The 57,671-nt window shown below is 60.5% G+C and carries 51 protein-coding genes (1 of these 51 only partly in view); 27 read left to right on the top strand and 24 right to left on the bottom strand.

What is annotated here, in order from left to right; genetic code table 11:
* Window positions 1–113 carry the end of an imelysin family protein gene (locus E4P01_RS25585; protein WP_078822164.1) on the top strand. 1,216 nt of this gene lie to the left of the window's left edge, so 113 of the gene's 1,329 nt are visible here — the last part of the coding sequence; its start codon lies beyond the left edge, outside the window; the stop codon is at window positions 111–113.
* A gap of 205 nt (window positions 114–318) precedes the next feature.
* Window positions 319–1,773 (top strand): TrkH family potassium uptake protein, encoded by a 1,455-nt coding sequence (locus E4P01_RS25580; protein WP_032879741.1) that lies wholly within the window; start codon window positions 319–321, stop codon window positions 1,771–1,773.
* Here the strand turns inward: E4P01_RS25580 and E4P01_RS25575 are convergent.
* Window positions 1,730–2,788, bottom strand: coding sequence for an AraC family transcriptional regulator (locus E4P01_RS25575; protein ID WP_032879739.1), 1,059 nt, complete (start codon window positions 2,786–2,788; stop codon window positions 1,730–1,732). The genes E4P01_RS25580 and E4P01_RS25575 overlap by 44 nt on opposite strands.
* 161 nt (window positions 2,789–2,949) lie before the next feature.
* Here E4P01_RS25575 and E4P01_RS25570 point away from each other — a divergent pair, with 161 nt between their 5' ends.
* The 3 genes from E4P01_RS25570 to E4P01_RS25560 all read left to right on the top strand — a co-directional run bounded on the left by E4P01_RS25570 (window position 2,950) and on the right by E4P01_RS25560 (window position 5,104).
* Window positions 2,950–3,261: a DUF962 domain-containing protein gene (locus E4P01_RS25570; RefSeq protein ID WP_005790802.1), complete on the top strand. Its 312-nt coding sequence runs from the start codon at window positions 2,950–2,952 to the stop codon at window positions 3,259–3,261.
* 360 nt (window positions 3,262–3,621) lie between these two features.
* Window positions 3,622–3,804: a hypothetical protein gene (locus E4P01_RS25565; RefSeq protein WP_032879737.1), complete on the top strand. Its 183-nt coding sequence runs from the start codon at window positions 3,622–3,624 to the stop codon at window positions 3,802–3,804.
* Between the two features lie 103 nt (window positions 3,805–3,907).
* Window positions 3,908–5,104 (top strand): MFS transporter, encoded by a 1,197-nt coding sequence (locus tag E4P01_RS25560; protein ID WP_005790807.1) that lies wholly within the window; start codon window positions 3,908–3,910, stop codon window positions 5,102–5,104.
* On the opposite strand, the gene arfB is transcribed toward E4P01_RS25560, so the two are convergent.
* Window positions 5,101–5,514 carry an alternative ribosome rescue aminoacyl-tRNA hydrolase ArfB gene (gene arfB, locus E4P01_RS25555; protein WP_003193787.1) on the bottom strand — a complete coding sequence of 138 codons (414 nt, stop codon included), beginning with the start codon at window positions 5,512–5,514 and terminating at the stop codon, window positions 5,101–5,103. The genes E4P01_RS25560 and arfB overlap by 4 nt on opposite strands.
* A gap of 109 nt (window positions 5,515–5,623) precedes the next feature.
* The gene (locus E4P01_RS25550) at window positions 5,624–7,042 is read right to left on the bottom strand and encodes an amino acid permease (RefSeq protein ID WP_032879735.1); all 1,419 of its coding nucleotides are present in this window, start codon (window positions 7,040–7,042) and stop codon (window positions 5,624–5,626) included.
* A gap of 647 nt (window positions 7,043–7,689) precedes the next feature.
* Here E4P01_RS25550 and E4P01_RS25545 point away from each other — a divergent pair.
* Complete coding sequence (locus E4P01_RS25545; protein WP_003237751.1) at window positions 7,690–7,827, top strand: hypothetical protein; 138 nt, start codon at window positions 7,690–7,692, stop codon at window positions 7,825–7,827.
* A 73-nt stretch (window positions 7,828–7,900) separates the two neighbouring features.
* The gene (locus E4P01_RS25540) at window positions 7,901–8,860 is read left to right on the top strand and encodes a hypothetical protein (RefSeq protein WP_032879733.1); all 960 of its coding nucleotides are present in this window, start codon (window positions 7,901–7,903) and stop codon (window positions 8,858–8,860) included.
* A gap of 191 nt (window positions 8,861–9,051) precedes the next feature.
* On the opposite strand, the gene rluB is transcribed toward E4P01_RS25540, so the two are convergent.
* The 6 genes from rluB to E4P01_RS25510 form a co-directional block, all read right to left on the bottom strand.
* Window positions 9,052–10,272, bottom strand: a complete 1,221-nt coding sequence (rluB, locus tag E4P01_RS25535; RefSeq protein ID WP_005790814.1) for a 23S rRNA pseudouridine(2605) synthase RluB — start codon at window positions 10,270–10,272, stop codon at window positions 9,052–9,054.
* Window positions 10,273–10,416: 144 nt separating this feature from the next.
* Complete coding sequence (locus tag E4P01_RS25530; RefSeq protein WP_216092016.1) at window positions 10,417–10,608, bottom strand: DUF1289 domain-containing protein; 192 nt, start codon at window positions 10,606–10,608, stop codon at window positions 10,417–10,419.
* Between the two features lie 148 nt (window positions 10,609–10,756).
* Window positions 10,757–11,671: an SMC-Scp complex subunit ScpB gene (scpB, locus tag E4P01_RS25525; RefSeq protein WP_032879731.1), complete on the bottom strand. Its 915-nt coding sequence runs from the start codon at window positions 11,669–11,671 to the stop codon at window positions 10,757–10,759.
* A 12-nt stretch (window positions 11,672–11,683) separates the two neighbouring features.
* Window positions 11,684–12,382 (bottom strand): ScpA family protein, encoded by a 699-nt coding sequence (locus E4P01_RS25520; protein WP_164365898.1) that lies wholly within the window; start codon window positions 12,380–12,382, stop codon window positions 11,684–11,686.
* A gap of 120 nt (window positions 12,383–12,502) precedes the next feature.
* Window positions 12,503–13,132: an L-threonylcarbamoyladenylate synthase gene (locus tag E4P01_RS25515; protein ID WP_003193796.1), complete on the bottom strand. Its 630-nt coding sequence runs from the start codon at window positions 13,130–13,132 to the stop codon at window positions 12,503–12,505.
* A gap of 13 nt (window positions 13,133–13,145) precedes the next feature.
* A complete protein-coding gene (locus tag E4P01_RS25510) occupies window positions 13,146–14,009 on the bottom strand; it encodes a PHP domain-containing protein (protein ID WP_078822167.1) in 864 nt (287 codons plus the stop codon).
* Between the two features lie 87 nt (window positions 14,010–14,096).
* On the opposite strand from E4P01_RS25510, the gene E4P01_RS25505 reads away from it, so the two are divergent.
* The 6 genes from E4P01_RS25505 (at window position 14,097) to E4P01_RS25480 (ending at window position 19,133) form a co-directional block, all read left to right on the top strand.
* Window positions 14,097–14,693 carry a septation protein A gene (locus E4P01_RS25505; protein WP_005790819.1) on the top strand — a complete coding sequence of 199 codons (597 nt, stop codon included), beginning with the start codon at window positions 14,097–14,099 and terminating at the stop codon, window positions 14,691–14,693.
* A 1-nt stretch (window position 14,694) separates the two neighbouring features.
* Window positions 14,695–14,994, top strand: coding sequence for a YciI family protein (locus tag E4P01_RS25500; protein WP_005790820.1), 300 nt, complete (start codon window positions 14,695–14,697; stop codon window positions 14,992–14,994).
* A gap of 100 nt (window positions 14,995–15,094) precedes the next feature.
* Window positions 15,095–15,772 (top strand): response regulator transcription factor, encoded by a 678-nt coding sequence (locus tag E4P01_RS25495; RefSeq protein WP_078822169.1) that lies wholly within the window; start codon window positions 15,095–15,097, stop codon window positions 15,770–15,772.
* Window positions 15,773–15,875: 103 nt separating this feature from the next.
* A complete protein-coding gene (locus tag E4P01_RS25490) occupies window positions 15,876–16,334 on the top strand; it encodes an LTXXQ domain protein (protein WP_216092017.1) in 459 nt (152 codons plus the stop codon).
* Window positions 16,335–16,399: 65 nt separating this feature from the next.
* Entirely contained in the window at window positions 16,400–17,743 is a 1,344-nt protein-coding gene (locus E4P01_RS25485) for a HAMP domain-containing sensor histidine kinase (RefSeq protein ID WP_216092018.1), read from the top strand.
* Between the two features lie 40 nt (window positions 17,744–17,783).
* Window positions 17,784–19,133: a CoA transferase gene (locus E4P01_RS25480; RefSeq protein WP_216092019.1), complete on the top strand. Its 1,350-nt coding sequence runs from the start codon at window positions 17,784–17,786 to the stop codon at window positions 19,131–19,133.
* A 102-nt stretch (window positions 19,134–19,235) separates the two neighbouring features.
* Here the strand turns inward: E4P01_RS25480 and E4P01_RS25475 are convergent, their stop codons facing one another.
* Together E4P01_RS25475 and arcD (E4P01_RS25470) are read right to left on the bottom strand one after the other, a co-directional pair.
* The gene (locus E4P01_RS25475) at window positions 19,236–20,099 is read right to left on the bottom strand and encodes an AlkA N-terminal domain-containing protein (protein WP_078822172.1); all 864 of its coding nucleotides are present in this window, start codon (window positions 20,097–20,099) and stop codon (window positions 19,236–19,238) included.
* Window positions 20,096–21,523: an arginine-ornithine antiporter gene (arcD, locus tag E4P01_RS25470; protein WP_005790831.1), complete on the bottom strand. Its 1,428-nt coding sequence runs from the start codon at window positions 21,521–21,523 to the stop codon at window positions 20,096–20,098. Before arcD (E4P01_RS25470) ends, E4P01_RS25475 begins: the two co-directional genes overlap by 4 nt.
* Window positions 21,524–21,927: 404 nt before the next feature.
* Between arcD (E4P01_RS25470) and arcD (E4P01_RS25465) the strand changes: the two genes are divergently transcribed.
* The 12 genes from arcD (E4P01_RS25465) (at window position 21,928) to E4P01_RS25410 (ending at window position 36,291) form a co-directional block, all read left to right on the top strand.
* Window positions 21,928–23,355, top strand: coding sequence for an arginine-ornithine antiporter (gene arcD, locus E4P01_RS25465; protein WP_032879725.1), 1,428 nt, complete (start codon window positions 21,928–21,930; stop codon window positions 23,353–23,355).
* Between the two features lie 25 nt (window positions 23,356–23,380).
* Entirely contained in the window at window positions 23,381–24,637 is a 1,257-nt protein-coding gene (gene arcA, locus E4P01_RS25460; protein WP_216092020.1) for an arginine deiminase, read from the top strand.
* A gap of 12 nt (window positions 24,638–24,649) precedes the next feature.
* Window positions 24,650–25,660: an ornithine carbamoyltransferase gene (locus tag E4P01_RS25455; protein WP_005790837.1), complete on the top strand. Its 1,011-nt coding sequence runs from the start codon at window positions 24,650–24,652 to the stop codon at window positions 25,658–25,660.
* A 151-nt stretch (window positions 25,661–25,811) separates the two neighbouring features.
* A complete protein-coding gene (arcC, locus tag E4P01_RS25450) occupies window positions 25,812–26,741 on the top strand; it encodes a carbamate kinase (protein WP_005790840.1) in 930 nt (309 codons plus the stop codon).
* 18 nt (window positions 26,742–26,759) lie between these two features.
* Window positions 26,760–27,122, top strand: coding sequence for a DUF5064 family protein (locus tag E4P01_RS25445; RefSeq protein WP_194439052.1), 363 nt, complete (start codon window positions 26,760–26,762; stop codon window positions 27,120–27,122).
* Between the two features lie 186 nt (window positions 27,123–27,308).
* Window positions 27,309–28,817 (top strand): sigma-54-dependent transcriptional regulator, encoded by a 1,509-nt coding sequence (locus E4P01_RS25440; RefSeq protein WP_005790844.1) that lies wholly within the window; start codon window positions 27,309–27,311, stop codon window positions 28,815–28,817.
* Window positions 28,818–29,167: 350 nt separating this feature from the next.
* The gene (gcvH, locus tag E4P01_RS25435; RefSeq protein WP_032879722.1) at window positions 29,168–29,551 is read left to right on the top strand and encodes a glycine cleavage system protein GcvH; all 384 of its coding nucleotides are present in this window, start codon (window positions 29,168–29,170) and stop codon (window positions 29,549–29,551) included.
* Between the two features lie 10 nt (window positions 29,552–29,561).
* Complete coding sequence (gene gcvP, locus E4P01_RS25430) at window positions 29,562–32,399, top strand: aminomethyl-transferring glycine dehydrogenase (protein ID WP_216092021.1); 2,838 nt, start codon at window positions 29,562–29,564, stop codon at window positions 32,397–32,399.
* 159 nt (window positions 32,400–32,558) lie between these two features.
* Window positions 32,559–33,935, top strand: coding sequence for an L-serine ammonia-lyase (locus E4P01_RS25425; protein WP_005790847.1), 1,377 nt, complete (start codon window positions 32,559–32,561; stop codon window positions 33,933–33,935).
* A gap of 39 nt (window positions 33,936–33,974) precedes the next feature.
* Entirely contained in the window at window positions 33,975–35,099 is a 1,125-nt protein-coding gene (gcvT, locus tag E4P01_RS25420; RefSeq protein WP_078822179.1) for a glycine cleavage system aminomethyltransferase GcvT, read from the top strand.
* A gap of 393 nt (window positions 35,100–35,492) precedes the next feature.
* Complete coding sequence (locus E4P01_RS25415; protein WP_078822180.1) at window positions 35,493–35,708, top strand: cold-shock protein; 216 nt, start codon at window positions 35,493–35,495, stop codon at window positions 35,706–35,708.
* Between the two features lie 94 nt (window positions 35,709–35,802).
* A complete protein-coding gene (locus tag E4P01_RS25410) occupies window positions 35,803–36,291 on the top strand; it encodes an RDD family protein (protein ID WP_005790850.1) in 489 nt (162 codons plus the stop codon).
* A 123-nt stretch (window positions 36,292–36,414) separates the two neighbouring features.
* Here E4P01_RS25410 and nadA read toward each other — a convergent pair whose 3' ends face one another.
* Entirely contained in the window at window positions 36,415–37,473 is a 1,059-nt protein-coding gene (gene nadA, locus E4P01_RS25405; RefSeq protein WP_032879720.1) for a quinolinate synthase NadA, read from the bottom strand.
* A 471-nt stretch (window positions 37,474–37,944) separates the two neighbouring features.
* Here nadA and E4P01_RS25400 point away from each other — a divergent pair, with 471 nt between their 5' ends.
* Both E4P01_RS25400 and E4P01_RS25395 read left to right on the top strand, forming a co-directional pair.
* The gene (locus tag E4P01_RS25400; RefSeq protein WP_216092022.1) at window positions 37,945–39,660 is read left to right on the top strand and encodes a ShlB/FhaC/HecB family hemolysin secretion/activation protein; all 1,716 of its coding nucleotides are present in this window, start codon (window positions 37,945–37,947) and stop codon (window positions 39,658–39,660) included.
* Between the two features lie 106 nt (window positions 39,661–39,766).
* Window positions 39,767–44,722, top strand: coding sequence for a hemagglutinin repeat-containing protein (locus tag E4P01_RS25395; protein WP_216092023.1), 4,956 nt, complete (start codon window positions 39,767–39,769; stop codon window positions 44,720–44,722).
* Between the two features lie 143 nt (window positions 44,723–44,865).
* On the opposite strand, the gene E4P01_RS25390 is transcribed toward E4P01_RS25395, so the two are convergent.
* From E4P01_RS25390 to E4P01_RS25335, 12 genes are all read right to left on the bottom strand, one after another.
* Window positions 44,866–45,327 (bottom strand): SRPBCC family protein, encoded by a 462-nt coding sequence (locus tag E4P01_RS25390; RefSeq protein ID WP_216092024.1) that lies wholly within the window; start codon window positions 45,325–45,327, stop codon window positions 44,866–44,868.
* Between the two features lie 86 nt (window positions 45,328–45,413).
* On the bottom strand, window positions 45,414–46,961 hold the full coding sequence (locus E4P01_RS25385) for an MDR family MFS transporter (protein WP_216092025.1): 1,548 nt from the start codon (window positions 46,959–46,961) through the stop codon (window positions 45,414–45,416).
* A complete protein-coding gene (locus E4P01_RS25380; protein WP_216092026.1) occupies window positions 46,954–48,105 on the bottom strand; it encodes an HlyD family secretion protein in 1,152 nt (383 codons plus the stop codon). The genes E4P01_RS25385 and E4P01_RS25380 overlap by 8 nt, the downstream gene beginning before the upstream one ends.
* Complete coding sequence (locus E4P01_RS25375) at window positions 48,102–49,583, bottom strand: TolC family protein (protein WP_216092027.1); 1,482 nt, start codon at window positions 49,581–49,583, stop codon at window positions 48,102–48,104. Before E4P01_RS25375 ends, E4P01_RS25380 begins: the two co-directional genes overlap by 4 nt.
* Window positions 49,584–49,867: 284 nt before the next feature.
* Complete coding sequence (locus E4P01_RS25370) at window positions 49,868–50,608, bottom strand: helix-turn-helix transcriptional regulator (protein WP_216092028.1); 741 nt, start codon at window positions 50,606–50,608, stop codon at window positions 49,868–49,870.
* Window positions 50,609–50,896: 288 nt separating this feature from the next.
* Window positions 50,897–53,479, bottom strand: a complete 2,583-nt coding sequence (locus tag E4P01_RS25365; RefSeq protein ID WP_216092029.1) for an autotransporter outer membrane beta-barrel domain-containing protein — start codon at window positions 53,477–53,479, stop codon at window positions 50,897–50,899.
* A 68-nt stretch (window positions 53,480–53,547) separates the two neighbouring features.
* Window positions 53,548–54,135, bottom strand: coding sequence for a hypothetical protein (locus E4P01_RS25360; RefSeq protein ID WP_216092030.1), 588 nt, complete (start codon window positions 54,133–54,135; stop codon window positions 53,548–53,550).
* A complete protein-coding gene (locus E4P01_RS25355; RefSeq protein WP_216092031.1) occupies window positions 54,132–54,764 on the bottom strand; it encodes a hypothetical protein in 633 nt (210 codons plus the stop codon). The genes E4P01_RS25360 and E4P01_RS25355 overlap by 4 nt, the downstream gene beginning before the upstream one ends.
* 165 nt (window positions 54,765–54,929) lie before the next feature.
* On the bottom strand, window positions 54,930–55,523 hold the full coding sequence (locus E4P01_RS25350; protein WP_216092032.1) for a hypothetical protein: 594 nt from the start codon (window positions 55,521–55,523) through the stop codon (window positions 54,930–54,932).
* Between the two features lie 37 nt (window positions 55,524–55,560).
* Window positions 55,561–55,842 carry a hypothetical protein gene (locus tag E4P01_RS25345; RefSeq protein ID WP_216092033.1) on the bottom strand — a complete coding sequence of 94 codons (282 nt, stop codon included), beginning with the start codon at window positions 55,840–55,842 and terminating at the stop codon, window positions 55,561–55,563.
* A gap of 311 nt (window positions 55,843–56,153) precedes the next feature.
* Complete coding sequence (locus E4P01_RS25340) at window positions 56,154–56,537, bottom strand: hypothetical protein (protein WP_216092035.1); 384 nt, start codon at window positions 56,535–56,537, stop codon at window positions 56,154–56,156.
* Window positions 56,538–56,791: 254 nt separating this feature from the next.
* On the bottom strand, window positions 56,792–57,671 hold an 880-nt coding region (locus E4P01_RS25335), incomplete at its 5' end, for a VENN motif pre-toxin domain-containing protein (protein ID WP_248130159.1).

The raw sequence follows: 57,671 nt of genomic DNA, 5'->3' as shown, positions 1-57,671 counted from the left end.
TCGTACGCGACGCGATTGCCGCCCTGGTCAAGCAGACCGGTTCGATCGAGGCCGCTGCCGGCAAGCTGGGCATCAGTGACCTGAACCCGGACAGCGCTGATCACGAGTTCTGATCCCTGCGGTACTGAAAAAGGCGACCTTGTGGGAGGGGGCTTGCTCCCGATAGCGGTGGATCAGCAGATACATTCTGCGCTGATCAGCTGCTATCGGGAGCAAGTCCCTCCCACATTTTGCTCCGGGTAACCTCAAGCACTCTGGTTTACATGCCCAGCACCGTCGGTAGAATGGCGCCTCTGCCCAATCACCCGAGCGAACTTCATGGCGTTGCCGACCCTACGTATCATCGGTTTCATCATCGGCATCTTCCTGATCACCCTTGCCGTCGCCATGGTCATCCCGATGGCCACCCTGGTGATCTTCGAACGCACCAGCGACCTGCCCTCATTCCTGTGGGCCAGCCTGATCACCTTTATCGCCGGGTTGGCCCTGGTCATCCCCGGTCGCCCGGAGCATGTGCACTTGCGCCCCCGGGACATGTACCTGCTGACCGTCAGCAGTTGGGTGGTGGTGTGCATCTTCGCCGCCCTGCCCTTTTTGCTGACCCAGCACATCAGCTACACCGACTCGTTCTTTGAAAGCATGTCCGGCATCACCGCCACCGGCTCCACCGTGCTGAGCGGCCTGGACAGCATGTCGCCGGGCATCCTGATGTGGCGTTCGCTGCTGCACTGGCTCGGCGGTATCGGCTTTATCGGCATGGCGGTGGCGATCCTGCCGCTGCTGCGTATTGGTGGTATGCGCCTGTTCCAGACCGAATCCTCGGACCGCTCGGAAAAGGTCATGCCCCGCTCGCACATGGTGGCGCGGCTGATCGTGGCCGCGTATGTGGGCATCACAATCCTCGGCAGCCTGGCATTCTGGTGGGCCGGAATGGGTTTGTTCGATGCGATCAACCACGCAATGTCGGCGATTTCCACCGGCGGGTTCTCCACCTCGGATGAGTCCCTCGCGCACTGGAAACAACCGGCCGTGCACTGGGTCGCGGTGGTGGTGATGATCCTCGGCAGCTTGCCATTCGCCCTGTATGTGGCCACGTTGCGCGGCAACCGTCGAGCGCTGATCAAGGACCAGCAGGTGCAAGGCTTGCTCGGCCTATTGCTCGTGACCTGGCTGGTGCTCGGCACCTGGTACTGGTGGACCACCGACCTGCATTGGCTCGATGCCTTGCGCCATGTGGCGCTGAATGTGACTTCGGTAATGACGACCACCGGATTTGCACTGGGGGACTACAGCCTTTGGGGCAACTTCTCACTGATGCTGTTCTTTTACCTGGGCTTTATCGGCGGCTGCTCGGGCTCCACGGCCGGCGGCATCAAGATCTTCCGTTTCCAGGTCGCCTATATCCTGCTCAAGGCCAACTTGAACCAGTTGATCCACCCACGTGCGGTGATCAAGCAAAAGTACAACGGTCATCGCCTCGACGAAGAAATTGTGCGGTCGATCCTGACCTTTTCATTTTTCTTTGCCATTACCATCTGCACCATCGCCCTGGCCTTGTCACTGCTGGGCGTGGACTGGATGACCGCGCTGACCGGTGCCGCCAGCACCGTGTCCGGCGTCGGCCCGGGCCTGGGTGAAACCATCGGCCCGGCCGGCAACTTCGCCACCCTGCCGGATGCAGCCAAGTGGATTCTGTCGCTGGGCATGCTGCTGGGTCGACTGGAGATCATTACCGTGTTTGTGCTGTGTATTCCGGCATTTTGGCGCCACTGACCGACGACATTTCCTGCAGCCGTGCCCGGTACTCGCCGGGCGTGGCATTGAACCAGCGGCGAAACGCGCGGAAGAAGTTGCTCGGGTCGGCGAACCCCAGCAGGTAGGCAATTTCCAGCAAGGTCATGTTTGGCTGCGCCAGGTATTGCTCGGCCAGCTCGCGGCGGGTGTCATCGAGCAACGCCTGGAAACTGGTGCCCTCCTCCTGCAAACGTCTTTGCAAGGTACGTTGGGACAGATGCAGTGTCTGGGCCACCGCTTCGCGCTTGGGCTCCCCCTGGGGCAGCAGGCGGCACAACACCTGTCGCGCGTTGTGGGTGACGCGACTTTCAGAGAAACGCGCCAGGTATTCACCGGCAAAACGATCATGCAATAGCGCCATGGCCTCGTTGGCCGTGGGCAGCGGTGCATCCATGTCGGCTTGCTCGAAGATCAGCGCGTCATAGGGCGCATTGAATTGCAGCGGCGCATGGAAGGCCTGTTTGTACGGCGCCAGGTCCGCTGGTTGATCGCCCTGCAGCAGCACTTTGCGCGGTTGCAGGGTGCGCCCGGTAAGCCAGCCGCACAGCGCCAGCGCACTGGCCAGCGAGGCTTCGGCGCTTTGCCGGGTCGGCGGCAGATGATCGCCATGCACTGTCAGAATCAACGCATAGCCTTCGGGTAAGAGTCGGAAGCTCAAGTCGGCGCTTTCGGCGATGATGCGCTGGTAGCGCACCAATCGCATAAAGCCTTCAGCCAGAGTGTTGCTGGACATCAGCGCATAACCGGCAACATGGAACGAGGCCGGCCGCACCACCTTGCCCATGTTCAAGCCAATCGCCGGGTTGCCTGACACCTCCACCGCCCGCTGCCACAGGCGGGTCATGGAATCCTGGGGAAAACGCGCGTCCGGGTCACTGAGGGCGGCATAGTCCAGGCCCAGTTGCTTGAACAACGCACGGCAATCCAGGCCGTCCATTTCCAACGCCTTGACTATCCCCATCGCCCAGCTTGCAGAAGTTGTTCGTTCGCTCATGGCGTCTTCTTATTGAAAGCAGGCTCAAACGGCAGCCAGGAAGCCAAGGATACTAAAGTGGCATCTATTGTCACTGGCTGATACCACTGATCACTCTAGACTCAAATAAGCTCCCCGCCGAACACCTGTTGGGCGGCACAACAACCAGAGGGCCGGCCACCGTGGAAAACACCAGAAAATTCAACAGCTTTGCCGAGTTTTACCCGTACTACCTGAGCGAACATGGCAACAGCACCTGCCGGCGCTTGCATTTCATCGGCACCACCCTGGTGATCGGTATCCTCGCGTACGCCATAGGCCGGGGGTCACTGCTCCTGTTGCTGGCCTTGCCAATCGCTGGCTACACCTTTGCCTGGATTGGCCACTTCTTTTTCGAAAAGAACCGTCCGGCGACCTTTCAGCACCCGTTCTATAGCTTGCTGGGGGATTTCGTGATGTACCGCGACATGATCCTGGGCAAGGTACCGTTCTAGGGGGCGTTCTCATGTCACTTGCGTCGCAAGTATTAAAAATTGTGCGTCCGCCGAGATAAAAGTCTTTTTGTCATTTACGGTGCTGTATCCTGCCAAGGCTTTTTGAGAGCGCGCAATCACCTGCGATTGAAAACAGACCTTGCGAGGAGCGACGACGATGCACGAGATACCTAATCTCCCCTTCCCAAGCCTGCACCCAACCGAGCAGCCAACACCGCAGCAGGCCAGCAACAAGCAGCCTGCGACCAAAGAAGCAAAACCAGTCGACAGCAAACGCCAAGACTGACGCCGTACCAGACCGTGTGGAAAGCGCACCTTTGAGCGCTTTCCACACTGCCTGAATCATTCGAGACGCTCATCATGACCACAACCCTTCCCGATACGCCGGACGCCGCCGTGCTCGACGCTGCCTTGCAGATGGTCGAAGTCTGGAACCGCCTCAGTGCAGACAAGCAAGCCGCACTGCTCAAGCGCTTCGGCACCCAGGAAAATGCCCTGGCAGCCCTGGTGACGACTCAATTGCTGGCTCCCGCCCAAGCCTGATGCATCTTTGATCCGAGGTTTTACATTTTTGCCGCCCTGCCCGGCCTGCGCGCCGGTATCATTAGCAGCCTATCTTTACCTGCTGCGACAGTGGACCTCTCCCATGCCAGATACCCAGCGACCCATGGCCGTCACGCTGCAAGTCGTTTCCATCGTGCTGTTTACCTTTATCGGCTACCTGAATATCGGCATCCCCCTGGCTGTACTGCCGGGCTATGTGCATAGCCAATTGGGCTATGGCGCCGTGATCGCCGGGCTGGTCATCAGCGTGCAATACCTGGCGACCCTGTTGAGCCGCCCCTATGCCGGCAAGATTATCGACAACCTGGGCAGCAAGCGCGCCGTGCTGATTGGCCTGGTGGGCTGCGGTTCAAGTGGCGTGTTCATGTTGCTGGCGGCGTGGTTTTCCAGCCTGCCGGCAGTGAGCCTGGGCAGCCTGTTGATCGGTCGACTGGTGCTGGGCAGCGCCGAAAGCCTGGTGGGTTCCGGCGCGATCGGCTGGGGCATCGGCCGCGTTGGCGCGGCGAACACCGCCAAAGTCATCTCCTGGAACGGTATCGCCAGCTACGGCGCGCTGGCGGTCGGCGCACCATTGGGGGTGCTGTTGGTCAGCCGGTTCGGGCTGTGGAGCATGGGCGTGAGCATCATTCTGCTCGCCGTGCTGGGCGTGTTGTTGGCCTGGAAAAAACAAGCCGCGCCGATTGTACCCGGCGTACGTCTGCCGTTCATGAATGTGCTGGGCCGCGTGTTGCCACACGGTTGCGCGCTGGCGCTGGGCTCCATCGGCTTTGGCACCATCGCCACCTTTATCACCCTGTATTACACCACCCAGCACTGGGATAACGCGGTGTGGGCCTTGAGCCTGTTCGGCGCCAGTTTTATCGGCGCACGCTTGCTGTTTGGCAATTTGATCAACCGCATTGGCGGCTTTCGCGTCGCGATTGCCTGCCTGTCGGTGGAAGTCCTCGGCCTGCTGTTGCTGTGGCTGGCGCCGGATGCCCAACTGGCGCTGGCTGGCGCGGCGTTGAGCGGCTTCGGCTTTTCTCTGGTATTTCCGGCGCTGGGCGTGGAGGCGGTCAACCTGGTGCCCGCCTCCAGCCGTGGCTCGGCGGTAGGCGCCTATTCGCTGTTTATCGACTTGTCCCTGGGCATCACCGGGCCACTGGCAGGCGCCGTGGCAGCAGGTTTCGGCTTTGCATCGATCTTCCTGTTCGCCGCCCTCGCCGCCGCCGCCGGTTTGCTGCTGAGTCTATACCTGTACCGCCAGGCACCCAAGGCCCGGGAAACGCGCGACGCCTAGAAGTCGACCTTGCCTCGCCCGGCCTTGATGCTGCCGCGCTTGGTCTTGGACTCCAGGCGGCGCTTCTTGGACCCCAGGGTGGGCTTGGTCGGACGGCGCTTTTTCTCGACCTTGGTGGCGCTCTGGATCAACTCCACCAGGCGCTCCAACGCATCGGCACGATTCTGCTCCTGGGTACGGTATTGCTGGGCCTTGAGCACCAGCACACCTTCGCTGGTAATACGGCTGTCGCGTAGCGCCAGCAAGCGTTCCTTGTAGAACTCCGGTAATGAAGACGCCGGAATATCAAACCGCAGGTGCACTGCGCTCGACACCTTGTTGACGTTCTGACCACCGGCGCCCTGGGCGCGGATCGCGGTCAGCTCGATCTCGGCATCGGGCAGCTGTACGTTATTGGAAATCACCAGCATGAGTAACACGGTCCTCCGGAAGAAGCCCTAGGATACGCGAATGCACCTTGGCCATCCCCTCAAACAACAAACCCGGCACAAGGCCGGGTCTGCTTAACAACATTGACGCTTACTTCACCGCGGGGACCGCCATATCCACGGACTGCTGCGCCCGCTTGTTCTTGATCCAGTAACACACCCCCATGAACGCCACCCACACCGGGATCGCGTACACCGAGCGGTCAATGCCTGGAATCATCAACATGGTGCCCAGGATAAACACCACGAACGCCACACAGATAATGTTGCCATACGGATACCACAGCGCCTTGAACAGCGGCACCTGGCCGGTGCGATTCATGTGCTGGCGGAACTTGAAGTGCGAGAAGCTGATCATCGCCCAGTTGATCACCAGCGTGGCCACCACCAGCGACATCAGCAGTTCCAGCGCGTTATGGGGCATCAGGTAGTTCATCAGCACCGCCACCAGGGTGATCGCCGCCGAGGCCAGGATCGAGCGCACCGGCACGCCACGCTTGTCGATCTTCGCCAGGGCCTTGGGCGCGTCGCCCTGCTCGGCCATGCCCAGCAACATACGGCTATTGCAGTAGGTGCCGCTGTTGTACACCGACAGCGCCGCCGTCAGCACCACGAAGTTGAGGATATGCGCGGCGGTATTGCTGCCCAGCATCGAGAACACCTGCACGAACGGGCTGCCACTGTAGGCATCGCCAGAGGCGTTGAGAGTCGCCAGCAGGCTGTCCCACGGCGTCAACGACAACAGCACCACCAGGGCACCGATGTAGAAAATCAGGATGCGGTAGATCACCTGATTGATCGCCTTGGGGATCACGGTGCGTGGTTGATCGGCTTCGGCGGCGGTAAAACCAAGCATTTCCAGGCCGCCGAACGAGAACATGATGATCGCCATGGCCATCACCAACCCGCCAACACCATGGGGGAAAAACCCGCCGTGGTCCCACAGGTTGCTCACCGAGGCTTGCGGGCCGCCGCTGCCACTGACCAGCAGGTAGCTGCCCAAGGCAATCATGCCGACAATTGCCACCACCTTGATGATGGCAAACCAGAACTCGGCTTCACCGAAGACCTTTACGTTGGCCAGGTTTATCACGTTGATCAGCACGAAGAAAGCCGCCGCAGACACCCAGGTCGGGATCTCCGGCCACCAGTAGTGCACGTATTTGCCGACAGCGGTCAGCTCCGACATACCCACCAGAATGTAAAGAATCCAGCAGTTCCAGCCCGACAGAAAGCCGGCGAAACCGCCCCAGTATTTGTGGGCAAAATGGCTGAACGAACCGGCTACCGGCTCTTCGACGATCATCTCGCCGAGCTGGCGCATGATCATGAAGGCGATAAAGCCGCAGATGGCATAGCCCAGGATCATCGACGGGCCGGCGGATTTGAGCACCCCGGCCGAGCCCAGGAACAGGCCGGTACCGATGGCGCCACCGAGGGCGATCAACTGGATATGCCGATTTTTCAGGCCGCGTTTCAGCTCGCCTGAAGAGGAATGGGTTCCACTCATGAAAGGGTCTCACGCAAGGTTTGAGGATATGAATGCAGGTTGCTGCCTTGAATTACCAACTCAAGCAGCGCCGTTCAAACCCCAGCGCAGGCACCAGGAGTACAGCGTCTTTCTAATGGTCATACGTCACCTGTTTGTTTTTATCTGTGACGAAATCGAACCCGTCCGGCTCGTGGCCAGGCGGAATGATCAGGGGGATCGAACCCTGAGGTCTTGGCCTTTTGCGTGGGTACGCAAGGGGGGTCACAGTAAAACGCGGCGCATTGTACACCGCTCGACAGCTTCGGCACGCCCCAACAGAGTGCACGCGACAAACTGTCAGCCAATCCTTACAGCTACAGGTCGCCCAAGACTCCCGGGGCAAATTCGTAAACTTATCGTTACAATGCGGAAACACTGCGTTACAGCCAGGTTTTATGGACAGCCAACGGAAAATTGTCAGTGGGGATTTTCTGAATAAACGGTTCAGCCAATACGCTGTTTTTTCTGAATAAAAAATAGCTCGCCAAAAACAGAAGAAAAAATCCAAATGAAACCGTGTCAATATTTTTTTTGCATTTTGAAACACTCTCTTCTAGGTTCTTTCCACTTGCCCACGAAGCCCGCGGGCAAGCCGTTCTCAATCAACGTCCTCTAGGAGATACACCATGCAAGCACTGGAAAAAGACCTGGAAACCGAACTGCAACTCGACGATTGGTTTGAAGCGCCGACCCATGAGGCCGCCGTTGAAATGATGCAAGCCGATGCCGTTGTGCCTTTCGGCACCGCGATGTGGCCTTTCTAATACCCGGCAGGCATCCGGCAGGTGCTGTGCACGGCACCTGCCCCCTTACCCAAGGCACAGAAGGACACCCGTCATGGACAAGGCCCGCGCCGTCGAACACTTTCTCTACTACCTCGCACACCACCCAGCCCTCAGCGGCCTGAGTCGCCCCACCGTGCTGCTGGGCCATACCGAACGCTACGACGCCATCGCCCAGGCAATCACCCACGGCAGCGCCGCCCGCTTCAACTTCCAGTTGCAACGCCTGGACCTGGCTCCCAGCGAAGCCCTGGTGCAAGCCATCGAAGACTGTGACCTGTACCTGTTTCTCTACGACTCTTCCACCCTGCCCAACCCACGCGCCGAAGGCCCGGACTTTATCCGCGCCCTGCACGGCGTGATGGCCGAGCACTGGAAGAAATCCCTGCTATTCAAGGATTATGGTGATTACTTCTACGACACCTTCAGCGTCGAGCCACAGCGTATTGCCGACCTTAACGCCACGCTGATCCGACGCATGTCCCAGGCCAATGTGCTGAGCTTCACCGACAAGCACGGTTCACGTCTTGAAGCGCCGATGAGCAGCATCAAGAAGTGGACCAATATCAACGGCGTCGGCAACCACGACCTGGCCCCCGGCGAAATCGCCACCCACAGTGAAGCCATCAACGGCCAGGTGCGGTTTGTCGGTACCTTCCTCAGCACTATTCCGTTTGCGCGCAAATACGGCGTGCTGCAATCACCGCTGGAATTGTGGATCGAGAACTCGACCATTTGCAGCGTGGCCAGCGACGTGCCGGGGCTGGCGGATGATTTCAACAAGTACCTGAATGCCAACCCGTCCAACCGTCGGGTGGAGGAGCTAGGGATTGGCACCAACGAAGGGGTCAAGGATCTGTATGCGCGCAATGCCGGGTTCGAGGAGCGCCATTGCGGGCTGCACCTGGGCCTGGGCGGCGGGCAGAAAGGCAGTCATCACTTGGATTTGATCTTTGCCAGTGGGGTGTTGGCGCTGGATGACAAGCCGGTGTTTGATGGCTCCTTTGCCTTTTAAAAGATCATCAGACGTGTAGATATCCCTGTGGGAGCCGGGCTTGCCCGCGATAGCGGTGGGTCAGTTAGCACAAAGGTGACTGGCACACCGCTATCGCAGGCAAGCCAGCTCCCACAGTTGATTGCATTTCAAATTCAGATCAAAAAAAACGCCAACCCTAGGGTTGGCGTTTTTATGCAGCGCTTAACGCATCACTGCGGCTTCTTGCGACCAAAACCAGGACGCTGACCCGAACCTGCCGGGGCGCCACGGCGCTTGCCCGACGGCTCATCAGCTACCAGTTTCGGGCCAGGGCGCTTGTTCGCCGCTGGCTTGGCTGGACGCTTGGTACTGGCGTTGTCGGCCGGGCGATCGGCTTCACCACGGTTGCTGCGACCGCCGCTTGGCGCTTCGCCACGGGCCGGGCGCGGTGTGCGTGGTGCACGATCACCTTCCTGGCGGGACGGTGCGGTTGGGCGACGCTCACCTTCGATCTGCGGCTCGCGAGAAATACGACCGCCGGTTGCCGGTGCATTCAGCGCCGGGCGCAGGGTGCGAGCCACGCGCTCGGTACGCGCAACAGGGCGCGACGATTTACGCTGCATACGCTCGAGCTTGTCTTTGCTCTTGGCGTTCATCTGCGGCATGGCGACAGGCGTCAGGCCAACTTCGGCGCTGAGGATGTCGACTTCGTACTGGCTCATTTCGCGCCAGCGGCCCATCGGCAGGTCGGAGTTCAGGAACACCGGGCCGAAACGCACGCGCTTGAGGCGGCTGACCACCAGCCCCTGGGATTCCCACAGGCGACGCACTTCACGGTTACGCCCTTCCATCACCACGCAGTGGTACCAGTGGTTGAAACCTTCGCCGCCTGGCGCCTGCTTGATGTCGGTGAACTTGGCCGGGCCGTCTTCCAGCACCACGCCGGCCTTGAGGCGTTCGATCATCTCGTCATCGACTTCACCGCGTACACGCACGGCGTATTCACGATCCATCTCGTAGGACGGGTGCATCAGGCGGTTGGCCAGTTCGCCGTCAGTGGTGAACATCAGCAAGCCGGTGGTGTTGATGTCCAGACGACCGATGTTGATCCAGCGGCCTTCCTTGGGCTTGGGCATCTTGTCGAACACGGTCGGACGGCCTTCCGGGTCGTCACGGGTGCAGATTTCGCCATCGGGCTTGTTGTACATGATCACCCGGCGCACCGATTCGGCGGCCTCTTCACGCTTGATGACCTTGCCATCAATGGTGATTGCATCGTGCAGGTCGACGCGCTGGCCGAGGGTAGCCTCGACGCCGTTGACCTTGATGCGCTTCTGGGTAATCCAGGCTTCGACGTCGCGGCGCGAGCCCACGCCGATACGCGCCAGCACTTTTTGCAGCTTTTCGCCTGCTGGGCCGATTTCCTGGTCTTTCTGGTCTTGGTCATTCATCGTAAGCACCTCCCGGTGGGTCGATTCAGGCGTGGCCTGAGGGGTCTTGAAAGCGGGGCCTTGGCCGAATAGGTCGGCAAGGGGTCGAGAATCATACGCGCATGGCGCGTGTTGCGCATCACAGACTAGTCGATAACGTCCAAGTCATTTGCTTTTCCGCCGACCGGTGGCACCCAGCGCCAGCAATCGCAGCTCGGCTTCAGCCAGCACCGTGCGCTTGTCGACTTTGTCGAGCTTCTTCCAGGCGCGGATTTCGCGCTTGCTGCGGCCACAACCGACGCAGATGTCGTTGGCGAACTTGCAGATGCTGATGCACGGGTCTTTGGTGGAACTCATGTTTTCTCCCAGACAATCCAGACCAATGGAGACAATGGAGATCCAATGTGGGAGGGGGCTTGCTCCCGATAGCAGTGGATCAGTTGATGCATCTGCTGCCTGACACTCCGCTATCGGGAGCAAGCCCCCTCCCACAGTTTTTATTGCGTCAGTCTTCGAGTTGGCGGCGTTCGTTTTCGATGGCTTCGGCCAGCGCCCGGGCTTCGTCTTCTTCGTCGCTCAGCGGCGGCTGTTCCAGGGCGGCGACGGCGGCCAGCAGTTTTTCCCGGGCATCGGCGACGCCGAGGATGTCTTCTTCGACTTCGGGCTCGGGTTCAACGTTCACCTCGGTCTGCGGCTCGTCGGCAGCATCACGCAACAGGTCGTCAAAATCAGTCTTGATCCCTTGCTCCATATCATCGAGCTCCAACAACAGCGTATGGAAGCTGGTTTCGTCCTTGGGCTCCTCCGGCTCGGCGCTGGCATCGGCCAGTTCCTGCAGGCTTTGCGGCACCGGCGCATCGTCGAAGTCGAGCACCGGCTCGGCCTCCATTTCGCGCAGTTCAGCCAGGGGCGGCAGGTCGTCGAGGTTCTTCAGGTTGAAATGATCGAGGAACACCTTGGTGGTGGCGAACATCGCCGGTTTGCCGGGCACGTCGCGGTAACCCACGATGCGGATCCACTCGCGCTCCAGCAGGGTCTTGACGATATGGCTGTTGACCGCCACACCACGCACGTCCTCGATTTCGCCACGGGTAATCGGCTGGCGATAGGCGATCAGCGCCATGGTCTCCAGCATTGCCCGCGAATAACGCTGCGGCCGCTCTTCCCACAAGCGCCCCACCCACGGCGAAAACTTCTCACGGATCTGCAGGCGATAACCCGACGCCACTTCGCGCAACTCAAAGGCACGGCCGTCGCAGGACTTGCGCAGGATCTCCAGCGCCTTCTTGAATACCGGCGGCTCCGGGCGTTCAGCTTCTTCAAAGAGTTCGAACAGGCGCTCCAGGGATTGCGGTTTACCCGAGGCCAGGAGAAAGGCCTCCAGCAAGGGTGCCAGTTCGCGGGGTTCAGTCAGATTCATCGATTCAGCTCGTTATTCGGCTCGCGCCCGCACGTGGATAGCCGCAAAAGGCTCATTCTGCACCAGCTCGACCAAGGATTCCTTGACCAGTTCGAGGATCGCCATAAAGGTCACCACCACACCTAGTCGGCCTTCTTCGGCGGTGAACAGCTCCACAAACGGCACAAACCCACCGCCCTTCAGGCGTTCCAGCACATCACTCATGCGCTCGCGGGTAGACAGCGCTTCGCGGCTGACCTGGTGGCTTTCAAACATATCGCCACGGCGCAACACCTCGGCCATGGACATCAGCAATTCTTCCAGGCTCACGTCCGGCAGCAATTTGCGCGCACGGGCCTCGGGTGCGTCCAGCTTGGGCACCACCACATCACGACCCACGCGGCTCAGGCCGTCAATGCCTTCGGCGGCGGCCTTGAAGCGTTCGTACTCCTGCAAGCGGCGGATCAGTTCGGCGCGCGGGTCATCCTCTTCGGCTTCGACGGTCTCCGAACGCGGCAACAACATGCGCGACTTGATCTCGGCGAGCATGGCGGCCATCACCAGGTACTCGGCGGCCAGCTCCAGGCGCACCGACTGCATCAGCTCGACGTAGCCCATGTACTGACGGGTGATTTCTGCCACCGGGATGTCGAGGATATTGATGTTCTGCTTGCGGATCAGGTACAGCAGCAAGTCCAGCGGGCCTTCGAAGGCTTCCAGGAAGACCTCCAGGGCATCCGGTGGAATGTACAGGTCCAGGGGCATTTCCATGACCGCCTGGCCATAGACCATGGCGAACGGCAGTTCCTGCTGGGCGCCGGCCTGGGGATCAGCGGTTTCCACGGCCGACATTCAGGCCTCGACCATAAATGGCGCCGGATCGCCACAGCCCACACGCACCACTTCAGGCTCGCCGTCAGCCAGGTTGATCACCGTCGAGGCTTTGTTGCCGCCGTAGCCGCCATCGATGATCAGGTCGACATGCTTTTCCAGCAGGCGCCGCATTTCGTAAGGGTCGTACAACGGTTCGGTTTCACCGGGCAGGATCAACGACACGCTCATCAGCGGCTCACCCAGCTCGGCCAACAGCGCCAGGGCTATCGGGTGTTCCGGCACGCGCAGGCCGATGGTGCGCTTCTTGGGGTGCAATAACAGGCGCGGCACTTCGCGGGTGGCATTGAGAATGAAGGTATAAGGCCCCGGCGTATGGGCCTTGAGCAGGCGGAACGTACCGGTGTCGACCTTGGCGAACAGGCCCAGTTGAGACAAGTCGCTGCAAATCAGTGCGAAGTTGTGCTTGTCGTCCAGCTGGCGCAGGCGCCTTACACGCTCGACCGCGCCTTTGTCGCCGATCTGGCAACCGATGGCGTAGGACGAATCAGTTGGATAGATCACCACGCCGCCGGCTCGGATGATCTCCACGGCCTGTTTAATCAGGCGCGCCTGAGGGTTTTCCGGATGAATCTGGAAGAATTGACTCACGTGCTCTACCTGTTCAGACGGTGGCAATAATGGGGTCATGCTTGAATCGCCCCCACAACAGCGGCAGATCTTCCGGGACCTGGCGATACTCGCCAATCTCGGACCAGCCGCCTGGGCCATGAAAATCACTGCCGGCACTGACCAGCAGACCAAATTCGCGAGCAAGGATCGCCAGGCTGCCGACCTGTTCCGCCGGTTGATGCCCGTTGACCACCTCGATCGCGTGGCCACCCGCACCAATATAGTCGCTGATCAGCTTGCGGCGCTTGCTGCGGGTGAAATCGTAATGCCAGGGATGCGCCAGGCTGACCCAGGCCCCGGAAGCCCGCAAGGTCTGGACGGTGTCTTCTAGGGTCGGCCAATGCAGCTTCACATCGCCCAACTTGCCGGCCCCCAGCCATTTGCGAAAGGCTTCGGCGCGATCCTTGACATAGCCTTCGCGCACCATCCAGTCGGCAAAGTGCGGACGGGCCGGTGCGTTGCCGCTGTCACCCAGTTCCTGCTGGATGGCACGGGCGCCGTCGAGGGCACCTGGCATGCCTTTAAGGCTGAGCTTGCGGCTTATTTCTTCGGACCGCAGCCAGCGGCCATCGTGCAATTGGGCAATGGCCGCCACCAACGGCGGGGCATTCTGATCGAAACCGTAGCCAAGTACATGAATGGTGGCGCCGCCCCAGGTGCAGGACAATTCCACCCCGTTGACCAGTTGCATGCCCAAAGAACGCGCGGCTTCGCGGGCTTCATCGAGACCCTCGAGGGTGTCGTGGTCGGTCAACGCCAGCACTTGCACGCCTTTTTCAAACGCACGCGCAACCAGTACCGCGGGCGCCAGGGCGCCGTCGGAGGCCGTGCTGTGGCAGTGCAAATCAACATTCACGTGGGTATGTAACCTCAAGTCAGCTGGCGCTATCGCAACCAAGGATGTTTGTTATTATGCCGCCACATCCAGCTTCTGGCTCTTACTGTGAAACAATTCATCGACTTCATCCCGCTGTTGCTGTTTTTCATCGTTACCAAACTCGACCCCAGGGTCATCGAAATCGCCGGTCACGAGCTGTCGTTCGGGGGTATCTACAGTGCCACTGCCGTACTGATCATCAGCTCCATCGTGGTCTACGGCGCCATCTTCATCTCCCAGCGCAAGCTGGAAAAAAGCCAATGGCTGACCCTTATCGCCTGCCTGGTCTTTGGCGGACTGACCCTGGCCTTCCACAGCGAAACCTTCCTTAAATGGAAAGCCCCGGTGGTCAACTGGCTGTTTGCCCTGGTCTTTATCGGCAGCCACTTCATCGGTGACCGCCTGCTGATCAAGCGGATCATGGGCCACGCGCTGACCTTGCCGGAACCGGTGTGGGTGCGCCTGAACGTGGCCTGGATCGTGTTTTTCCTGTTCTGTGGTGCGGCCAACCTGTTCGTGGCCTTTACCTTCCAGGACTACTGGGTCGATTTCAAGGTGTTCGGCAGCCTGGGCATGACCGTATTGTTCCTGATCGGCCAGGGGATCTACCTGTCGCGTCACCTGCATGACACCGCGCCTACCACGCCGAAAACCGAGGACTGACATGCTCTACGCCATCATTGCCACCGATATTGCCAACTCGCTGGAAAAACGCCTGAGCGTACGCCCCGCCCACGTCGAGCGCCTTAAACAGCTGCAAGCCGAAGGCCGTATCGTACTGGCCGGCCCGCACCCGGCGGTCGACAGCAATGACCCGGGCGACGCCGGTTTCACCGGCAGCCTGATTGTCGCCGAGTTCGCCTCCCTGGCCGACGCCCAGGCCTGGGCCAAGGCCGACCCCTATGTCGCAGCAGGCGTCTACGCTGATGTGGTGATCAAGCCGTTCAAGCAAGTCCTGCCTTGAACCCGGCTGCGTCGAACCTAATCGTTTCGGCGCACTCCTAATGGCTCACGGCGGCACCGGTGGGGTCGTCGCCGTCGACAATGGCTAAATCGAGTGAGTCATGAGCGAGCTGTTACTGATAGATGATGACCAGGAGCTCTGTGAGCTGCTGAACAGTTGGTTGAGCCAGGAAGGCTTCCAGGTGCGCGCCTGCCACGATGGCCTGAGCGCCCGCAAAGCCTTGGCCGAAGCCGCCCCGGCGGCGGTGGTGCTCGACGTGATGTTGCCCGACGGCAGCGGCCTGGAGCTGCTCAAGCAACTGCGCAACGACCACCCGGAACTGCCGGTGCTGATGCTCTCGGCGCGGGGCGAACCCCTGGACCGCATCCTCGGCCTGGAGCTGGGCGCCGACGACTACCTGGCCAAGCCTTGCGATCCGCGCGAACTGACCGCCCGCCTGCGTGCCGTATTGCGCCGCAGCCACCCGACCGCGGTCTCGACCCAGCTTGAGCTGGGCGACCTGTGCTTCAGCCCGGTGCGCGGCGTGGTGAGCATCGATGACCAGGAGTTCACCCTGACCGTCTCCGAAAGCCGCCTGCTCGAAGCCTTGCTGCGCCAGCCCGGCGAGCCCCTCGATAAACAGGAACTGGCGCAGATCGCCCTGGGCCGCAAGTTGACCCTTTACGATCGCAGCCTGGACATGCACGTCAGCAACCTGCGCAAAAAGATCGGCCCGCACCCGGATGGCCGGCCGCGGATCGTGGCGCTGCGCAGTCGCGGCTACTACTACAGCCTCTAGAGGCAGCCTTACCAAATCTTTACCCTCCGCTGACGGCGGCTGACCTTGCGCTGCGTAACCTACTCACATCCGGACTCACCGGAATAGAGACAGGAGAATCACCATGCGCAAGACCCTTATCGCTTTGATGCTCGCCGCTGCACTGCCTACCGTTGCCATGGCCATGCCTGAAGGCCCAGGCCCGATGGGCGGCCACGAAGGCCACATGATGGGCAGCCCGGGCCACGGTGAACACGGCCCGCGTGGTAAAGGCGGCCCGTTCAGCCAGCTAGACTTGAGCAAGGAACAGCGCGAGCAGATCCGCAAGCTGATGGGTGACCAATGGCACGCTCGCAAGGACCTGACCCAAAAGTACCTGGACAAACTCCCGGCCGCTGACCAGAAAGCCATGCAGGACGAGATCGCCGCCGGCAAGCAGAAAACCCAGGCCAATATCCGCGCCGTGCTCAAGCCTGACCAGCAGAAGCAATACGACGAGATCGTCAAGAAGCAAGCCGAGCGCCGCGCCGAGTGGAAGCAATTCCAGGAATGGAAAGCCCAGCAAGCGCAAAAAGCGCAATAATGCAAACGTAATGCCTACGGCCCAGTGGTTCACACCACTGGGCTTTTCCTGTTTGAGGGTTTCCTGTGCGTTCATTGTTCTGGCGTATCCTGGCGAGTTTCTGGCTGGCCATCGCCCTGGTTGGCGGGTTGTCGATTCTGCTTGGGCATATGCTCAACCAGGACGCCTGGATTCTCAGCCGCCACCCCGGCCTGAACAACCTGGCGCAAGAGTGGACGCAACTCTACGAAGCCCAGGGTGAGGACGCCGCCCAGGACTTGCTGCAACAGCGCAAACGCCATTACCACATCGATGTGCAAGTGCTTAACGAGAGCGGCGAGCCGGTGGTGCGCGGTACCTTCCCGCGTCGCGCCGCCGCCTTTGAAGCCCGGCAGAATGACAGCCAGGACGGCCACCTGCCCTGGCGGCGCCTGACCGCCGAGTACACCAGCGACAAAACCGGCGACACCTACCTGCTGATCTACCGCATTCCCCACCCGGAGTTGGAAGCCTGGCACCGCAGTAGCCTGCTGTGGCCGCTCAGTGCCCTGGCGATTACCCTGGTGGTGTTGACCCTGTTCAGCCTGCTGGTGACCTTGTCCATCACCCGCCCACTCAGCCGCCTGCGCGGCGCGGTGCATGACCTGGGGCAAACCACCTATCAACAAAACAGCTTGGCGCAACTGGCCAACAGGCGCGACGAATTCGGTGTGTTGGCCAATGACTTCAACCGCATGGGCGCGCGCCTGCAAAGCCTGATCGGTAGCCAGCGCCAGTTGCTGCGCGACGTGTCCCACGAACTGCGCTCGCCCCTGGCACGCTTGCGTATCGCCCTGGCCCTGGCCGAGCGCGCCAGCCCCGAAGAACGGGAAAAACTCTGGCCACGCCTGACCCGCGAATGCGACCGCCTGGAAGCCTTGATCAGCGAAATCCTGGTCCTGGCGCGGGTCGACGCCGACAACGCCAGCGCCGAAGACATTGACCTCAACCCATTGCTCAAGACCCTGCAAAAGGACGCCCAGCTCGGCGCGCCCGAGCAAGTGGTGCACCTCAGCACCGACGTCGACCTGCGGCTCAAGGGCTGGCCGACCATGATCGAGCGCGCCGTGGATAACCTTCTGCGCAATGCCCAACGCTTCAACCCGGCCGGCCAACCGATTCAATTGCAGGCCCAGCATCAAAACGGGCGCATTCTGATCAGCGTACGCGACCACGGCCCCGGCGTTGATGCCGAGCACCTGGGCCAACTGGGCGAGCCGTTTTACCGTGCGCCGGGCCAGACTGCGCAAGGTCATGGCCTGGGCCTGGCCATCGCCCGCCGTGCTGCCGAGCGCCATGGCGGCACCCTGATCCTGGCCAATCATCCCGACGGCGGTTTTATCGCCAGTATCGAACTGCCCTTGATCCCAGGGGCTGCCACACCGGTGTGATGTTCTTCTATAGTGGCCCTTCTCTTACGGAGGGCCTTAGATGACTGACCTGCTGACTCCCATCCAAGCTGCACTCGATTTACCGCACATTGCGCTGCCCGAGACCTCGGCAGGCGCGCTGCCCTCGTCCTTCGCCGTGACCGACCTGGCCGTCGCCAGCATCGGCGCCGCTGGCCAGGCTGTTGCCCAGTTGATCCAGCAACAGACCGGGCGGCTGCCCAGCGTCAGCGTGGATCGGCGTCTCGCCTCGCTGTGGTTTTCTTCGTCGATTCGCCCAGTGGGTTGGCAAGTACCGCCGCTGTGGGACCCAGTGGCCGGTGACTACGCCAGCGCCGAGGGCTGGATTCGTCTGCACACCAATGCACCCCATCACCGTGCAGCGGCCGAACGGGTGCTTGGGCCTGTGGCCGACCGCGCCGAGATGGCGACCAAAGTCGCTACATGGAACGCCGCAGAACTGGAACAGGCCATTGTCGACGCCGGCGGTTGTGCGGCGCAGATGCGTACGTGGCAAGCCTGGCAGCAGCATCCGCAAGGCTTGGCGGTGAATGCCGAAGAGTTGATACAGCGTCAGGTCTTCGACCCTGGTATCGACAAACCCTGGCTTGGCTCACCTGCGCGCCCGCTGGCGGGTATCAAGGTGCTGGACTTGACCCGCGTATTGGCCGGCCCCGTGGCCAGTCGTTTCCTCGCCGGATTGGGTGCAGATGTACTGCGCATTGATTCGCCAACCTGGAACGAACCGGGCGTGGTACCGGAAATGACCCTGGGCAAGCGCTGTGCCCGCCTCGACCTGAAAAGCCCTGAAGGCCGGCAGGTATTCGAAGCCTTGCTCAAGCACGCTGACGTACTGTTCCATGGTTACCGCGCCGATGCACTGGAACAGCTGGGTTACACCCTCGGCGAGCGCCAACATATCGCCCCCGGCCTGATTGACGTCAGCCTCAATGCCTATGGCTGGAGTGGCCCGTGGCGTAACCGTCGCGGTTTTGACAGCCTGGTGCAGATGAGCAGCGGGATCGCCGAGGCGGGCATGGCCTGGAAGCAGGCGGATAAGCCCGTGCCGCTGCCGGTGCAGGCGCTGGATCACGCTACCGGTTACCTGATGGCCGCCAGTGCGATCCAGGCCTTGAGCGAGCGGTTTGCGTCAGGTCGGGGCGGTTCGGCGCGGTTGTCACTGGCGCGCACGGCCAAGTTGCTGGTGGACGCAGGGCAGGTGCCGCAGCAGGCAGCGTTGCGCGGCGAAGACATCAATGATCAAGGCTTGGTGGTAGAGCAGACCCCCTGGGGCCAGGCCCATCGGTTACTGGCGCCGCTGAGCATCAGTGGCACGCCGTTGCAGTGGGATTTGCCGGCAGGGGAATTGGGCGCGCACCGGCCTCAGTGGTGAACTGAAGACCGCCATCGGGGGCAAGCCCCCTCCCACTTTTGAATGTATTCACACATCAAATGTGGGAGGGGCTTGCCCCCGATGAGGCCATCACAGTCACTATCAATCCCCGCGATTCAACGACGTCCACAAATGCTGCGCTGCATACGCCCTCAACGGCCGCCACGCCTCGGCCCGCGCCAGCAACTGCCGTGCCGACACCGGCCCGCCTTCCAGCGCCGCCAGCGCATTGATCAAGCCGATGTCCCCCGATGCAAACGCATCCGCCTCGCGCAACTGGCGCATGGCGATGTACTGCGCGGTCCAATCGCCAATCCCCGGGAGTGCCACCAACCGTGCAACACCGTCCTTGAGACTGGCCTTGGGCTCGAAAATCCGAGGGTCATCCAACAACGCCTGGGCCACACCGGACAAGGTGCGACCTCGCGCCTTGGGCATGCCCAGGGCCGCCAGGTCCGCCGCCGCCAGCACCTCGGGTGCCGGGAACAGGTGAGTAATACCGGTGTGGGGGGTTTGCAACGACTGGCCATACTGCGCCACCAGCTTGCCCGCCAACCGGATCGCCGCCACCACCGTGATCTGCTGGCCCAGCACTGCGCGAATGGCCAACTCCAGGCCGTCCCATGTACCCGGCAACCGCAGCCCTGGTCGAGCCGCAACCAGTTGCGCCATCAACGGGTCCCTGGCCAATTGCAGGTTGATCACGGCGGGCACGGCATCCAGATCGAACATCCTGCGCAGGCGCCGCTCGATCTCGGGCAGCGCGGCCGGCTCGGGAAAGTCGACCGTCACTTCCAGCCAGTCCCCCGCCCCCGGCGCGACGCTGATCCAGCCATGTCGCCCGGCCACACTGATGCTGCGTCGATACACACCGGCCACCACGGTTTCCAACCCGGTGATTGCCCGCGCCGATAAGAACTCCACCATCGCCGCCCAGTCATAAGGCGGTTGATACACCAACCTCACAGCGACAATACCCCGCTATACAGCCCGTACGCAGCCAACCCGGCGCCCGCGATCACACAACCGAAAATGCCTTTTTCAAGCGAGGTAAACAACGGGCGGCCCTGCTCCCGCTTGGCCAGGGCAAACAGGATCACACCCGGTGCATACAGCAGCGCCGACAGCAGCAAATATTTCAAACCGCCCGCATACAACAGCCACACCGCGTAACCGAGGGCAATCAAGCCTACCAGCAGATCCTTCATGCGTCGGCGCTGAGCGCCTTGATAGGTTTCGCCGCGCGCGCTCAACAGCACCGCATAGGCCGCCGACCACAGGTACGGCACCAGAATCATCGACGACGCCAGGTAGATCAGGGTGGTGTAGGTACTGGCCGAAAACAGCGTGATCACCAGAAATGCCTGGATCATCACATTGGTCAGCCACAACGCGTTAACCGGCACCTGATTGGCATTTTCCTTTTTCAGGAACGCCGGCATGGTCTTGTCATGGGCAGTGGCATAGAGGATTTCCGCGCAGAGCAACGCCCACGAAAGCAATGCCCCGAGCAGCGAAACCGCCAGGCCGAGGCTGATCAATATCGCTCCCCAGGGCCCGACAATGTGTTCCAGCACGCCCGCCAGGGACGGGTTCTGCAACTGCGCCAGTTCCGGCTGGCCCATGATGCCCAACGACAGCACATTCACCAGCACCAGCAGCGCCAGCACGCCCAGGAAACCAATCACCGTCGCGCGCCCCACATCCGAGCGTTTCTCGGCCCGCGCCGAGTACACACTGGCGCCTTCGATACCGATAAACACAAACACCGTGACCAGCATCATGTGGCGCACCTGCTCGACCACGCTGCCCATCTGCGGATTGCCCAGGCCCCAGATATCACGGGTGAAGATGTCGGCCTTGAACGCCACGGCGGCGATCACGATAAACATCAGCAGCGGCACGATCTTCGCCACGGTGGTGATCTGGTTGATGAACGCCGCTTCCTTGATCCCGCGCATCACCAGAAAATGCACCGCCCACAGCAACAGCGATGCACAACCGATGGCCAGTGGTGTATTGCCCTGACCGAACGCCGGGAAAAAGTAACCCAGGGTGCTGAACAGCAACACGAAATAGCCGACGTTGCCCATCCACGCACTGATCCAGTAGCCCCAGGCCGACGAGAACCCCATGTAATCGCCGAAGCCGGCCTTGGCGTAGGCGTACACCCCGGAATCCAGTTCCGGTTTGCGGTTGGCCAGGGTCTGGAACACAAACGCCAGAGTCAACATGCCAACCGCGGTAATGGCCCAACCGATCAGCACTGCGCCCACCTCGGCGCGGGCCGCCATGTTTTGCGGGAGCGAGAAGATCCCGCCGCCGATCATCGAACCTACTACCAGGGCGATCAGGGCACTGAGCCGAAGTTTCTGGGCTGGTTGGGACATGCAGGTTCCTCGCAATAAATGTTTGAGCCGACCACCGCGCACTCAACTAATTCAATTTAATGACGCTAGCGTTTCATAACATAAGGGTATGTAAACGCAGGAAGTTTAGGCTTATTTAGAATTTAAATACGGCAATTATGAAGCGCTCGTCAGGCAACGTACAAAAACTTTGCACATTCGCAAATACGAACTAGCTTCAACACCCATGCCCCGGACCAAATGATTAACCACATTGTAGGAGACCGCTCTAGCGAGCGCCTTTGCACAAGCCGTGTCGCCCCGCAACTTCCACCCTAAGTCGTTAATTCACAATGGAATGTACCAATGAACTGATCTGAGTCAGCTGTTTTATTAGCGCACGGAATTATTCTTTGATCTCTCTTCTCCTGCATTGGAGTCACGCAATGTCTGATTCTCCCGGAAAACTTAGGCTTGGTGCGCTGGTTGCACTTGTCGTGGGCTCAATGATTGGCGGCGGGATCTTTTCACTCCCGCAAAACATGGCCGCCAGTGCCGACGTAGGCGCCGTGTTGATTGGTTGGGTGATCACCGCCATCGGCATGTTGACCCTCGCATTCGTGTTCCAGACCCTCGCCAACCGCAAGCCCGATCTCGACGGCGGGGTGTACGCCTACGCCAAGGCCGGCTTCGGCGATTACATGGGGTTCTCATCGGCCTGGGGCTACTGGATCAGTGCCTGGCTGGGCAACGTCGGGTACTTCGTACTCTTGTTCAGCACCCTGGGTTACTTCTTCCCGATCTTTGGCGAAGGCAACACGCCGGCGGCGGTGATCGGTGCCTCGGTACTGCTGTGGGCGGTGCACTTTCTGGTGCTGCGCGGCATCAAGGAAGCAGCGTTCATCAACCTGGTGACCACCGTTGCCAAGGTCGTGCCGCTGCTGCTGTTCGTGCTCATCGCCCTATTCGCGTTCAAGCTGGACATCTTCACCGCAGACATCTGGGGCGTAAAAAACCCTGACCTGGGCAGCGTGATGAACCAGGTGCGCAACATGATGCTGGTCACCGTGTGGGTGTTCATCGGCATCGAAGGCGCGAGCATCTTTTCCTCCCGTGCCGAGAAACGCAGCGACGTGGGCAAGGCCACCGTGATCGGTTTTATCACGGTGCTGCTGTTCCTGATGCTGGTGAACGTGCTGTCTTTGGGGATCATGACCCAACCGGAACTGGCCAAGTTGCAGAACCCGTCGATGGCTGCCGTGCTTGAGCATGTGGTGGGCCATTGGGGTGCGGTGCTGATCAGCGTCGGCTTGATCATCTCGCTGCTGGGCGCGTTGCTGTCGTGGGTGCTGCTGTGTGCGGAGATCATGTTTGCCGCCGCCAAGGACCACACCATGCCGGAGTTCTTGCGCAAGGAAAACGCCAACCATGTGCCGGTCAACGCCCTGTGGCTGACCAACGCGATGGTGCAGATATTTTTAGTGATCACACTGTTTTCCGCGAGCACCTACCTGTCGCTGATCTACCTCGCCACCTCGATGATCCTGGTGCCTTACCTGTGGTCGGCGGCCTACGCCCTGCTGCTGGCGGTGCGTGGCGAAACCTACGAAAACGCGCTCAAGGAGCGCAAGAAAGACCTGTTCATCGGCGCCGTCGCCCTGATCTACGCGATCTGGCTGCTCTATGCCGGCGGCACCAAGTACCTGCTGCTCTCCGCCCTGCTCTACGCCCCCGGCGCGATCCTGTTCGCCAAGGCCAAGCGTGAACTGGGCAAACCGATTTTCACCAACGTCGAGAAGCTGATTTTCGCCGCAGTGGTCATTGGCGCCCTGGTGGCGGCCTATGGGCTCTACGACGGCTTCCTGACTCTGTAATTGTATGTTCACTGGAGGATCTGTAATGACCACGGAAAAAGTTAAGTACGGCGTACATTCCGAAGCCGGCAAACTGCGCAAAGTCATGGTGTGCTCCCCAGGTTTGGCCCACCAGCGGCTGACCCCCAACAACTGCGACGAGCTGTTGTTCGATGACGTGCTGTGGGTGGCCCAGGCCAAACGCGACCACTTCGACTTCGTGACCAAGATGCGCGAGCGGGATATTGATGTGCTGGAAATGCACAACCTGCTCACCGATATCGTCGCCATCCCCGAAGCGCTGGACTGGATCCTGCAACGCAAGATCACCGCCAACACCGTGGGCCTGGGCCTGGTCGACGAAGTCGGCTCGTGGCTGCGTAGCCTGGAGCCGCGCAAGATCAGCGAGTATTTGATCGGTGGCGTATCGGCCGATGACCTGCCGAGCAGCTTTGGTGGCAAGACCATCGAGATGTTCCGCGACTTCCTCGGCCACGCCAGCTTCATCCTGCCGCCGCTGCCCAACACCCAGTTCACCCGCGACACCACCTGCTGGATCTACGGCGGTGTAACGCTCAACCCGATGTACTGGCCGGCGCGACGCCAGGAAACCCTGCTGGCCTCCGCCATCTACAAGTTCCACCCGGAATTCACCAACGCGGACTTCCAGATCTGGTACGGCGACCCCGACCAGGAGCACGGCGCTGCCACACTGGAAGGCGGCGACGTGATGCCGATTGGCAATGGCGTGGTGTTGATCGGCATGGGCGAGCGCTCGTCCCACCAAGCCATCGGCCAACTGGCGCGCAACCTGTTCAAGAACAAAGCGGTGGAGCGCGTCATCGTGGCCGGCCTGCCCAAATCCCGCGCAGCGATGCACCTGGACACCGTGTTCAGCTTCTGCGACCGCGACCTGGTCACCGTCTTCCCGGAAGTGGTCAACCAGATCGTGCCGTTCACCCTGCGCCCTGACGAAAGCAAGCCTCACGGTATCGACATTCAACGGGAGAAAACCAACTTCCTCGAAACCGTCGCCGCGGCCCTCAACCTCAAGGCGCTACGTGTCGTCGAGACCGGCGGCAACAGCTTCGCCGCCGAACGCGAGCAGTGGGATGACGGCAACAACGTAGTGGCCGTGGAACCCGGCGTGGTGATCGGTTACGACCGCAACACCTACACCAACACCCTGCTGCGCAAGGCCGGTGTGGAAGTCATCACCATCAGCGCCGGTGAGCTCGGCCGTGGCCGTGGCGGCGGCCACTGCATGACCTGCCCGATCATCCGCGACCCTATCGACTATTAAGGAGATTCCATCATGGCTTTCAATATGCGTAACCGCAGCCTGCTGTCGCTGATGCACCACACTACTCGCGAACTGAACTACCTGCTGGACCTGTCCCGCGACCTCAAACGCGCCAAATACACCGGCACCGAGCGTCCGCACCTGCAAGGCAAGAACATCGCGTTGATCTTCGAAAAAACCTCGACCCGCACCCGCTGCGCCTTCGAAGTCGCGGCCCATGACCAGGGCGCCCACGTCACCTACATCGACCCGGTGTCGTCGCAGATCGGCCACAAAGAAAGCATGAAAGACACCGCCCGCGTCCTGGGCCGGATGTTCGATGCCATTGAGTACCGTGGCTTCGAACAGGAAATCGTCGAAGAACTGGCCAAGTTCGCCGGTGTGCCGGTGTTCAACGGCCTCACCGCCGAATTCCACCCGACCCAAATGATCGCCGACACCCTGACCATGCGCGAACACAGCGACAAGCCGCTGCATGACATCAGCTACGCCTACCTGGGGGACGCCCGCTACAACATGGGCAACTCGCTGCTGATGATCGGCGCCAAGCTCGGCATGGACGTGCGCATCGGCGCGCCGAAAGCGCTGTGGCCGCACGAGGATTTCATCAAACAGTGCCAGGCCTTTGCCGAGGAAAGCGGCGCGCGCATCACCATCACCGAAGACCCGAAAGAAGCAGTGAAGGGCGTGGACTTCATCCACACCGATATCTGGGTGTCCATGGGCGAGCCGGTGGAAGCGTGGGACGAGCGTATCGAGCAACTGCTGCCGTACCAGGTCAACGCCAAGATGATGAAAGCCTCGGGCAACCCCCGGGTGAAATTCATGCACTGCTTGCCGGCGTTCCATAACAGCGAAACCAAGGTCGGCAAGGACATCGCTGCGCGCTATCCGCACTTGGCCAATGGTGTGGAAGTGACCGAGGAAGTCTTCGAGTCGCCGGCCAATATCGCGTTTGAGCAGGCGGAAAACCGCATGCATACCATCAAGGCGATCCTGGTGTCGGCGTTGGCGGATATCTAACTCTCACTGTCGGAACAGGGTTCAAAAATGTGGGAGGGGGCTTGCTCCCGATAGCGGTGGCTCAGCTATAGATAGATTGACTGTCCTGCCGCCATCGGGAGCAAGCCCCCTCCCACATTGGGCTCTGCTCACACCCTAAAAGGATTGCATTATGCGCATCGTCGTAGCCCTGGGCGGCAACGCCCTCCTGCGCCGTGGTGAACCCATGACCGCAGACAACCAACGCGCCAATATCCGCATCGCTACCGAACAGATCGCCAAGATCCACGCCGGCAACGAACTGGTGATCGCCCACGGCAATGGCCCGCAGGTCGGCCTGCTGTCGTTGCAGGCGGCGGCCTACACCAGCGTCTCACCCTACCCGCTGGACGTACTGGGCGCTGAAACCGAAGGCATGATCGGCTACATCATCGAACAGGAACTGGGCAACCTGCTGGACTTTGAAGTGCCGTTCGCCACCCTGCTCACCCAGGTGGAAGTGGACGCCAAGGACCCGGCCTTCCAGAACCCCACCAAGCCTATTGGCCCGGTGTATGCCAAAGCCGAGGCGGAACAACTCGCCGCCGAAAAAGGCTGGGCCATCGCACCCGATGGCGACAAATACCGCCGTGTGGTTGCCAGCCCGCGCCCCAAACGCATCTTTGAAATCCGCCCGATCAAATGGCTGCTGGAGAAAAAAGCCATCGTGATCTGCGCCGGCGGCGGCGGCATCCCGACGATGTATGGCGAAGACGGCAAGCTGCGCGGCATTGAAGCGGTGATCGACAAAGACCTGTGCTCCTCCTTGCTGGCCGCGCAACTGGACGCCGACCTGCTGGTAATCGCCACCGACGTCAATGCCGCTTTTATCGACTTCGGCAAGCCAACCCAGAAGGCCATCGGCCAGGCCCACCCGGACGACATGGAAAAACTCGGCTTCGCCGCGGGCTCCATGGGCCCCAAGGTACAGGCAGCCTGCGAGTTCGCCCGCCAGACTGGCAAAACCGCGGTGATCGGTTCACTCTCGGACATCGAAGCCATCGTCCAGGGCAGCGCCGGCACCCGCATCAGCACGGCCACACCTGGCATCACCTATCTGTGAAGTAGAGGAGAAACGCCTATGGCTATCTTTGAACCCGGTCACTTGCACGTCGAACGTCACGCGCTCAACAAGGACGACTACAGCTACAACCTGTGCATCGACTATGAAGTCAGCCAGGACCCCAAGGAAGGCAAAGGCATGTTATTCAAACTGCACGGTTCGGTGCAGGGCAAGGACCTCAAGGAGGAGTTCTTCCTGCCCAAGGACCAGGCATTCGACTTTGCGCGGCATGCGATGAACATCGCGCAGAAATACGGCATGCCGAAAGTCGCGGTGTTGAACGGCTCGATGCACAAGCAGTACGACTTGATGTTTGAGGACGTGCGGCATCAGTTGGATGTGAAATCAGGTGATCCAGTCAAACCCGAACACCTGGAGTAAGTTCAAAATGTGGGAGGGGGCTTGCTCCCGATAGCAGTGTGTCAGCCACAGGTTGATTGGCTGATCCACCGCAATCGGGAGCAAGCCCCCTCCCACATTTTGATCTCCATCATTTGTCAGATTTCACCTGCGCCCCGCGCCAAGGCATACTTGCCGCCTCTGCTCTCCAGAATTGCCAATCGCCCCATGCGTATCCACGTCAGCTTCATCGACCGCGTCGGCATCACCCAGGAAGTCCTGGCCTTGCTCGGTGGGCGCAATCTCAACCTGGATGCGGTGGAGATGGTGCCGCCCAACGTCTATATCGACGCACCCACCCTCAGCGCCGAGGTGCTTGAAGAACTGCGCGATGCGCTGTTCAGCGTGCACGGCGTGCAAGCGGTGAAGGTGGTCGACATCCTTCCGGGCCAACGCCGCCACCTGCAACTGGACGCCCTGCTGGCAGCCATGACCGACCCGGTGCTGGCCCTGGACAGCGCGGGCAAGATTTTGCTGGCCAACCCGGCATTGATCGCGCTGTACGGGCGCGAACCGGCCGGCGAAAGCATCGCCGAGCTGTTCAACGACCCCGCGCTGCTGGAGACCTTGCTGGAGCATGGCTTTCGCTTGCCGTTGCGCGAGATCAGCGTCAATGGCCAGACCCTGCTGCTGGACGCCACGCCGATCACCGACGCCGGAGCCCTGCTCACCCTCTACCAGCCCAACCGCATCGGCGAACAGCTATCGGCGCTGCACCACGACCATGCCGAAGGTTTTGATGCGCTGTTGGGCGAATCCCCGGCGATCCGCACCCTCAAGGCCCGGGCACAACGGGTGGCGGCGCTGGATGCACCGCTGCTGATCCAGGGCGAAACCGGCACCGGCAAGGAGCTGGTGGCCCGCGCCTGTCACGCGATCAGCACGCGCCACAGTGCACCGTTTTTGGCGTTGAACTGCGCGGCGCTGCCGGAAAACCTCGCCGAAAGCGAGTTGTTCGGTTACGCCCCTGGCGCCTTTACCGGCGCCCAGCGCGGTGGCAAGCCAGGGCTGATGGAACTGGCGAACCAGGGCACGGTGTTTCTCGATGAGATCGGCGAGATGTCACCGTACCTGCAAGCCAAGTTGCTGCGTTTTCTCAATGACGGCAGCTTTCGTCGGGTGGGCGGTGACCGTGAGGTGAAGGTCAATGTGCGCATCCTCAGCGCTACCCACCGCGATCTGGAAAAGATGGTCAGCGAAGGCACCTTTCGCGAAGACCTGTTCTACCGCCTCAACGTGCTTAACGTTGAAGTGCCGCCACTGCGCGAACGCGGCCAGGACATTCTGCTGCTGGCCCGCTATTTCATGCAGCAAGCCTGCGCGCAGATCCAGCGCCCGGTCTGCCGCCTGGCGCCCGGCACCTATCCAGCGCTGCTGGGCAACCGCTGGCCGGGCAATGTGCGCCAGCTGCAAAACGTGATCTTCCGCGCCGCCGCCATCTGCGAGGGCAGCCTGGTAGACATCGGCGACCTGGACATCGCCGGTACGTCGGTGGCGCGCCAGAGCGATGGCGAAGTCGACAGCCTGGAACAGGCGGTGGAAGACTTCGAGCGCGATCTGCTGGAAAAGCTCTACGCCAGCTACCCCTCGACGCGCCAGCTCGCCAGCCGCCTACAGACCTCACACACCGCAATTGCCCATCGCTTGCGCAAATACGGCATCCCCAACAAGCCCTGATTCAAGTTGGAATACAAACAAATGTGGGAGGGAGCAAGCTCCCTCCCACATTTGGAGAGCATTCCAAAATTTGGTCCAGGAACGACATTCAGTGTACTGAAAGCGCTACAGCGTAACGATATCGCTACAACCCTGTTTTTTACGCGCCATGCAAGGCTTTGATCCACATAGGCTTTTTTTCAAGCACTCGACTGTAGCGAAATCGCTACAGCTAAATGCACTAACGTCATAACCGATTTTATTAACCTGTTGATTTATAACGAATTAATAACCTTGGCCGCAATATTGCTAAGCAACTCCCCATTATTCCAATCCCGTCCACCAGACGATTCTGGCCCTGAGGAGTTTCCATGAGCGAGTTGCGTTTCACTGAAGATCACGAATGGCTGCGCGCCGAAGCCGATGGCAGCGTCACCGTGGGTATCACCGCTTTTGCGCAGAACGCGCTGGGTGATGTGGTTTTCGTGCAACTGCCGGAGTTGCAGGCTTACGACAAGGGCGCCGAAGCCTCCACCGTGGAATCGGTCAAAGCCGCCAGCGGCGTCTACATGCCGCTGGACGGTGAAGTGCTGGAAGTGAACGACAAACTCGATGGCAGCCCGGAACTGGTCAACGAAGACCCGATGGGCGAAGGCTGGTTCTTCCGCTTTAAACCCGCCGACGCCGAGGCAGTGGCTAAGCTGTTGGATCAGGATGCGTACGACCGTCTGATCAAAGCCAACGCTGAAGCTTGAGGAGCGCGCCATGACCGTTAATCTGACCACCGCCAACGAATTCATCGCCCGCCACATCGGCCCTCGCCAGGAAGATGAGCAGCAAATGCTCGCCAGCCTGGGCTTTGATTCCCTCGAAGCCCTCAGCGCCAGCGTGATCCCGGAAAGCATCAAGGGCACCAGCGTGCTCGGCCTGGAAGACGGCTTGAGCGAAGCCGAGGCCCTGGCCAAGATCAAGGCCATTGCCGGGCAGAACCAACTGTTCAAAACCTACATCGGCCAGGGCTACTACAACTGCCATACACCGTCGCCGATCCTGCGCAACCTGCTGGAAAACCCGGCCTGGTACACCGCCTACACCCCGTACCAGCCAGAGATTTCCCAAGGCCGCCTGGAAGCGCTGCTGAACTTCCAGACCCTGATCAGTGACCTTACCGGCCTGCCGATCGCCAACGCCTCCCTGCTCGACGAAGCCACCGCCGCCGCCGAAGCCATGACCTTCTGCAAGCGCCTGAGCAAGAACAAAGGCAGCAACGCGTTCTTCGCTTCGGTGCACAGCCACCCGCAAACCCTCGACGTACTGCGCACCCGTGCCGAGCCACTGGGCATCGACGTGGTGGTGGGCGATGAGCGCGAACTGACCGACGTCAGCCCGTTCTTCGGCGCCCTGCTGCAATACCCGGCCAGCAACGGCGATGTATTCGACTACCGCGAACTGACCGAGCGCTTCCACGCCGCCAACGCACTGGTAGCCGTGGCCGCCGACCTGCTGGCCCTGACCCTGCTGACCCCGCCGGGTGAATTCGGCGCCGACGTCGCCATTGGCAGCGCACAACGCTTCGGCGTGCCGCTGGGCTTCGGTGGTCCGCACGCGGCGTACTTTTCCACCAAGGATGCATTCAAGCGCGATATGCCAGGCCGTCTGGTCGGCGTGTCGGTAGACCGCTTCGGCAAGCCGGCCCTGCGCTTGGCCATGCAGACCCGCGAGCAACATATCCGTCGCGAGAAAGCCACCAGCAATATCTGCACCGCCCAAGTGCTGCTGGCCAATATCGCCAGCATGTACGCCGTGTACCACGGCCCCAAGGGCCTGACCCAGATCGCCCAGCGCATTCACCAACTGACCGCGATCCTGGCCAAGGGCTTGACGGCCCTGGGCTTGAAAGTCGAGCAGCAACACTTCTTCGACACCCTGACAATCAACACCGGCACCCACACCGCCGCCCTGCATGACAAGGCCCGCGCCCAGCGCATCAACCTGCGCGTCGTGGACGCCGAGCGTGTTGGCCTGTCGGTCGACGAAACCACTACCCAGGCTGATATCCAGGCCTTGTGGGCCATTTTCGCCGACGGCAAAACCCTGCCGGCCTTTGCTGCAACCGACAGCACCCTGCCTGCCGCCCTGCTGCGCCAGTCGCCGATCCTCAGCCACCCGGTGTTCAACCGTTATCACTCGGAAACCGAGCTGATGCGCTACCTGCGCAAGCTGGCCGACAAGGACCTGGCACTGGACCGCACCATGATCCCGCTGGGCTCGTGCACCATGAAGCTCAACGCCGCCAGCGAAATGATCCCGGTGACCTGGGCCGAGTTCGGTGCCCTGCACCCTTTCGCCCCCGCCGCGCAAAGCGCCGGCTACCTGCAACTGACCACCGAACTGGAAGCCATGCTCTGCGCGGCCACCGGCTACGACGCGATCTCCTTGCAGCCCAACGCCGGCTCCCAGGGTGAATACGCAGGCCTTCTGGCCATCCGCGCCTATCACCAGAGCCGCGGCGAAGAACGTCGCGACATCTGCCTGATCCCGTCGTCGGCCCACGGCACCAACCCCGCCACCGCCAACATGGCCGGTATGCGCGTAGTGGTGACCGCGTGCGATGCGCGCGGCAACGTGGACATCGAAGACCTGCGCGCCAAGGCAATCGAGCACCGCGAGCACCTCGCCGCGCTGATGATCACCTACCCGTCCACTCACGGTGTGTTCGAGGAAGGCATCCGCGAAATCTGCGGGATCATCCACGACAACGGCGGCCAGGTGTACATCGACGGCGCCAACATGAACGCGATGGTCGGCCTCTGCGCACCGGGCAAGTTCGGCGGCGACGTGTCCCACCTGAACCTGCACAAGACCTTCTGCATCCCCCATGGCGGTGGCGGCCCGGGTGTTGGCCCGATTGGCGTCAAGTCGCACCTCACGCCGTTCCTGCCCGGCCACGCGGCCATGGAACGCAAGGAAGGCGCGGTATGCGCCGCACCGTTCGGCAGCGCGAGCATTTTGCCGATCACCTGGATGTACATCAGCATGATGGGCGGCGCCGGCCTCAAGCGCGCGTCGCAGTTGGCGATCCTGAATGCCAACTACATTTCCCGTCGCCTCGAAGAGCATTACCCCGTGCTCTATACCGGGAGCAACGGCCTGGTGGCCCACGAATGCATCCTCGACCTGCGCCCGTTGAAAGACAGCAGCGGCATCAGTGTGGACGACGTGGCCAAGCGCCTGATCGATTTTGGTTTCCATGCGCCGACCATGTCGTTCCCGGTGGCCGGCACCTTGATGATCGAGCCGACCGAAAGTGAATCCAAGGAAGAACTGGACCGCTTCTGCGACGCCATGATCGCCATCCGCGAAGAGATCCGTGCAGTGGAAAACGGCACGTTGGACAAGGACGATAACCCGCTGAAAAACGCACCACACACCGCAGCTGAATTGGTGAGTGAGTGGACGCATCCATACACCCGCGAACAAGCGGTGTACCCGGTGCCGTCATTGATCGAAGGCAAATACTGGCCACCGGTTGGCCGGGTCGACAACGTGTTTGGCGATCGCAACCTGGTGTGTGCGTGCCCGTCGATCGAGAGCTATGCATAACTGAAGAGGTACTCAGTCTAAATGTGGGAGGGGGCTTGCTCCCGATAGCGGAGGGTCAGTTATTAGATCTGGTGACTGACGCACCGCCATCGGGAGCAAGCCCCCTCCCACACTTGACCGAGTACGGCCTCAAGAATAATAAGAAACCGGAGAACAACCATGTCCCTTAGCGTGTTCGACCTGTTCAAGATTGGCATCGGCCCCTCCAGCTCCCACACCGTCGGCCCGATGCGTGCGGCGGCTCGATTCGTCGAGGGCCTCAAGCGTGACAACCTGCTGAGCGCCACCACCGGCATCAAAGTGGAACTCTATGGCTCGCTCGGCGCCACCGGCAAAGGCCACGGCAGCGACAAGGCCGTACTGCTGGGCCTGGAAGGCGAACACCCGGACACCGTCAATACCGAAACCGTAGCTGCCCGCCTGGCGCAGATGCGCAGTGACGGGCGCCTCAACCTGCTCGGTGAACACAGCATTGCGTTCAACGAGAAAGAACACCTGGCGATGATTCGCAAACCCCTCGCCTATCATCCCAACGGCATGATCTTCCGCGCCTTTGACGCCGCCGGTATCCAGATTCGCAGCCGCGAGTACTACTCGGTCGGTGGTGGGTTTGTGGTGGATGAAGACGCTGCCGGCGCCGACCGGATCGTCGAAGACGCCACGCCCTTGACCTTCCCGTTCAAGCACGCCAAGGACCTGCTCGGCCATTGCACCACCTATGGCCTGTCCATCAGCCAGGTGATGCTGACCAATGAGAGCGCATGGCGCCCTGAAGCGGAAACCCGCAGCGGCCTGTTGAAAATCTGGCAGGTCATGCAGGACTGCGTCGACGCCGGCTGTCGCAACGAAGGCATCTTGCCCGGAGGCTTGAAGGTCAAGCGCCGGGCGGCGGCGCTGCACAGGCAGTTGTGCAAGAACCCCGAGTCCGCCCTGCGCGACCCGCTGTCGGTGTTGGACTGGGTCAACCTCTACGCCCTGGCGGTCAACGAAGAAAACGCCAATGGCGGGCGCGTGGTCACCGCGCCCACCAACGGTGCAGCGGGGATCGTGCCGGCGGTGCTGCATTACTACATGCGCTTTATCCCGGGCGCTAACGAAGACGGCGTGGTGCGCTTCCTGCTCACCGCCGCCGCCATCGGCATCCTGTACAAGGAAAACGCCTCGATCTCGGGCGCCGAAGTCGGCTGCCAGGGTGAAGTGGGCGTGGCCTGTTCCATGGCCGCGGGCGCCCTGTGCGAAGTGCTGGGCGGCAGCGTGTCCCAAGTGGAAAACGCCGCCGAGATCGGCATGGAACACAACCTCGGCCTGACCTGCGACCCGATTGGCGGGCTGGTGCAGGTGCCGTGCATCGAGCGCAATGCCATGGGCTCGGTGAAGGCGATCAATGCGGTGCGCATGGCCCTGCGGGGCGACGGCCAGCACTTTGTGTCCCTCGACAAGGTCATCCGCACCATGCGCCAGACCGGCGCCGATATGAAAAGCAAATACAAGGAAACCGCCCGTGGCGGTTTGGCGGTCAACATTATCGAGTGCTGACGCCCACAAGCGCGTCGGCACGTTTTTCAGGAGCTGAATATGTCCACCGAAACCCTGTTGAAAACCCCTCTGCACGCCCTGCACCTCGAACTGGGCGCACGCATGGTGCCCTTCGCCGGCTACGACATGCCGGTGCAGTACCCGCTGGGTGTTATGAAAGAACACCAGCACACCCGTGATCAGGCCGGGTTGTTCGACGTGTCGCACATGGGCCAGATCCGCCTGACCGGTGCCAATGCCGCCAAGGCCCTGGAAACCCTGGTGCCGGTCGACATCATCGACCTGCCGGTGGGCATGCAGCGCTACGCCATGTTCACCAACGAGCAAGGCGGCATCCTCGACGACTTGATGGTGGCCAACCTGGGCAACGACGAACTGTTCCTGGTGGTCAATGCCGCCTGCAAGGACCAGGACCTGGCACACCTGCGTCAACATATCGGCGACCAATGCACCATCGAACCGCTGTTCGAAGAACGCGCCCTGCTGGCCCTGCAAGGCCCGGCTGCGGTGAAGGTGCTGGCGCGGTTGGCACCTGAAGTCACCCGGATGACCTTTATGCAATTCGCCACCATGCGTTTGCTGGGCGTGGACTGCTATGTCAGCCGCTCCGGCTATACCGGTGAAGACGGCTTCGAAATCTCCGTGCCGGCTGAAAATGCCGAAAGCCTCGCACGCAGCCTGCTGGCCGAAGCCGAAGTACAGGCTATCGGCCTGGGCGCCCGCGATTCGCTGCGCCTGGAAGCCGGCCTGTGCCTGTACGGCCACGACATGAACACCGACACCACCCCGATCGAAGCCAGCCTGTTGTGGGCGATCTCCAAGGCCCGGCGTGCGGATGGCCCGCGTGCCGGCGCTTTCCCCGGCGCCGACCGGATCTTCACTCAGCAACAAGCTGGCGTCAGCCGCAAGCGCGTGGGCTTGCTGCCTCAGGAGCGCACCCCGGTGCGTGAAGGTGCAGAGATTGTCGACGAACACGGCACCGTGATCGGCACCGTGTGCAGCGGCGGTTTTGGCCCGAGCCTGGGGGGCCCGCTGGCCATGGGTTACCTGGACACGGCCTTCACTGCGCTGGATACCGAAGTGTCTGCGTTGGTGCGTGGGAAAAAGGTGCCACTACGTGTAAGTAAAATGCCATTTGTGCCGCAACGTTACTATCGCGGCTGACGGATTGTTTCCATAAGTAACGCGGTTGCGTGAACGTGCACTAAACTGTAACGCAACCGCCATAAAACAGTGCATTTTCGATAGTCATTTTTAAAGGAATAGCCCTATAACAAGTGAACTACTCTATCGAATAAGTCAGCTGCTCAGCATTCAACAAAGTGTCATGCACCCCAGTAAAACCGGGGCCTTGCGCGGGGCTTGTTTTTTTCATATTAGTTGGCGTAGAGTTTGCTCACTGTGTTTGCATGGGTCGCTTGGAACCTGGACCTGGGCAGTAGCTGAAGTAGTTGCTACAACCCGTTCGACGTCTCTTAACTTTCCTGCAACCCAGCCCAGTACTCTTTCGTGTGAAAGGGGCTGTCATTAATTTTTAGCGTCAAAGGAAAGAAGAAAATGTCCCAACGTCAGAGCGGTCTCGTCAAGTGGTTTAACGACGAAAAAGGGTTTGGTTTTATCACTCCTGAGAGCGGCCCGGATCTGTTTGTGCATTTCCGCGCCATTCAGGGCAACGGTTTCAAGAGCCTGAAAGAAGGCCAGAAAGTGACTTTCATTGCTGTGCAGGGCCAGAAAGGTATGCAGGCTGACGAAGTACAAGCAGAGAACACTTGATCCCTCCTGCGACAAAAAGCCCCTGATATGACATCAGGGGCTTTTTTATGGGCGCCATTGCGTAAACTGCGTGCTTTCTCCAGAGAGCCCTGCCATGTCCAAACCCCTGTTGAGCCCCCAGGGCGAATTCCCCGCCGTTGGCCTGGGCCGTCGCCTGGCAGCGATGTTCTATGACTTCCTGTTATGCACCGCCCTGCTGATCGTCACGGCGTTCATCTACAAGCTGGTGTGGATCGCCTTCATCGGCGAAGCGAAGATGCGCACACTCACCGAGTCCGGCGCGCTGGACGGTGACCCGTTGTTGTCGACGATCCTGTTGTTTGTGCTGTTTGGTTTCTTCGCCAAGTTCTGGACCCATTCGGGGCAAACCCTGGGCATGCAGGTGTGGGGCGTACGCGTGCAAAACGCCGACGGCTCGCGGATCAGCCTGTGGCAGGCGTTGCTGCGTTTTGTGGTGTCGATTGCGTCGTGGTTGTGCGTGGGGCTGGGGTTTATCTGGTCGTTGTTCGATAAACACAAACGCAGTTGGCATGACATCTATTCGGATACGCAACTGGTGCGGATCCCGAAGCAAAAGAAGTAACTCAAGCACATCGCCGATCAACTGTGGGAGCTGGCTTGCCTGCGATAGCGGTCTTGCAGCCAAACACCTGTGACTGTTACTCCGCTATCGCAGGCAAGCCAGCTCCCACATTTTGATTTGTGTTCAGGCGTTGCCGGCCAGTTTCAACCGCGCAGCCTGGGTGAAGTCCAACATCCGCTTGAGCGGCCGCACCGCCTGGGGAATCACCGACGGCTCGACGAAAATCTCGTTACTGCCCTCACGCAAACACTGCAATGTACGCTCCAGCGTATTCATCGCCATCCACGGGCAGTGCGCGCAGCTGCGGCACGCGGCGCCGTTGCCGGCGGTGGGTGCTTCGATGAAGACCTTGTCCGGACACAGCTGTTGCATCTTGTAGAAGATGCCGCGATCAGTCGCCACGATAAAGGTCTTGTTCGGCAAGCGTTGCGCCGCAGCGATCAGTTGGCTGGTGGAACCCACCGCGTCCGCCAATTCGATCACCGAAGTCGGTGACTCCGGATGCACCAGGATCGCCGCATCCGGGTACAGCGCCTTCATGTCTTCCAGCTGCTTGGACTTGAACTCTTCGTGCACGATGCAGGCACCGTCCCACAGCAGCATGTCGGCGCCGGTCTGGCGCTGGATGTAGGTGCCCAGGTGTTTGTCAGGGCCCCAGATAATGGTCTCGCCGTTGTCCATCAGGCTCTCGACGATTTCCAGTGCGCAGCTGGAGGTCACCACCCAATCGGCACGGGCTTTGACCGCGGCCGAGGTGTTGGCGTACACCACCACGGTGCGCTCGGGATGCTGATCACAAAATGCGGAAAACTCATCCACCGGGCACCCCAGGTCCAGGGAGCACGTCGCTTCCAGGGTAGGCATCAGGATGCGTTTTTCCGGGGTGAGGATCTTGGCGGTCTCCCCCATGAATCGCACACCGGCCACCAGCACGGTCTTGGCTGGGTGGGCAGCGCCGAAGCGGGCCATTTCCAGGGAGTCGGAAACACAGCCGCCGGTTTCTTCGGCCAGGGCCTGAATCACCGGGTCGCAGTAAAAGTGGGCGACCAACACCGCGTCCTGAGCCTTGAGCTCGGCGGCGATGGCAGTACGCAAGCTTGCCTCTTCAGCAACGCTGAGAACCTTGGGCTGTTTGGCGTCGAGGTGGGCTTGAACCAGTAGGCGTTCGGAAATGTGCGTCATGTTCGCAAGACCTGCAGGCGCAGTAGCGCGAAAGTCGAGTGTACCACCGGCTCGGGAGCCCTTCGGGCGCCGCCGGACGAAGTGTTTTTGTTCATCAAGCACGGGTAAAGCTGAAGCTGCGCAAGGCTACAGAATATCCAATGGATTCAAAAGCCTAATCTGGCAACGAGGCAAGCTGCCGTCCCTTGATCGGGCCCAGCCGATTAGGCGAAGTCTTGACAACAATCCAAACCATCCCTCTGCCACTTACACGCCTTTAAGCGCAGGAATGACGGGCCTGCACACCTCAGGCCGCACCAAAAATGTGCATAAAAGCACTTAATTACGCGACCTTTCTTACGTATTGTGTGATAAATCCTACAGCGATGTAACAAACCGTCTACCACTCACTCAAGTGTGGCAAGTCCCGCTGAGTTCACTATTTGGCTCGGGCGGATGCATCGCGTGTATTTCTACGTTTAAGGAAGTCGAGTGCCACATCAGCTCTCAACCGCACACCTGTGTTGTACCCGAAAACTGGGCATCGCCCTGCTCTGCCTGTGGGCGCTGCCGGTGGCTGCCGCCGATGGCCCACAGCCTGGCCAGGAAGCCCTGCGCTTGCAGCAGCAACAGCAGCGCGATTTGCAGCAATTACAATTGGAGCAACGCCAGCGCCAAATGCAGCGCGGCAGTTTCGGCACGCAACCGGCCCTGCCGGCCTTGCCAAAAGAGAGTGCCAAGGATGAAGGTTGCTGGCCCCTGAGCGGTACGCGTCTGGCCGGAGTTACGCTGTTCACCCGCAGCGAGCTGGACAAACACATCCAACCCTACGTGGCCCCGTGCATGGGCGTCACGCAGATCAACCGCCTGCTGGCGCAGATTACCCAGCTGTACGTCGAGGCCGGTTACATCGCCAGCCGGCCGTACCTGATCAGTGCGCCGGCCGCCGGGCAGCCATTGGATATTCATGTCGAAGAAGGCTACCTGGAGGCCATCGAGTTGGCCGATCAGAGCCTGCCGGTGGCGCTGGGCGGGGCATTCCCCGGGATGCTCGGCAAACCACTGAACCTGCGCGACCTGGAGCAGGGCCTGGACCAGCTCAACCGCCTGCGCTCGGTGGACCTGACCGCCGACATCGCCCCCGGCAGCACACCCGGCGCCTCACGCATCATCCTGCGCTCGCGCAGCAGTGCCTCGCGCTGGGCGCTCGGGCTTGGGGTCGATAACCTCGGCAGCGCCGGCACCGGGCGTGAGCGCAACGCCATCAGCGTGAGCCTGGACAGCCCGCTGCAAATCAACGACTCGCTCAACCTGAGCTTCAGTGACACGCTCAACCATGGGCCACGCTACAGCCGCAGCCACAGCCTGTTCTATTCCATCCCTTACGGTTACTGGACCTACAGCCTGTTCGCCAGCCATGCCGAATACCGCTCACCGTTCAAGCTCAGCCGCACGACGCTTTACAACAGTGGCCGCACCGATCAGCTCAGCCTGCGCAGCGACCGCGTGCTGTGGCGCGACCAGAGCCACCAACTGAGCGCCAACCTGCAACTGGCCTACAAGGACGTCGACAGTTACCTGCAAAAGGTCCATCTGGACATTCAGAGCCCGACGCTCACGGTGGCAGAAGCGGGCCTCAACCTGTTCTGGCTCAACAGTGCGGTGTGGAACCTGGACGTCAATTACGCCCAGGGCCTGACGTGGTTCGGCGCCGATCGGGATGCCGACCAGGTGCAAAAAAAACACCCCAAGGCACAGTTCCACAAGTACCGCGCCAATCTCACCCAATGGCGCAACGGCCAATGGTCAGCGCAGCCATGGCAGTGGCAAAGCCAGCTGTCGGTGCAGTACAGCGAGGATGCATTGCCCGCCATCGAACAACTGCTGATCACCGATGACTCGGCCGTGCGTGGCTACCGCGAAAACAGCAGCTCCGGCGCCATTGGCGCGGTATGGCGCAACACCTTGCGCCTGCCGCTCGACACGGGCTTGCCGGTGAAGATCACCCCGCGCCTGGGCCTGGACAATGCGTGGGTCAAGCACGAACACGGCGCCCAGAGCCAACGCCTGAGCGGCGCCAGCGCGGGGCTCAACCTGAGCTGGAAGAACGTGCAGCTCGACGTCGACTACCAACGCAACCTCAACACCCCAACAGGTTTTCGCCAGGAGCCGGAGGTCTGGCTGACGCGCCTTAGCGTGCAGATATGAGCCCACACCCGTTTTTAGCCTGAGTCACCGCCGTACCTGACCACCCCAGCAGCGTTGCAACGAACAACGCACGTCGCGGATCAGCCAACACAGAGCGAAATTATTTATGCCGACTACTTCACACAGCTTTCACCTTTCTCCCCAGGGCAAACTGCGCTGGGCCATTGCCAGCCTGTTTCTGCTGCCACAGTTGGTACTGGCTGGCGGCGTGACCGTCGTCACAGGCCCCGGCGGCACGCCGCAACTGCAAGACCAGGGCGGTGTGCCCATCGTCAACATTGTCGCGCCGAATGCCGGCGGCCTGTCCCACAACCAGTTTCTGGACTACAACGTCGACCGCCAGGGCCTGGTGTTGAACAACGCCTTGCAGGCCGGCCAATCCCAACTGGCCGGGCAACTGGCCGCCAACCCGCAGTTCCAGGGCCAGGCGGCGAGCGTGATCCTCAACGAAGTGATCAGCCGCAATGCCTCGGCCCTCAACGGCGCCCAGGAGATTTTCGGCCAGGCCGCCGATTATGTGCTGGCCAACCCCAACGGCATTTCGGTCAATGGCGGCAGCTTCATCAACACGCCCAATGCCAACCTGGTGGTCGGCCGCCCTGAACTCAACGACGGCAAGCTGCAAGCCTTGAGCACCCGCGATGCCAACGGCCAACTGACGATCCAGGGCCAGGGCCTGCACAACCGCGAGGGTTCCATCAAGCTGATCGCACCACGCATCGACAGCGAGGGTCGCCTCAGTGCCCGTGATCAATTGAACCTCACGGTCGGTCGCAACCAGGTGGATTTCGCCAGCGGCGAAGTACGCCAGGTCGACCCCGCCGGCAAGGCCCAGGAGCAACGCATCGACGCACGCTTGTTCGGCGCGATGCAGGCCGGGCGCATCAATATCATCAGCACCGCCGAAGGGGCCGGGGTACGTGTGGGTGGTGTGCAGGTGCAAGGCACTGACGGTGTAAAGATCAGCTCGGCCGGTGACCTCGATGTCAGCGGCCAAGTCCACGCCAACAGCCTCGACGCCACCCGCGCCGGGGTGCAGAGCCGCCAGGGCGACGTCGACTTGCGCAGCGCCAAGGACTTGAACCTGGCCGCCACTGACGTAGGCGGGCGCAACGTCAAGCTGGATGCCGGGCGCAACCTGACCCTCAGCAGCCTGGAAAGCCGCAGGCTTCAGGAAAAGCGTGAACAGTGGGACAACAGCAACTTGCTGTTCACCTACGAAACCTACGACCGCACCACCACCGACAAGGATTCCCGCCAGCACGGCAACACGCTCGTCGCCCAACAGGACGCGGCATTGTCTTCCGGCGCCAAGGCCGACATCAAAGCCAGCCACGTCGAAGCGGGCTACGCCTTGCGCGTCAACAGCGGCGCCGACCTGCAGGTGACCGCCGCTACCGAAACCCATGAGACCCGCGACCATGGCAACCATCGCAAGCACCTGTGGAAAGCCAACTGGGACAAATCCAGCAGCGAACAGCGCAGCATCACCAGCAGCCTCAAGGCCGGCCACACGCTGGAGCTGACCAGTAAACAGAAACTGCAATTGCAGGGCGCCGAGCTGAAAACCCCAGGGGACATCCAATTGGCAGGCCGCCAAGTGGACATCACCAGCGCCAGCCGCACCCAAAACAGCAGTGACAACACCTACGCAGGCGACCTCACGGGCGGCAGCTTCTTCGGCAAGAACGGCGACGGCAACCAGGGCAAGACCTTGAACACCGCCAGCAAGGTGAATGCCGACGGCAAGCTGATCGTCCAGGCAGACGACGTGCGCATCAGCGGCAGCCGGGCCCGAGGCGGCAAGCAGGCCAGTGTCATCAGCGACAAAGGCTCGCTGGTGATCGACGGCGTACAAGACACCTCCCACGACAACCGCTACAGCAACGACAGTAAGTTCTTCGGCATTTCCAAGGATGAAAGCCGCAAGAACCTCAAGGACAGCACCGTGGTTGCCAGTAACCTGCGCTCGGACAGCAACCTCAAGCTGCAAAGCGCCAAGGACCTCACGGTCAGTGGCTCCCAGGTGTCCGCCGCGGGTGAACTGCAAGCGAATGCCAAGGGCGATATCAAGGTCGCTGCGGCGCAGAACACCGCCCACGACACCACCAGTACCCATACCCGCGGCTTCGATGGCTACGCCAAGGAAACTGAAGGTGTCAGCCGCCAGTACCGTGCAGGCCTGAGCTATGAAGACCAGCAGCAAACCCGCCAGACCGACACCACCCGGCAGCAGGCTTCAAGCATCAACGGCGCCAGTGTGGCGGTTAACGCCGGTGGTGACGTCAGCATCAGCGGCTCCAACCTCCAGGCAACCGAAGGCGATGCCAGCCTGAGCGGCAAAAACGTCGAGCTGTTGGCCGCCCATGACCAGCGCACCGAAGCCGTAGACAAGACCACCACCGGCGGCAGTTTCTACTACACCGGCGGCATTGATCGGGCAGGCAATGGTGCTCAGTTCAGCCACCAGAGCAACCACGACACCGCTGAAAAAACCACCGCGCAAACCAGCGCCGTGGCCGCGACCGGCAAGCTGACCATCAATGCTGGCAACACCTTCACCGGCGAGGGTGCACAGGCCAAGGCCGGCGCCGAGCTGCGCGTCAACGCGGGCCAGATCGACAACCTGGCCGCCCATTCCACCGAGACCAGTACCCACAAGCAAAACGGCTGGACCGCCGACGTCGGCGCCAATGTCGAATACAAAGGCATTACCCGCCCGATCGAAAAAGCCGTCGAGGGTGTGGCCCAGGCCAAGTTCCATCAGCCCGGTTTGCTGGATGCGTTCGAGCAACCCAATGTCGGCCTGGATGTGGAAGTTGGCCACACGAACAAAACCGGCACAACGCAGGACAACACCGCCGTGGTCAGCCAATTCAGTGGCGCCACGGTGCAGGTCGATAGCGCCGGCAAGTTGCAGGATGAGGGCACGCAGTACCGCGCCACCGATGGCGGGCTGACCATCAATGCCGGCGAGCATATCGCCAAGGCGGCAGCCAATACCCACAGCAGCAGCGAGCAAGGCGTGGACGCCAAGGTCGGCGTGCGGGTCTACACCACCACCGGCGAGGACGTGAATGTACGCGGCAGCGGCAGCGGCGGCAGCCGTGATGTACGCCAAGCCAGCAGCACGGCAGTGGTCGGCAGCTACGCGGGCACCCAGGGCGTGAGCCTCCAGACCAAGGGCGATGCAAGTTATGAAGGCAGCCAGTTCAACGGCGGCCAGGCAGGCGTCAACCTCAAGACCGGCGGTGAGTTGGCGCTCAACCAGGCTAACGACACCCAGAGCAACACCAGCAGCACGTTGCGCGGTAACGCGTCATTGACCGTGGGCACAGCGCCCGGCGCCAATGGCACCAACATCAACCTCGGTGCCGGTGTGCAATTGGATAACCAGCGCCTCGACACCCAGGACAGCCAGGCCCGCGTCGCGACGCTCCAGGGCAACGGGCCGATCCAACTCGGCAGCGGCGGCGACATGACCCTGCAAGGCACGCAGATCGGCTCCGGCACCGCCAAGACCGGCGATATCAGCCTCAATGCCGGCGGCAAGCTGGACCTGCAAGCCGCCACCCACCGCCACGTCAGCAACGGCAGCAACCTGGGCGGCGGCCTGACCCTTGGCGCCGGCAAAACCAGCAGCGCCGAAAGCAGCAGCAAGACCGGCAACCTCAGCGCCAATTTCAACATCGGCAAGGTGGCCGAAGATGACCAGGGCGTAGTCGTCGGGCAACTGCACAGCAACGGCAAGGTCAGCCTCGCCAGCGGTGCCGATGCAGCCGATGCCATTCACTTGCAGGGTACTCAGGTCAGCGCGGCCAGCGTCAATCTAGACGCACAAAACGGCGGCGTCCTGCAGGAGTCGGCACAGTCGACCCAGGCTCATGACAGCTGGGGCGTGACCCTGGGCGCGGGCGCCAGTGTGGGCAAGACCACCTTGGCCGACGCCGGTGAACACGAGACACCCAAGACCCAACGCGGCATCAATGCGCGGGCCAAGGTCGATGTGGATCACGTGCAAGGCACCACCCAGCACGACAGCCTGATCAAGGCCGATACCGTGGTCATCAACAGTGCCGGCGATACCCGATTGGCGGGCGCACGCATCGACGCCGAGCAGGTGAGCGGCAAGGTAGGCGGCGACCTCGTTGTAGAAAGCCGCAAGGACCAGGTCAACAGCACCCAGGTTCATGTCGATGCCAAACTGGATGTCGAGAAAAACCAGCCTGGCGTGGTCGATAAACTCGCCAAGGCCAGCGGCCCGCTCAAGGACACGGTAAAAGCCAAGGCCGAAGGCGCGTTCGACAAGCATCGCGACAAATTGGAGAACGTGGTCGACAAGGGCGCCGGGCACCTGGCTTCGGCCAAGGACAAAGTGCTCGACAGCGTCGTCAACGCCAAGGAACGCCTGGAAGAAAAACTCACCCGCAGCGCCAGTTACGACGTGAACCCCGAGCCCCGCGGCGCCTTCGGCACCCGCGTGGACAAGGCCAAGGCTTACCTGGCAGACAAGACGGATGCGCTGGGCACGCGCCTGTCGGGCTTCAAGGACAAGGTCTGGCCAACAACCAGCGACAGCTACGTTGTCAGCGGCAAGAACACCACCGGCAGCAAGGTGGCCGATACGGCTGAAAGCGTGTTGTTCGGTGACAAGAGTGGCAACACCAACTACACCCCGACCCTGAACCTGGACGTCAGCCATGTGATCAAGGACAGCGTCGCTCAGGCGTCAGGTATTCGCGGCAGCCAGGGCGTCAGCCTGCAGGTCGGTGGTGATACGCGCCTCACGGGTGCGCGGATCAGTGCCGAGCATGGCAAGGTCGAGCTGGGCGGTTCCAGGGTCACCGCAACCACACTGGCAGGCAGCGACTACCGCGCCGATGTCGGGCTGAATGTCTCCAAATCACCGGTCAACCTCGCACTCGGGGCCAAGGACGAACTGACCCAGAAACAGGACGACGCCACGCGCAAGGATCAAGCCTTGAACCTGGGCCTTCTGCGCGCCGGTGGCCATCGAGAGAGCCAGGCCTTGCAGGCGGGGATTGATCAGGCCGTCAACTAACGCTTAAAACAGCAGAATGCTTCTGTGGCGAGGGAGCTTGCTCCCGCTGGACTGCGCAGCAGTCCTATTCTCAGGGCCGCTTCGCGCCCCAACGGGAGCAAGCTCCCTCGCCACGGAATCAGCCACTGCCTGCTCGTTCTATGTCAGTTGAACAGCGCCTGCAGGTTCTTCATCGCATCATCGGCAAAGCCTTGCAGGAACGCTTCGAACGCCGGCATATCCTCCTTGCCGCCAGTGTAGGGCTGGCCAATGATGGTCCAGGTCACCAGGCTCTGGTTCGGGCCTTGCGGCGCCACTTCCATCAGCGCCCACAGGTTGCCGATATTCAGTGAGGTGTAAATCAGTGACCAGGTCATCGTCATGGCTTGGTCGTCACGGGTGTTGAGTTGCTCAATCACCACGTTGCCGTCCTTGAACAGTTTCTTGCGGACCGAACGCACACCCTCGCCCGTCATTTCGATATGGGACAACGCCGGAATGAATTTCGCGAAACCCGCAAAATCTCCGACGATACTCCACACGCTGCGCGCATCGCCATTCACGGTGACGCGGGCGACTACAGGGTTGCCGAGCGGGTTACGGACCAGGGTATCGGGTTGTTGCATGAGAGAGCTCCTCTTTTCCGGGGGGCAGATAGTGGGCTCCAACCAAACGCAGTGGGCTGTACAAGTTCAACACCTCCTTGGCGTGGTTATGTGTTCTTGGCTGACTGCCGTAATGCCAAGGCCGCGACACCACACAAGATCAACGCGATACAGGATACATAGAACGCATCGCTGTAGGCCATCAGGTACGCCTCGCGACGCACGGTGTGGATCAAGCCCTCGATAACCTGCTGTTGAGCGGGCAACAGTTGGTTGAAGATAAAACCCTCGCTGTCAGCCATGCTGGCGCGCAGGCGTTCCTGCAAGGACGGGGAAAACAGTGTGATCGACTCCCCTACCCGCTCGGAGTGAAAGCGTTCGCGCAGGGCGACGATCTGCGTCAGGCCTGCCGTACCCACGGCACCGCCAAGGTTACGCAGCATGGAGAACAACGCCGAGGCAGAGCCGGCTTCGTCTTTGGCCAGCCCGGACACCGCCAGTACCGACAGCGCCACCATGATCAGCGGCTGCCCGATACCCCGCACCACGGTGGATGGAATAATCACGTTGGCGGCGCTATCCACATCCAGGTGCGCACCGAGGTAACACCCCAGGGCCATGATGAAAAAGCCGCTGGCGACCATCAGTTTCGGGTTGAGCCACTTCATCAGGCGCGGCATGAACGGCGCCAGTACCAGTTGCACCATGCCGTAGGCGATCAGGCTGATGCCAATCTCCCGGGCGTTGTAGCCCTGCAACTGGGACAGGTAGTTGGGCACCAGGAACACCAGGCCGAACGTTGCCCCGCCGAAGATGAACATCGCCGCGCTGGCCACTCCGAAGTTGTAACTCTTGAGCAGGCGCAGGTTGATAAAAGAGCAGCGGCCATACAGCTGCGACAGTACGAAATACACCAGGGCAACGCCTGCGACCAGCGACATCCACACGATGAAATCGGAGCCGAACCAGTCCTTGCGCCCGCCCTCTTCCAGCACAATCTGCAAGCCCCCCAGGCCGACGATCATGGCGATGATGCCGCCCCAGTCGCCGCGCTTGAGCAGGCTCAACTGCATGGGTCTGGCATCGATGGACCATGCCACCGCCAGCAGCAAAAGAATGCCGGGAGCCAGTTGCAAGTAGAAGATCCAACGCCAGGAATAGGCATCGGTCAGCCAGCCGCCGATGGACGGCCCGGCGGCCTGGGCAACGCTGTTGGACAGGGCGAACAAGGCCATGCCCATGGCAATCTTGCTTGGCGGCAGCTCGGTGATGATCAACTGGAATGACAAGGGGATAAGTACCGCGCCGGCTGCGCCCTGGATCACTCGAATGATGATCATCACCGCAAGGTTGGGCGCCCAGGAGCAGGCAATGGACGCCACCAAAAACACAAACGAACCCACGAGCATCACCCGGCGCAGGGAGAACACCTGCACCAGCCACGCGGTAAGCGGGATCATCACAATCTCCGCGACCAGGTAGGCGGTGGAGATCCACGAGCCTTCCTCGAACGTCGCCCCCAGGGAACCCTCGATCTCCGGCAGCGCGGCGCTGGTCACGTGTACGTTCATGCCGGCCATGAAACAGCCGAACAGCCCCCCGATTACCGCTACCCAGGCGCGAAAGGAGACGCTCTTTTCAGCCGCTTCAGTCATGTGCAGCACCCTGCTTATCTGGGCGAGTGTCCACCGTGGTGATCACCGACATGCCCGGCAGAATAGGTCCGCCTTCGTCATGCTCATCAATGACGATCTTCACCGGGAAGCGCTGCACGATCTTGGTGAAGTTGCCGGTGGCGTTATCCGACGGCAACAGTGCGAACACCGCCCCCGAACCTGGCGAAAAACTCATCACATGGCCCTTGAGCTTGCGTCCTGAATAGCTGTCGATGCTGATGTCGACGGGTTGGCCGGCGCGCATGTCGCGCAATTGGGTTTCTTTGTAATTGGCCACGACGTAAGCCTGCTGCAAAGGCACCACTGCCAGCAGCGGCAACCCTGGGGCGACGTATTGGCGGGTACGCACTTTGCGCTGCCCCACCACGCCGTCGATGGGTGAGCGGATCAAGGTGTCTTCCTGGGCATGGGTCGCCAGGTTCAATTGCGCCTGGGCCTGACTGCGCCGGGCAATCTGCTGCTGGAGCGAAGCTTCGGCCAATTGGCGTCGGGTGACGGCCACGGTCAAGCGGGTTTCCTGTTGGAGCTGCATGGCCTTGGCAATTTCCACCGCAGCATTGGCCTGGGTGTAACTGGCGGCGGCCGTTTCCAGACGCTGGGCGCTGGCGGCGTGGTCGCGCACCAAGCCTTCGTAGCGGCGCTGGTCGAGGCTTGCGCGGCGCAATTCTGCGGCCACACTGCGGGCGTGAGCCTCAGCCTGGGCAACCCCGGCCTTTTGCTGGGCGATCAGGCTGTCAGTGACTTTCAAGTTGGCCTCTTGCGCTGCCACCGAGGCCTGGGTCTCGGCCAGTTCTGCACGAGCCTGTGCCAAGCGCGCCTGGTAGTCACGGTCCTCGATTCGCACCAGCACGTCCCCGGCCTTGACCGGCTGATCGTCCTCCACCACCACCTCGGCCACATAGCCTGAGACCTTCGGGCTGATGGGAATCCAGTCGGCGCGCACATAGGCATCATCGGTCTGTTCCAGGTAGCGGCCGACCGTCATCCAGTACACGCCGAACACCACCGCAGCGATCAACAGCGCAGCGCCGCCCAGCAGGAGCAGATGCCTTTTGCGGCGTGGGCTGCGCGTATGCGCCTGTTCATCCTGGACAGCAGTTTTTTCATCAACGGCGATATTCATGGTTGGGTACCGGAAAAAGTGGTGTGAGCGTGGGTGGGCGCTGAAGGCTGCCAACCACCGCCAAGCGCCTGAAACAAGCTGATCTGCCGTTGCAGCAACTGGCCATCGGCATCGGCGCGCGTGGCCTGCAAACGGATCAGTTCACGCTCGCTGTCCAGCACGTCCAGAAAGTCGATAGACCCGGCGTCATAGTTGAATTCGGCCAACCTGTAGGCGTGGCGGCTGCTGTCCAGTGCCTGGCTCAAGGCCGCGTGGCGCTGGCGTTCGCCGTCATACAAGGCCAGGGCCTGGTGCACCTCCTTGAGCGCCTTGAGTACGCTGGCCTCGAATTGCGCCACCTCCACCTGCTCAAGCGCCCGCGCCTGGCTGACCCGCGCGCGGTTGGCGCGCCAATTGGGGAAGTGCCAGGTGATCAGCGGGCCAATGCCGAACATCACCGCGCTGCTATCGCCCAGCTCATGGAATTTGTTGGCTGAGGAAGACACTGAAGCGCCGAAGGTGACCTTGGGGTACAGGTCGGCCTGGACGATATCCACTTGTAGCGTGGCCGCTTGCAGCGCCCGCTCGGCCTGCCGGATGTCGGGGCGGCGCGCCAATAATTGCCAGCCATCGCCCACCGGCAACTCGGCATTGAGTTGCGGCACCCCTTCACAGGTCGCGGCGCCAGCGCCTTGCTCCAGGTCAGCCACGCCGGTCAGCATTGCCAGTTCGTACAGCGCGGCCTGTCGACGCGCCTGCAGCATCGGCAGCAGCGCCTGGGTTTCGCTTTGCAGGGCTTGCATGCGGCTGTACTCAAGGTCCGTCACCACACCGGCCTGGCGCTGGCGATCAATCAACGCCAGGCTGCGCACAACCACGTCCAACGAATGGCGCTGGACCTTGGCACGCGCGCCCAAGGCGCAGGCGTTCACATAGGCGCGGGTGGTTTGCGCCGCGACCGTGATGCGCAGCAAGTCTTCGGCATCCTGCGCCGCTGCGGCTTGCACCTGGGCCCGTTCAATGGTGCGCTGAACCTGGCCCCAGATATCCACTTGATACGCCAGTTCGAAGCCTGGGTTGAATGCCCACTCTGACGGCGCATGGCTACCGGTGGCCTTGGCCAGGGTCTGGTCATCGGCAGTCTTGCCGTAAGCGGCGCCCAATGACGCCTGGGTGGACGGCCAACGCTCGGCATCGGCCTGCATGATCCCGGCCAGCATCGCCTGCACATGGGCCTGGGCCGCCGCCAGACCACGGTTGTGCAGCAAGGCCTTTTGCACCAGCGCATCGAGTTGCGGATCGTTGTACAACTGCCACCAGCGCTCGGGCAGTGCCTGGGCCGACACGCCTTGCGGCAGGCGACTCAGGGCATTGATGCGTTCCGGATGGGGCTGCGCCGGTGTATGGGCGATCCAGGACGAACAACCCGCCAACAACGCCACCGCCACGCCGAGCAGCGAGAGACGGCCATGCCGTGGGGAAAAAGAAGGCGAACCCATCAAAGAAATCCAGAAGGCCAAGTAGAGACGCAGGGTAAAAGCGCAACGGGGTGTGCATCTCCCGAGTTCTGGACAACCATCGTTTTGATTGGGACAAGGTGGGACGGCGCTTCTGAATCGCGCGTCGAACTCGTTCAGAAATGTGGGAGCGGGCTTGCCCGCGAAGGCGGTGTGTCAGTCGATGCATCTGTTACTGCACTAAAGCTTTCGCAGGCAAGCCAGCTCCCACATTGGATCTTCATCGCCCCCTCGCCAACGTGCCAGTCACGGCTACTGCTGGGAATTCAGACCAGACGGCAGTGACTGGGGGTGTAACCCATGGTGCGCTTGAACATCGCGGTAAATGCACTTGGGCTTTGGTAACCGTGCTCCAAAGCCACCTCCAAAATGGAGGCCCCACTGGCCAGCCGCTGCATGCTGAGCAGCAACCGCGTGCGCTTGCGCCATTCGCCGTAACTCATGCCCAGTTCTTTCTGGAACAGCCGAGCGAGGGTGCGTGAACTCATATTCAGTTGCGCCGCCCAATGCTCCAGTTTCGACTCCTGGGAAGGGTTGTCGATAAAGTCGGCACACAGCGCCTTGAGCCTCGGTTCATGCGGGATCGGCACATGCGCCAGCACCCGCTGCGCCCGGTCGAGTTCGGAGAAAATCAGATCGACAATCTGTAGGTGGCGCAGCAACGCCGGCTCACTGTCAGGCTCATCGCCCGCGGCAACAATCAGCTCGCGCAACAACGGCGAAACCCTTATGACCTGGCACTCATGCGTCAAGCCGCGATGCGCCCCCGGCGAGATCAATAAGGTGCGCATACGCACCTCGCCGGTCATGCGGATCTGATGCTCCATCGCCGGGGGCACCCACAGCGCGTGCCCGGAAGGCAGCACCCAGGTTGTCTGCTGCACCGACACCAGCATCACACCGTTGATGGCATAGACCAACTGGCCCTCGTCATGTCGGTGAGCAGCCACGATGTCGCCGTGAAGATAGTTACCGGCGAGGGCCGCCAAAGGGGTATGCGCGTTCATGTCAGGAGGCCGCGAGCAGGTGAGGCCGGCCACTGTTGGAAGGATCCTTGGGCATCATGTCGCTTCTCCTTTTTTTGAACAGAGTGACCCATTGGGACTCAGTAGCCACTGGGTCCAATACTAAACAAAGAAAGGGTGCGGGAAATTGCGTATTAGGGTGGGGACGGTGAAAAAAGGTCGAGTAAAAATTAAAAAAACCAAAATATCGGCGAGCAAATTTCAAGAAAAAAAGATTATTGCTTTTGGGGATAACAGGGGCTCGCAAAGAGCCCCTGTTCGGGTTGAACCCTAAAACGCGTAACGCGCCTTGACCATCACCCCATCAGCATCAAACCCGCTACGCGCCTGGCGGGTATAGCTGGCGCCCACCGTCAGCGCCGACACCTGATAATTCAGGCCCAGGCTGGCCTCGTAACTGTCACGTGCGACCGAAGCGCCCGTGACGGTAAACGCCGAACCGCCCAGCACAAAGCTGGAGGTTTGCGCCACGCGGTCGCCCATCAGGTCGTGGTAGGCCATCAATGTGGCTTCCGGTTGCAGGCTGCCGGTGGCCAACGGGAAGTTGCCGGCCAAGCGCACACCCGCGCCCAACTCGCCCACTTCATAGCGTTGCGAGCCGGTGCTCAGCGCCGCCGAAGAGCCCTTCTCGGTGAAGCTGTCCATGCGCACGTTGGAATAACGTGCCGCCACTCGCGGCTCTATCACGGCAGCATCCGACAGCTTGAAACTGTAGCCGCCCAGTACGCTGGCCGACAACACATTGCTGTCGTAGCTGCCCTTGGCGGTAGTACCCGCCACACGACGCTTGCTGTCATTGTCGTTATGGCCGTAGCTCAGGCTGCCGTCGACGAACCAGTTCTGCAGCGACCAGTTGCCGTACAACGACAGCGCATGGCCCTGCACGTCGGTCTTGGTGCCCAGGTCCGAATGGATGTTGGAATTGAGGTAGCTGTAAGCCACACCCACCGTGGTGCTGTCGTTCAACCGACCATCCACACCCACCGCCATACCGCTGCTGTTGGCCGAATAACCGTTGTCGCCGCTACGGCCATCCTGATCCATGTTGCTGCTCAAGCCTTGCAACCACACACCCACGGCTTCGCGATTATCACGCTGGCCCGAGAGGCGATTGAGGATCGCGCCATTGACCACCGTCTGGCCCGACAAGGCCACGTCCAGCGCGCCACGGTTGACGTCTGGCTTGAGTTGCTCGCCCACCTGCGCCAACTGCTGCGCGGTGCCCGCGTTGGCCAAGGCCTGGAACACTGGATCATCTGTTGCCAACTGCCCGAGCACATCATTTTTTGCTTCGTTGACCACAGTAACGACCGGCTCAGTGACGCCCGCGCCGGTCAGTTCCTCTTGCACTTGCTGATTGCTCTTCAAACCCACCACGGCCTTGACCGTTTGCGCGTCGGCCGAGTAACTCAGCACATCCAGCAACGACGAAGTGCTGGCGACCGACAGGCCGTTGTTCTGCACACTGCTGGCTTGCAGCAAGGTGTATTCGGTGCCGCTTGGCACGGCGGTGAAATCGCCAGGGGTGGCGCTCAAGGTCACTTTCGATGCCTGGGCGAAATTCGCCGCACCGTTGACCGTCAGGTATGGCGTGGTTGGCACCACGCTGTTGGCCAGGCGCATATCAATGCCTGCACCGCTGGCGATGTTGAGGTCACCGGTGAGCACCGTGCCAGGGGCCGACAGGTTCAGAGAGCCCGAGTTGATCGACACTGGCGCGATGATGCGGCTGCCGGAAAAGTCAGCCTGGCCAGCGATGTTCATCGCGCTGACGTTGAGTACGTCGCCGACGATTTTGCCGCCGGACCAGTTGAGGGTGGCGCGGTTGGCTGCGTCGATGGCGATGCCGGAGTTGCTGCGGATTTCACCGGCTTGTTGGTTGATTTCGAAGGTGGAGGTTTGCTCGGCTGCGTCGACAGAGATGGCCGTGCCATCGGCGACGATCGTGCCGCGGTTGATGATGCCGCGGGAGCCGGTGGGGCTGTTTTGGGTGAAGGTGGCGCCCAGGAGATCGATCGCTTTGGCGTTGGTGCCTTTGGCTTCGAGGGTGCCGGTGTTGAGGATGTAGTCGACGCTGCCATCAAAAAAAGCGATGCCTTTGGCGTCAGCCCCAGAGGCTGACATCAAGCCGCTGTTTTCGATTCGTAAAGGCGTGGTGGCAGTTTCTACCTCAAACGCCCAGGCCTCTTTACCGGTCACCGAGACCGTGCCGGAGTTGAGTATCTTGCCGGCAATACTGGTCTGCTGCGAACCGCGCCGGTCCAGAGCAATACCCAGCGCGTCATCTCCCACCAATGCAATGACACCGGTGTTGGAGACATCGCCCGCCACCTTGGTGCCATGCAAATAAATGCCATTGCCGCCGCCCAGTAAGCCGGTGGCTGGCGGAGTGGATTGAATGGTTCCGGAATTGATAATGCTCCCACCGATGGTGGCCCCACCGACTTCAAAACCTTCATAACCACCGTTGTTCATCGTGATTTTTCCGGCCTGGATCACGTCACCCGTGATGGTGCTGGGGCCAGGGTTGACGGTTTGAACTATCTCCGGATCCACGGAAAACGCTTGAATAAAACGATTTTCGGCGTCCAACACAATATCTGCGCGACTGACCAAAGATCCCTGGATATTGGTATTGGCGACACTCACCCCTCTCCAATTACTAATGCCTTGGTTGGGGGTCAGATTCGTGGGCTGAGTCAGTGTTCCAGTGAGCGTTAATGACTCATTGAACGTCTCGCTTATCCAATTAGTCTTGCCTTGACCAATATCCACTTCAACCGCCAACGCCTGGCCGCTGATTGCACCGACCACTACGGCCAACAGTTTTTGCTTGAACGGATTTCGCTTCATTTGAAAACTCCATGTACGACAGATGGCATCGCCATGAACCCTGGCGATTAGAGGTATAAAACAATCGACTACAACAAGCGCCGCTGCACCGCCTCATCCAACGTGCTGCGGGTCAGGGCTTGCACCACCTCATGGGTGTCCTGGCGGAAAGGCACGGCAACGATCAACAGCAACTGCATCCAGGTACGCAGTGATTCACTCTTGCGCACGCGGCCAAGCTCCTTGCCGTCCTTGTCCTTGAATACAGTCTCCAGGGTGAAGGTGTTCTTCGCGGTAGAAGGAATGATGAAAAACGTCACCCCGGTAATGATGGCCGACGCCATGCTGAACTGTTCGTTGTTGTACAAAGTAGCCTCAACATAGAGATCCGCCTCGGCCTTATCCGTACTCACCCACGCAAAACGCCCAGATTCACGAAAGCCCTCGGTAACCGTCGCTTCCCCAACCGCTGCCGCAGCTCCCGCAGCCGTATTGGCCGGCCCACCGTTGACTTGATTCATGACCGTGGTGCGCACGAACACCTTCGGCTTTTGCTGCGGCGCATTGGCCGTGGGTGGCCACTTCTGCACGGGAGGCAACTCGTTTTGCGAATACGTCACGCAGCCAGACAACAGAACCGCAGCGAGCACCACACAGTGCTTTATTGAACCGATCATTTTTGTTCTTCCTTAAGTTGTGGTTGTACCAACTTTGCCGTGGCGTTATCGAGCAGGGTTGACACCAGTTCATTCAACTTCTTGACCCCCATCACCGGCGACCAATACTCCCGCCCGTAAAGCCCCACGTTGTGCTCAAACTTGATCTGCTGCTTGGCGGCAGCCAGTTCTTTACCGTTACGGTCAACGATCACCAGATCACCGGCCATATCGAAACTGTCGACGTAGATGGGCCCGTTTACCCAAATCCAGATCGTCAGGGTCAATAAAGCCCCCGGGATGTAAGCAGGGTGCGGCGCGCGATGGCCCTTGAGCGATGTCATGTTGAACTTGAGCACCACGTCGTTCTCGCCCAGGCGCACGGGGTATTCGGTGACGTCCTTGAAATAGCCACCGGCCTTGACGTATTGGTTGAGCTGATGGGTGAGTGAACGGCTGATGGCGGTGCGTGTGGCCTCGTCAGCGTCTAGGATTGCGACGGAAACGTCGGCGATTTGTGCGGTACGGGGACTGCTGACTTTCGCGGGGTGGGGAGGAGCACTCAATGGACCGGTGACGGTGTAGGAAACGCAGCCGGTCAGGGACAATGCCGTGAGGAGTGCGGCGGTTTTGAAGAGGGTTTGGAGCACGGAATGTCCTTATTGAGTGTTTTGATTTGTTGGAGTGAAACTTTTGGAGGAGCGGAATAAGGGATGTATCGCAGGGATGCCATACATCTCTGATGTGCAGCCTTTATAAATGGCAGGGGTTAGCAAAATGGATAGCCGTAAATGCTAAGTAAGTGCCATTCAAATCTATTCCCTTTTTTGGCGGTCCATTCTTGTAAGTGCGAGGACGGGAATACGCTGCGCGGGGTCGGTGATGTCATACACATTCTGCTCACAGCCCGCGCCGACGATCACGAACTCCACCAGGTAAACCTTCTGCTTCTGCGGCTTGAACTCCGAGCTCATAGGACCGCAGGCGTAGACAATTTTTTCGGCGTAGCGGTAGTAGTTCGAGTCATACACCCGCGACTCACCCAACACCTCGATTGTCTGCCCCGGATCAGCCAACACTTCTAACTGCGGGAAGCGCTTGACCGCCGCGCTGTTGACAACCTCACTCATCTTGGCGATCCAACCGAACACCTTGCCCCGGCCCGAATCCACCACCATGCCGAGGATCTCCGGCCGCTGATCGGCATCACCGCCACGGCGCACGGAGAACTGCACAGGGTAGGTAAAACCGGTGGCCCGCATGATCACCTTGGCTTGCTCGGCATCGGCCACGACCTTGTTCTGCTGCAACTGCACGCCGTCTTTGAGCAGGCTGGATGACGAGTCGCGAGCATTGGAGTGACAGCCCGCGAGGATCAGGGCCGAGAGGATAAAGGCAACTTTTCTCATAAGGGTTTTCCGTATAGATACATGGGCCATGCAAGGATCAAAAACTCAAAAAAAATACGACCCCGTATAAAAACAGGGCGAATCCGGCCAACGCCGCTCGCCACTCCGGGTCGGCATCCTTACTCATGCCGCCCGGCGCGATGGCCACCCTGGCGCCTCGCGCATAGCTGTAGACCGCCTGGCCAAACCACAACTGCACCAGCACCATGAGGAAAAAGCGCTTCCAGTTACCGTCAAATCGTAGAAAGCCATTGAGTAGCGCAGCCAGGAGTACGACCAGGCCAATGCCGTGCTGATATTTGTATAGGTTCGCGATCATGCTAACCACCTTTGACCTTTGAGGCGTTCAACCAACTTGTCCCACACCCCCACAGTACCCTTCAGCGTCTTGACGTCAGCCAGGTCGACGTTGGCGCCGACCGCGATACGTTCAGCACTGCCACCTGACATAAAGCGCGGGGTGTACAACACGCCCTCGATCGTGACCGGTACCTTGTATGGCAGCTGAAAATAAATCTGCCCCCCCTTTCGCGGAAGATGCATGTGATTACCAGTTGAATATTCAGCTGATAACTAAAAAGCCACTGGTGTATCTATAAAAAATACCTTGCACCGTGGCCAAGACTTGCTCTACGGAGCATTAGACTTTACACCTAACCGAAACATTTCAGTTGGAAACAGGGGTTCCAATATCACCTCATTATTAAAAATGAATAATTTTGGCGACAGAGATATAACATCATAAATATTTTCGGAAATCAAAATTAGTCCCGCCCTAAAAACAGGGATGCTCGCATCGTCCACAAAAACGAACACATCGTTATTTATCGTAGGATTTGCACTCAATAGAGCATCGATACTCTCATAATCCGAAAAATTAATTTCGGACCAATCCACCCTCCCGCGCGAAAAGGGATAGCTATATAAAATATCGATAGCTTCTTGACGAGCTTGACCTTCAACAACATTGAAATCTGTACGAAGTGCTTCTTTGCACTCTTCAAACAAAGTCATATCGTTACCTATTCAACTGTTTCAATATCGTCTCAAAGGCTTTCTCATTACCCTCAAACGGTACAACCTGCTTTATTGCCTTACCTGGCCCTTTACCTTGAGAATAGTCCCATATATTAATATGAGTGCCTTTATCAGGGTCATAATCAACACGCCAGCCTACTTTACCATCATTAGATTGGCGCCCGATAACCTTCCCATTTCCTGCGCTTACCTCTAGTCGTCCAATAACAGGTTTCGCATCTGAGCCTAAATTACCGACAATACTTAATGCTTTGTTTCGAGCGCTTTCCCAGTTTTTTTTCAGGGGTAAGTGTTTGTTCAATTTTACTTCCCGGCAGGGGGTCGGATTTAACCTTACCAACCACGCCCAGTGCCGCCAACGCCTTACCACCAACTGCAGCGCCCAGTCCTATAACTTCTACTGCTTCCTTACCGTTCAGAGCAACCTTTACATAATCCGGTATCGCTTGGTAAATAGCTCTGGCACTGTCCTCATTTTCGGCCAGTACGAACCGGTCAAGCTGCGCTAAGTCGTCACTGCTCAGGTTAGAAAATACTGGAAGACGTTTCAGAGTGTTCGCAACATCCGAACCTGCCCCGACCTCTGACAGCGCTCCGTTTGCGCAGAACGGATTACCGGAACAATCGTCCGCTACCGCTTCGTCTCTGTTTTTCTTGCTGATCTCAGCATACTTCTCGTAGATATCCTGCTTGTCAGCGCCGGTTTTGTCAGCAGCCTCAAGTTCCTTGTGCAGATTCAGCACATCTTTAGAGCTTAGAAAGTTATTCTCAACCGCATTCTTCCCAACCTGAGCCGCCGCCACCGCACTCAGCGCGTCCTTGCCCACCGCAGAACCCGCAACCCCCGCCGCCAACGTCGACAACGCAGAGATCGTTTGCTTCTGCTCTGCAGTCAGATCGTCATTACTGACGTTCCCGTACAGCTCACTACGAATCAACCTCGCCGTGGCTTCAGCTGCTACCGCACCACCGGCCCCCACCAGCGCCGAATTACCACCCGCCCTGGCCAACACCGCTCCCAACACCGCATGGGCCATGAGGTTGGCGGCGTCATCACCTGCCGTCAGGTCTTTTACTTGTTGCGCGAGGTAGGGCGCGGATACACCCGCG

This window comes from Pseudomonas sp. NCIMB 10586 (assembly GCF_023127895.1).
Lineage (GTDB): Bacteria > Pseudomonadota > Gammaproteobacteria > Pseudomonadales > Pseudomonadaceae > Aquipseudomonas > Aquipseudomonas synxantha_A.
This window is presented reverse-complemented; position numbering and strand designations above follow the sequence as displayed.

Excerpts from the sequence above, each read along its gene's own strand:
- arcC (WP_005790840.1), top strand. The coding sequence starts at position 25,812 with ATGCGCATCGTCGTAGCCCTGGGCGGCAACGCCCTCCTGCGCCGTGGT.
- gcvT (WP_078822179.1), top strand. The coding sequence starts at position 33,975 with ATGTCCACCGAAACCCTGTTGAAAACCCCTCTGCACGCCCTGCACCTC.
- E4P01_RS25575 (WP_032879739.1), bottom strand. The coding sequence starts at position 2,788 with ATGAGCGAACGAACAACTTCTGCAAGCTGGGCGATGGGGATAGTCAAG.
- E4P01_RS25415 (WP_078822180.1), top strand. The coding sequence starts at position 35,493 with ATGTCCCAACGTCAGAGCGGTCTCGTCAAGTGGTTTAACGACGAAAAA.
- E4P01_RS25410 (WP_005790850.1), top strand. The coding sequence starts at position 35,803 with ATGTCCAAACCCCTGTTGAGCCCCCAGGGCGAATTCCCCGCCGTTGGC.
- E4P01_RS25370 (WP_216092028.1), bottom strand. The coding sequence starts at position 50,608 with ATGAACGCGCATACCCCTTTGGCGGCCCTCGCCGGTAACTATCTTCAC.
- E4P01_RS25545 (WP_003237751.1), top strand. The coding sequence starts at position 7,690 with ATGCAAGCACTGGAAAAAGACCTGGAAACCGAACTGCAACTCGACGAT.
- arcA (WP_216092020.1), top strand. The coding sequence starts at position 23,381 with ATGACCACGGAAAAAGTTAAGTACGGCGTACATTCCGAAGCCGGCAAA.
- arcD (WP_005790831.1), bottom strand. The coding sequence starts at position 21,523 with ATGTCCCAACCAGCCCAGAAACTTCGGCTCAGTGCCCTGATCGCCCTG.
- E4P01_RS25375 (WP_216092027.1), bottom strand. The coding sequence starts at position 49,583 with ATGGGTTCGCCTTCTTTTTCCCCACGGCATGGCCGTCTCTCGCTGCTC.
- E4P01_RS25340 (WP_216092035.1), bottom strand. The coding sequence starts at position 56,537 with ATGACTTTGTTTGAAGAGTGCAAAGAAGCACTTCGTACAGATTTCAAT.
- E4P01_RS25445 (WP_194439052.1), top strand. The coding sequence starts at position 26,760 with ATGGCTATCTTTGAACCCGGTCACTTGCACGTCGAACGTCACGCGCTC.
- E4P01_RS25390 (WP_216092024.1), bottom strand. The coding sequence starts at position 45,327 with ATGCAACAACCCGATACCCTGGTCCGTAACCCGCTCGGCAACCCTGTA.
- arcD (WP_032879725.1), top strand. The coding sequence starts at position 21,928 with ATGTCTGATTCTCCCGGAAAACTTAGGCTTGGTGCGCTGGTTGCACTT.
- E4P01_RS25380 (WP_216092026.1), bottom strand. The coding sequence starts at position 48,105 with ATGAATATCGCCGTTGATGAAAAAACTGCTGTCCAGGATGAACAGGCG.
- E4P01_RS25580 (WP_032879741.1), top strand. The coding sequence starts at position 319 with ATGGCGTTGCCGACCCTACGTATCATCGGTTTCATCATCGGCATCTTC.
- E4P01_RS25455 (WP_005790837.1), top strand. The coding sequence starts at position 24,650 with ATGGCTTTCAATATGCGTAACCGCAGCCTGCTGTCGCTGATGCACCAC.
- E4P01_RS25425 (WP_005790847.1), top strand. The coding sequence starts at position 32,559 with ATGTCCCTTAGCGTGTTCGACCTGTTCAAGATTGGCATCGGCCCCTCC.
- scpB (WP_032879731.1), bottom strand. The coding sequence starts at position 11,671 with ATGAATCTGACTGAACCCCGCGAACTGGCACCCTTGCTGGAGGCCTTT.
- rluB (WP_005790814.1), bottom strand. The coding sequence starts at position 10,272 with ATGAATGACCAAGACCAGAAAGACCAGGAAATCGGCCCAGCAGGCGAA.
- E4P01_RS25565 (WP_032879737.1), top strand. The coding sequence starts at position 3,622 with ATGACCACAACCCTTCCCGATACGCCGGACGCCGCCGTGCTCGACGCT.
- E4P01_RS25530 (WP_216092016.1), bottom strand. The coding sequence starts at position 10,608 with ATGAGTTCCACCAAAGACCCGTGCATCAGCATCTGCAAGTTCGCCAAC.
- E4P01_RS25550 (WP_032879735.1), bottom strand. The coding sequence starts at position 7,042 with ATGAGTGGAACCCATTCCTCTTCAGGCGAGCTGAAACGCGGCCTGAAA.
- E4P01_RS25385 (WP_216092025.1), bottom strand. The coding sequence starts at position 46,961 with ATGACTGAAGCGGCTGAAAAGAGCGTCTCCTTTCGCGCCTGGGTAGCG.
- E4P01_RS25540 (WP_032879733.1), top strand. The coding sequence starts at position 7,901 with ATGGACAAGGCCCGCGCCGTCGAACACTTTCTCTACTACCTCGCACAC.
- E4P01_RS25345 (WP_216092033.1), bottom strand. The coding sequence starts at position 55,842 with ATGATCGCGAACCTATACAAATATCAGCACGGCATTGGCCTGGTCGTA.
- E4P01_RS25440 (WP_005790844.1), top strand. The coding sequence starts at position 27,309 with ATGCGTATCCACGTCAGCTTCATCGACCGCGTCGGCATCACCCAGGAA.
- E4P01_RS25480 (WP_216092019.1), top strand. The coding sequence starts at position 17,784 with ATGACTGACCTGCTGACTCCCATCCAAGCTGCACTCGATTTACCGCAC.
- E4P01_RS25500 (WP_005790820.1), top strand. The coding sequence starts at position 14,695 with ATGCTCTACGCCATCATTGCCACCGATATTGCCAACTCGCTGGAAAAA.
- E4P01_RS25360 (WP_216092030.1), bottom strand. The coding sequence starts at position 54,135 with ATGATCGGTTCAATAAAGCACTGTGTGGTGCTCGCTGCGGTTCTGTTG.
- E4P01_RS25490 (WP_216092017.1), top strand. The coding sequence starts at position 15,876 with ATGCGCAAGACCCTTATCGCTTTGATGCTCGCCGCTGCACTGCCTACC.
- gcvH (WP_032879722.1), top strand. The coding sequence starts at position 29,168 with ATGAGCGAGTTGCGTTTCACTGAAGATCACGAATGGCTGCGCGCCGAA.
- E4P01_RS25560 (WP_005790807.1), top strand. The coding sequence starts at position 3,908 with ATGCCAGATACCCAGCGACCCATGGCCGTCACGCTGCAAGTCGTTTCC.
- E4P01_RS25495 (WP_078822169.1), top strand. The coding sequence starts at position 15,095 with ATGAGCGAGCTGTTACTGATAGATGATGACCAGGAGCTCTGTGAGCTG.
- E4P01_RS25350 (WP_216092032.1), bottom strand. The coding sequence starts at position 55,523 with ATGAGAAAAGTTGCCTTTATCCTCTCGGCCCTGATCCTCGCGGGCTGT.
- gcvP (WP_216092021.1), top strand. The coding sequence starts at position 29,562 with ATGACCGTTAATCTGACCACCGCCAACGAATTCATCGCCCGCCACATC.
- nadA (WP_032879720.1), bottom strand. The coding sequence starts at position 37,473 with ATGACGCACATTTCCGAACGCCTACTGGTTCAAGCCCACCTCGACGCC.
- arfB (WP_003193787.1), bottom strand. The coding sequence starts at position 5,514 with ATGCTGGTGATTTCCAATAACGTACAGCTGCCCGATGCCGAGATCGAG.
- E4P01_RS25395 (WP_216092023.1), top strand. The coding sequence starts at position 39,767 with ATGCCGACTACTTCACACAGCTTTCACCTTTCTCCCCAGGGCAAACTG.
- E4P01_RS25365 (WP_216092029.1), bottom strand. The coding sequence starts at position 53,479 with ATGAAGCGAAATCCGTTCAAGCAAAAACTGTTGGCCGTAGTGGTCGGT.